49 protein-coding genes and 1 tRNA gene (1 of these 50 running past the window's edge) are annotated in these 57,671 nt (G+C 45.7%); 24 read left to right on the top strand and 26 right to left on the bottom strand.

The features are described 5' to 3' along the window. From dxs to QT992_RS07360, 4 genes are all read left to right on the top strand, one after another. On the top strand, positions 1-786 hold the final stretch of the coding sequence (gene dxs / locus QT992_RS07375; protein WP_333320841.1) for a 1-deoxy-D-xylulose-5-phosphate synthase. 1,122 nt of this gene lie to the left of the window's left edge; only the last 786 of its 1,908 coding nucleotides appear in the window; its start codon lies beyond the left edge, outside the window; its stop codon occupies positions 784-786. A gap of 109 nt (positions 787-895) precedes the next feature. Further along, positions 896-1,213 (top strand): hypothetical protein, encoded by a 318-nt coding sequence (locus tag QT992_RS07370; protein ID WP_333320839.1) that lies wholly within the window; start codon positions 896-898, stop codon positions 1,211-1,213. After that, on the top strand, positions 1,210-1,578 hold the full coding sequence (locus tag QT992_RS07365; protein ID WP_333320837.1) for an aspartyl protease: 369 nt from the start codon (positions 1,210-1,212) through the stop codon (positions 1,576-1,578). Before QT992_RS07370 ends, QT992_RS07365 begins: the two co-directional genes overlap by 4 nt. A 7-nt stretch (positions 1,579-1,585) precedes the next feature. Further along, positions 1,586-2,809, top strand: coding sequence for an NAD(P)/FAD-dependent oxidoreductase (locus QT992_RS07360; RefSeq protein WP_333339616.1), 1,224 nt, complete (start codon positions 1,586-1,588; stop codon positions 2,807-2,809). 56 nt (positions 2,810-2,865) lie between these two features. On the opposite strand, the gene QT992_RS07355 is transcribed toward QT992_RS07360, so the two are convergent. The 9 genes from QT992_RS07355 to QT992_RS07315 all read right to left on the bottom strand — a co-directional run bounded on the left by QT992_RS07355 (position 2,866) and on the right by QT992_RS07315 (position 13,559). Further along, positions 2,866-5,292 carry a sulfotransferase gene (locus QT992_RS07355; protein ID WP_333339613.1) on the bottom strand — a complete coding sequence of 809 codons (2,427 nt, stop codon included), beginning with the start codon at positions 5,290-5,292 and terminating at the stop codon, positions 2,866-2,868. A 136-nt stretch (positions 5,293-5,428) separates the two neighbouring features. Beyond that, positions 5,429-7,501, bottom strand: a complete 2,073-nt coding sequence (locus QT992_RS07350; RefSeq protein ID WP_333339611.1) for an ATP-binding cassette domain-containing protein — start codon at positions 7,499-7,501, stop codon at positions 5,429-5,431. After that, on the bottom strand, positions 7,502-8,293 hold the full coding sequence (locus tag QT992_RS07345; RefSeq protein WP_333339609.1) for an ABC transporter permease: 792 nt from the start codon (positions 8,291-8,293) through the stop codon (positions 7,502-7,504). A gap of 360 nt (positions 8,294-8,653) precedes the next feature. Continuing rightward, the gene (locus QT992_RS07340; RefSeq protein ID WP_333339605.1) at positions 8,654-9,997 is read right to left on the bottom strand and encodes a glycosyltransferase family 2 protein; all 1,344 of its coding nucleotides are present in this window, start codon (positions 9,995-9,997) and stop codon (positions 8,654-8,656) included. Positions 9,998-10,117: 120 nt separating this feature from the next. Continuing rightward, positions 10,118-10,360, bottom strand: a complete 243-nt coding sequence (locus QT992_RS07335; RefSeq protein ID WP_333320826.1) for a zinc ribbon domain-containing protein — start codon at positions 10,358-10,360, stop codon at positions 10,118-10,120. Next, entirely contained in the window at positions 10,354-10,938 is a 585-nt protein-coding gene (locus tag QT992_RS07330; RefSeq protein ID WP_333339602.1) for a transposase, read from the bottom strand. The genes QT992_RS07335 and QT992_RS07330 overlap by 7 nt, the downstream gene beginning before the upstream one ends. A 135-nt stretch (positions 10,939-11,073) precedes the next feature. Next, a complete protein-coding gene (locus QT992_RS07325; RefSeq protein ID WP_333320857.1) occupies positions 11,074-11,142 on the bottom strand; it encodes a helix-turn-helix domain-containing protein in 69 nt (22 codons plus the stop codon). 63 nt (positions 11,143-11,205) lie between these two features. Continuing rightward, positions 11,206-11,856 carry an IS607 family transposase gene (locus tag QT992_RS07320; protein ID WP_333320855.1) on the bottom strand — a complete coding sequence of 217 codons (651 nt, stop codon included), beginning with the start codon at positions 11,854-11,856 and terminating at the stop codon, positions 11,206-11,208. A 512-nt stretch (positions 11,857-12,368) separates the two neighbouring features. After that, a complete protein-coding gene (locus QT992_RS07315; protein WP_333339599.1) occupies positions 12,369-13,559 on the bottom strand; it encodes a glycosyltransferase in 1,191 nt (396 codons plus the stop codon). Positions 13,560-15,188: 1,629 nt separating this feature from the next. Here QT992_RS07315 and QT992_RS07310 point away from each other — a divergent pair. Then, the gene (locus tag QT992_RS07310; protein ID WP_333322593.1) at positions 15,189-16,826 is read left to right on the top strand and encodes an MBL fold metallo-hydrolase; all 1,638 of its coding nucleotides are present in this window, start codon (positions 15,189-15,191) and stop codon (positions 16,824-16,826) included. A 391-nt stretch (positions 16,827-17,217) separates the two neighbouring features. Here QT992_RS07310 and QT992_RS07305 read toward each other — a convergent pair whose 3' ends face one another. Both QT992_RS07305 and QT992_RS07300 read right to left on the bottom strand, forming a co-directional pair. After that, positions 17,218-17,994 (bottom strand): pentapeptide repeat-containing protein, encoded by a 777-nt coding sequence (locus QT992_RS07305; protein WP_333321354.1) that lies wholly within the window; start codon positions 17,992-17,994, stop codon positions 17,218-17,220. A gap of 407 nt (positions 17,995-18,401) precedes the next feature. Continuing rightward, positions 18,402-19,046 (bottom strand): pentapeptide repeat-containing protein, encoded by a 645-nt coding sequence (locus QT992_RS07300; protein ID WP_333321355.1) that lies wholly within the window; start codon positions 19,044-19,046, stop codon positions 18,402-18,404. Between the two features lie 1,089 nt (positions 19,047-20,135). Here QT992_RS07300 and QT992_RS07295 point away from each other — a divergent pair. Next, entirely contained in the window at positions 20,136-20,573 is a 438-nt protein-coding gene (locus QT992_RS07295; protein WP_333068711.1) for a helix-turn-helix domain-containing protein, read from the top strand. 296 nt (positions 20,574-20,869) lie between these two features. Here the strand turns inward: QT992_RS07295 and QT992_RS07290 are convergent, their stop codons facing one another. Next, entirely contained in the window at positions 20,870-21,223 is a 354-nt protein-coding gene (locus tag QT992_RS07290; protein WP_333145411.1) for a metal-sensitive transcriptional regulator, read from the bottom strand. 283 nt (positions 21,224-21,506) lie between these two features. Between QT992_RS07290 and QT992_RS07285 the strand changes: the two genes are divergently transcribed. From QT992_RS07285 to QT992_RS07260, 6 genes are all read left to right on the top strand, one after another. Continuing rightward, positions 21,507-22,751: an HhoA/HhoB/HtrA family serine endopeptidase gene (locus tag QT992_RS07285; protein WP_333342340.1), complete on the top strand. Its 1,245-nt coding sequence runs from the start codon at positions 21,507-21,509 to the stop codon at positions 22,749-22,751. 788 nt (positions 22,752-23,539) lie between these two features. After that, positions 23,540-25,957, top strand: coding sequence for an EF-hand domain-containing protein (locus QT992_RS07280; protein WP_333343025.1), 2,418 nt, complete (start codon positions 23,540-23,542; stop codon positions 25,955-25,957). Positions 25,958-26,343: 386 nt separating this feature from the next. Then, a complete protein-coding gene (locus QT992_RS07275; protein ID WP_333343026.1) occupies positions 26,344-26,658 on the top strand; it encodes a hypothetical protein in 315 nt (104 codons plus the stop codon). A 173-nt stretch (positions 26,659-26,831) separates the two neighbouring features. Next, positions 26,832-27,113: a hypothetical protein gene (locus tag QT992_RS07270; protein WP_333340679.1), complete on the top strand. Its 282-nt coding sequence runs from the start codon at positions 26,832-26,834 to the stop codon at positions 27,111-27,113. Between the two features lie 153 nt (positions 27,114-27,266). Beyond that, positions 27,267-29,675 (top strand): EF-hand domain-containing protein, encoded by a 2,409-nt coding sequence (locus QT992_RS07265; RefSeq protein ID WP_333340681.1) that lies wholly within the window; start codon positions 27,267-27,269, stop codon positions 29,673-29,675. Positions 29,676-30,263: 588 nt separating this feature from the next. After that, positions 30,264-30,695 (top strand): hypothetical protein, encoded by a 432-nt coding sequence (locus QT992_RS07260; protein ID WP_333320457.1) that lies wholly within the window; start codon positions 30,264-30,266, stop codon positions 30,693-30,695. Between the two features lie 189 nt (positions 30,696-30,884). On the opposite strand, the gene QT992_RS07255 is transcribed toward QT992_RS07260, so the two are convergent. From QT992_RS07255 to QT992_RS07220, 8 genes are all read right to left on the bottom strand, one after another. After that, positions 30,885-31,247 carry a type II toxin-antitoxin system PemK/MazF family toxin gene (locus QT992_RS07255; RefSeq protein ID WP_333340684.1) on the bottom strand — a complete coding sequence of 121 codons (363 nt, stop codon included), beginning with the start codon at positions 31,245-31,247 and terminating at the stop codon, positions 30,885-30,887. Continuing rightward, a complete protein-coding gene (locus tag QT992_RS07250) occupies positions 31,202-31,432 on the bottom strand; it encodes a ribbon-helix-helix domain-containing protein (RefSeq protein ID WP_190744512.1) in 231 nt (76 codons plus the stop codon). The genes QT992_RS07255 and QT992_RS07250 overlap by 46 nt, the downstream gene beginning before the upstream one ends. 55 nt (positions 31,433-31,487) lie before the next feature. Next, entirely contained in the window at positions 31,488-31,634 is a 147-nt protein-coding gene (locus QT992_RS07245; protein ID WP_333340687.1) for a hypothetical protein, read from the bottom strand. 37 nt (positions 31,635-31,671) lie between these two features. Beyond that, entirely contained in the window at positions 31,672-31,884 is a 213-nt protein-coding gene (locus QT992_RS07240; RefSeq protein ID WP_333340690.1) for a hypothetical protein, read from the bottom strand. After that, entirely contained in the window at positions 31,881-32,255 is a 375-nt protein-coding gene (locus QT992_RS07235) for a DUF433 domain-containing protein (protein ID WP_333340693.1), read from the bottom strand. The genes QT992_RS07240 and QT992_RS07235 overlap by 4 nt, the downstream gene beginning before the upstream one ends. Before the next feature lie 102 nt (positions 32,256-32,357). Further along, positions 32,358-33,551: a glutathione S-transferase family protein gene (locus QT992_RS07230; protein WP_333340696.1), complete on the bottom strand. Its 1,194-nt coding sequence runs from the start codon at positions 33,549-33,551 to the stop codon at positions 32,358-32,360. 235 nt (positions 33,552-33,786) lie between these two features. Continuing rightward, positions 33,787-34,668 (bottom strand): tetratricopeptide repeat protein, encoded by an 882-nt coding sequence (locus tag QT992_RS07225; protein ID WP_445305376.1) that lies wholly within the window; start codon positions 34,666-34,668, stop codon positions 33,787-33,789. Positions 34,669-35,025: 357 nt separating this feature from the next. Beyond that, positions 35,026-38,280 (bottom strand): ATP-binding protein, encoded by a 3,255-nt coding sequence (locus QT992_RS07220; RefSeq protein WP_333340701.1) that lies wholly within the window; start codon positions 38,278-38,280, stop codon positions 35,026-35,028. A gap of 396 nt (positions 38,281-38,676) precedes the next feature. Between QT992_RS07220 and QT992_RS07215 the strand changes: the two genes are divergently transcribed. The 5 genes from QT992_RS07215 to QT992_RS33560 all read left to right on the top strand — a co-directional run bounded on the left by QT992_RS07215 (position 38,677) and on the right by QT992_RS33560 (position 43,006). Continuing rightward, positions 38,677-39,612, top strand: coding sequence for a circadian clock protein KaiA (locus QT992_RS07215; RefSeq protein WP_333320442.1), 936 nt, complete (start codon positions 38,677-38,679; stop codon positions 39,610-39,612). 188 nt (positions 39,613-39,800) lie between these two features. Continuing rightward, complete coding sequence (gene kaiB, locus QT992_RS07210) at positions 39,801-40,115, top strand: circadian clock protein KaiB (RefSeq protein WP_236503428.1); 315 nt, start codon at positions 39,801-39,803, stop codon at positions 40,113-40,115. Between the two features lie 347 nt (positions 40,116-40,462). Beyond that, positions 40,463-42,025: a circadian clock protein KaiC gene (kaiC, locus tag QT992_RS07205; protein WP_333284233.1), complete on the top strand. Its 1,563-nt coding sequence runs from the start codon at positions 40,463-40,465 to the stop codon at positions 42,023-42,025. Between the two features lie 449 nt (positions 42,026-42,474). After that, complete coding sequence (locus QT992_RS07200; RefSeq protein ID WP_333320440.1) at positions 42,475-42,717, top strand: hypothetical protein; 243 nt, start codon at positions 42,475-42,477, stop codon at positions 42,715-42,717. Positions 42,718-42,841: 124 nt separating this feature from the next. Then, positions 42,842-43,006, top strand: a complete 165-nt coding sequence (locus QT992_RS33560; RefSeq protein WP_445251164.1) for an EAL domain-containing protein — start codon at positions 42,842-42,844, stop codon at positions 43,004-43,006. Here QT992_RS33560 and QT992_RS07195 read toward each other — a convergent pair. Further along, positions 42,931-43,191 (bottom strand): hypothetical protein, encoded by a 261-nt coding sequence (locus tag QT992_RS07195; protein ID WP_333320438.1) that lies wholly within the window; start codon positions 43,189-43,191, stop codon positions 42,931-42,933. The two genes, QT992_RS33560 and QT992_RS07195, sit on opposite strands and share 76 nt — an antisense overlap. A gap of 107 nt (positions 43,192-43,298) precedes the next feature. Between QT992_RS07195 and QT992_RS07190 the strand changes: the two genes are divergently transcribed. Together QT992_RS07190 and QT992_RS07185 are read left to right on the top strand one after the other, a co-directional pair. Continuing rightward, positions 43,299-44,114: an alpha/beta hydrolase gene (locus QT992_RS07190; protein ID WP_333376747.1), complete on the top strand. Its 816-nt coding sequence runs from the start codon at positions 43,299-43,301 to the stop codon at positions 44,112-44,114. 92 nt (positions 44,115-44,206) lie between these two features. Further along, a complete protein-coding gene (locus tag QT992_RS07185) occupies positions 44,207-45,736 on the top strand; it encodes a diguanylate cyclase domain-containing protein (protein WP_333340708.1) in 1,530 nt (509 codons plus the stop codon). A gap of 447 nt (positions 45,737-46,183) precedes the next feature. Here the strand turns inward: QT992_RS07185 and QT992_RS07180 are convergent. Next, positions 46,184-46,256 (bottom strand) — tRNA-Arg (locus QT992_RS07180). An 86-nt stretch (positions 46,257-46,342) separates the two neighbouring features. On the opposite strand from QT992_RS07180, the gene QT992_RS07175 reads away from it, so the two are divergent. From QT992_RS07175 to QT992_RS07155, 5 genes are all read left to right on the top strand, one after another. After that, positions 46,343-46,537 carry a hypothetical protein gene (locus QT992_RS07175; protein ID WP_333320432.1) on the top strand — a complete coding sequence of 65 codons (195 nt, stop codon included), beginning with the start codon at positions 46,343-46,345 and terminating at the stop codon, positions 46,535-46,537. 87 nt (positions 46,538-46,624) lie between these two features. Continuing rightward, positions 46,625-49,492, top strand: coding sequence for an ATP-binding protein (locus QT992_RS07170; RefSeq protein ID WP_333340712.1), 2,868 nt, complete (start codon positions 46,625-46,627; stop codon positions 49,490-49,492). Next, positions 49,485-50,921, top strand: a complete 1,437-nt coding sequence (locus QT992_RS07165; protein ID WP_333320429.1) for a response regulator — start codon at positions 49,485-49,487, stop codon at positions 50,919-50,921. Before QT992_RS07170 ends, QT992_RS07165 begins: the two co-directional genes overlap by 8 nt. Before the next feature lie 127 nt (positions 50,922-51,048). Continuing rightward, positions 51,049-51,444, top strand: coding sequence for a response regulator (locus QT992_RS07160; protein WP_333320428.1), 396 nt, complete (start codon positions 51,049-51,051; stop codon positions 51,442-51,444). Beyond that, positions 51,441-54,047, top strand: coding sequence for a PAS domain S-box protein (locus tag QT992_RS07155; protein WP_333340716.1), 2,607 nt, complete (start codon positions 51,441-51,443; stop codon positions 54,045-54,047). The genes QT992_RS07160 and QT992_RS07155 overlap by 4 nt, the downstream gene beginning before the upstream one ends. A 200-nt stretch (positions 54,048-54,247) precedes the next feature. Here QT992_RS07155 and QT992_RS07150 read toward each other — a convergent pair whose 3' ends face one another. From QT992_RS07150 to QT992_RS07135, 4 genes are all read right to left on the bottom strand, one after another. Continuing rightward, complete coding sequence (locus QT992_RS07150; RefSeq protein ID WP_333340719.1) at positions 54,248-55,336, bottom strand: response regulator; 1,089 nt, start codon at positions 55,334-55,336, stop codon at positions 54,248-54,250. Between the two features lie 124 nt (positions 55,337-55,460). Then, complete coding sequence (locus QT992_RS07145) at positions 55,461-56,963, bottom strand: ATP-binding protein (protein WP_333340722.1); 1,503 nt, start codon at positions 56,961-56,963, stop codon at positions 55,461-55,463. 91 nt (positions 56,964-57,054) lie between these two features. After that, positions 57,055-57,225, bottom strand: a complete 171-nt coding sequence (locus tag QT992_RS07140; RefSeq protein WP_333376745.1) for a hypothetical protein — start codon at positions 57,223-57,225, stop codon at positions 57,055-57,057. Between the two features lie 3 nt (positions 57,226-57,228). After that, a complete protein-coding gene (locus QT992_RS07135) occupies positions 57,229-57,411 on the bottom strand; it encodes a hypothetical protein (protein ID WP_333320418.1) in 183 nt (60 codons plus the stop codon). Between the last annotated feature and the right edge of the window lie 260 nt (positions 57,412-57,671).

Raw genomic sequence — 57,671 nt, 5'->3', positions numbered from 1 at the left:
ACTTTATCCGCTGGTTTAGCCTGCGAAGGAATGCGCCCGGTTGTGGCAATTTACTCGACATTTGTGCAGCGAGGCTATGACCAAATAATTCACGATGTTTGCATCCAAAACTTGCCAGTTTTCTTCTGTTTGGATCGCGCCGGCATTGTCGGTGCTGACGGCCCCACCCACCAAGGAATGTACGACATTTCTTTCTTGCGGTGTCTGCCAAATATGACAATTATGGCACCAAAAGATGAGGCAGAATTGCAGCGGATGGTAGTCACGGGAATCAACCACACAAGCGGCCCGATCGCCATGCGTTACCCGCGCGGCAACGGTTACGGCGTACCTTTGATGGAAGAAGGTTGGGAAGAGTTGCCGATCGGCAAAGCCGAAATTCTCCGCAACGGCGACGATTTGCTGATCTTGGGTTACGGTTCAATGGTTTATCCGGCAATGCAAACCGCCGAGATTCTGAGCGAACACGGTATTGAAGCAACTGTGATCAATGCGCGTTTTGTCAAGCCTTTGGACACCGAATTAATCTTGCCTTTGGCACAGCGAATCGGCAAAGTTGTCACAATGGAAGAAGGCTGTTTGATGGGAGGCTTTGGTTCAGCAGTAGCCGAATCTTTGTTGGACAATAATGTTGTTGTTCCAGTGATGCGGTTGGGTGTACCCGATACATTGGTAGATCATGCAACGCCTGAACAATCATTTGCCAGTTTGGGATTAACTCCGTCGCAAATGTGCGATCGTATCTTAGCAACATTCAGCCGCAAACAGTCTCCTGTTAGCGTGTAAATAGCTAGAATGGTAGGGTGCAGCGCACCTTACCATTCGAGCTCCGATCTATGACAGTGAAAGAGCCGCATGATTGAAGGAAGATTGGAGGATAAGGGAGAAAAAAACAATGACTAACGTAAAACCAAATCGTACCGTGCGGCGGGGAAGACTGTTCCCAGAAATTGAGTGGTCAGAAGAAAAAAAAGCCCAGTGGCGAGCCGAAAGAGCGGCATTTCGCAAGCGTTGCAAAGTAATTTTCGATCGCCTAAAACCAGAATTGATTAAAACCCACTACAACTGGTACATTGCGGTTGAACCCGACAGTGGGGAACACTTTATCGACAAGGATGATATGGTGGCTACTAAAATGTGCCGCCAGAAACACCCAAATGCTATCCCCTACCTTTTCCGTATCAACGATACAGGAGTTTGTGGCACGATATGATTGAGGGAAGCTTTGGCGATAATGATGAGCTATTTTTTGAAGTTGAATTGATTGCTAATAACGGCTTAGAATTACCTGTTGACGCTCTGCTAGATACAGGTTTTTCGGGCTGGCTAGCAATGGATGAGCAAGATTTTGAGGGGCTTGATTGGACTTATATTAGGCGGCAAGAAATGCAGACAGCTAAGGGAGAATTTGATTTCGATATTTATGCAGGAAAAATCAGAATTGACAATCAAGAATTCGATCTTCCTGTTCACGTAGGTGATGGAGTACCCGAAGTTTTAATCGGCCGCCAGTTGTTGAAAAATCGGCGGTTGATAGTTGATATTTCGGCGGGTGTTTTGACATTGGAAGCGAGTTAAAAGCAAAATGAATTTAAAAAGTTTTGACATAGTAATAGTAGGAGCAGGCCCAGCAGGCGGTCACTGCGCGAGAATTCTAGCCCAATCCGGCCACAAAGTCTTGCTGGCAGAACAAAATGATAGTTTTGATAAAAATGACTTTTCCAGCGCCGCCACGCCTCTAGAAACCCTCTCTAAATTCGATTTACCCGAAGCGGTAATCGGCAGTTTTTGGCACAAACTTACTATTGAAACTAGCAAAGTAAGTCAAACTTGGGAATCTCCTAAAAGCTTGGGAGTTGTTTTAAACTTTGCTAAATTTAGAGCATTTCTCGCCCGCGAAGTTCAGGGAAACGGAAGTGAGGTTTGGCTTGGTTATCGCTACATAAAACATTCACAAGCCAACGGCGAAACAATCGTAGAATTCAAACAGCTTTCCGACGGCAAAATCATCCAAGTTAGTACGAAAGTATTAGTTGATGCGACGGGTTTTGCTAGGGCGATTATGTATGACAAAGAAAATGATAAACCAGATTTTTTGTCGGGAACTGGTATAGAATATCTAATTGAAGTAGAACCCGAAGTTTATGATAAATATGCCAATGATTTAATCTTCTTTTTGGGTGATAAATGGATGCCGAAGGGTTATTCGTGGATATTCCCAATGGAACAAAACAGGCTGAAAGTTGGTGCGGGACGGGTTTTTTTAGATCCGAAAACGGTGAGACATTTGTCACCGCTGAAAAAATATATTGATTTACTGATTGATGAATATCTGAAGTCTAAAAATTATAAAATTATTGACAAACACGGTTCGACGCTGAAGTACAGTCGCGGCTTGAAGGATATTTATTGGAAAGAAAATAATGTAATTGCGATCGGCGATAGTGTTTCGACAGTAAATTTTTTGGGCGGCGAGGGCATTAGACACGGGATGGATGGTGCCCAAATAGCGGGGAAATATATTCAAAGCTATTTGGAGGGGAAAATATCAGATTTTCGGGATTATGAGACGGAAATGCACCGCAAGTTTGATAAGAAATGGAATATTTCGGAAAGGTTGGCCGTGAGAAAGTACATCGATGATGTTAATGATGAACTGACAGATAAAATGATTTCTTATTTAAAGTATATGAAAACTGAAGATGTTATGGATATTTTATTTTATTATAAATTTGAGAAGATTTCCAGAGGGTTAGGCGGTTATTTGCAGCGGAAAATCAAGGGATTGATTAAGCGATTTCATTTGTAAGGTGCGTCTGTTGAGAGATTTTGAGTAGAGGGAAAAGTCTCGCTGGGTGACTCACCCTACAAACCTAATTGCCATAAAAAATTTTCTGCTGTAACTTTAATGCGCGGCAGCGACATTAAATTATCGTCAAAACTGCTATAATTTAATTTATATGATACACCAAAAGTATATCCACTCGCTCCAATTAAATGCGCTACAATTGGATCGACATCACCGTAAGGATAGGCAAAACATTTAACAGATTTCTCTAATCCCCGTTCCAAAATAGCACGAGATTTCGCCCCCTCCCGCACAATTTCTGTCGGCGATAATGCAGTCAGAGGTTGATGAGTAGCAGACATAGAACCGAATTCAATCCCTGCATCCCGCAGTTGCAAAATTTCCGGCCATCCCATTAACTGCACTTCTTCAAATTCGGCTTTTTCCCAACTATTTGTTTTTCCTATTGACTCTGCTACGAGAAAAACAGTTGCTGTAAAATCAAAGCGTTTTAGCAGAGGCCAAGCATATTGGAAAAAGTCGAGATAGCCACCGTCAAAAGTCATCAATACAGCTTTACCGGGTAAAGGAGTTTTATCCCGTTTCGCACTTTGCCAATTTTCCCAACTCGCACTATAATAACCGCGCTCTTTGAGATACTGCAACTGTTGTTCCAAAACCTGCGGAGTAACTGCGTCTAAACCGTCAGGAGAAATGCGGCGGTAGGAGAGAATCGGCAGCCTTTGTGTAACGCCATGATTGTCAAAAACTTGAGGTTTCCCTGAGTGAGAAACTTCCCGATAAGAAGATTTTGAGCCAATGATTTCCGGTGCGTAAAATACTTGCTTTGGAAACTCGTTTTCTTGGGGAATTTGTATTGTCGGTTCCCCAGCGATTGCCGCGGCTGACTCGATTTCCGGCAGCGCCGCGGCCGGGAGTGCGGCGCGACGGCTGACACTTGTGCCGATCGCACCCGATCGCCTGCCGAACATCACCGCATTTTGGGGGTAAATGCCCCCACCACCCGCTGCATTCAACCTGTCGGGCAAATTAGACCTTTGTTGAGCACAAGAGGCTAAGCGCGATCGCAGCCATTGCTTGCCGTTGAGCGGTTTTCCCAGCAAAGCTTCTCGCACGGCGGCGACGCACAACTCAAAACCAATATTTCGATTAATTGTCGATCGCAATTTTTGAGCCGAAACCAAATTATTTTCCACCGCAACAGTGACAATACCTACAGAAACACCGCCTATTTTCACCAGCACGTCAATTTCCGAAAGCTCAACTTTTATATTAGCAAAATCCTCGCTAATTTCTAAGACAATCAAATCTTTTTCGAGGGTAATTGTTGGGACTTCCTCTGCGCTTTCTGGCTTGTAGAAATCCTCCAAATGCCAATTCGGACGCCCCCATAATTCTTGCAAAAATAGCGTCCAGTCATGTTTAGGGTGCAATGGTTTCAGCACAGTTTCCCACAATTTATTGCCTTTTTCGCAGCGATTGCGTTGAAAGAAGCGATCGAGAATTTGCCAAGCAAACTGGGCTGCAACCGCATCCGCCAACACCGAAGCCGCAACCATGCCATCGCAAATCGGCAATTCAACAATACCGAGTTTAATTCCTTCTAGTTCGATCGTACAGCACAGGCGATCGTATATTTGCGGAATATCGCAAATATCGGAAATTGGTTCGCTCACTTCCACCGTCAACTTCCAGGCAATTTCACCCTTGACTCGCTTAATATTATCTAAAATATATCGAATTTCCAGGCTATTAAAAATTTTATGATATTTGTGAACCTTATTACTTTTAACCTCTCTATCAATCCCTTGATGCCAAGGCAGATTTAAACTGAGATGAGCAGCTTTTTCTTGATAAAATTTTAGCATTCTATCATCATATTCAATTTCCATAAAATCACAAAGTTCTTCTAACTTTTTGACTTTATTATCTAGAATTTCCTCATACTTGACTAATATATGATTAGATTTTTTAGCATATTTGTGACTAATTAACATCGCCTCCTTCCAGCGATGGATACAGTGGTTTAAATCCCAACCAGGCCCCCACAAATCATGAGAATTCCTAGTAGCCTCATGCAGAGAAGCTATTGTATCCATACTGTTTCGCAAAATATGTATAAATTTAGCATCCGGCAAAAAGCGCTGTATATCCTCAATAAAATATATGTGTTCCGGCGTTTTTTCCAACCAAATACTTTTGTTTTGTTCCGCCGCCAAACCATCCACAACTCCGACAAACCAACTAACTTTAGTTGCCACAGTTTGACTATGATCAAAATCTTGCAAAAGTTCAGGCCGATTAATCTCATCCTTAAAAAAAGCTTCCATCCTACCTGGCAACTTTCGCGCAAACTTCTTGTACAGTAAATAGTGAAAAAACTTAGATTCAGGAAAAGAAATAACTTCAGGATGAGCGGCTAATAAACTTTGAAGCATCGTTGTGCCGCTTCTCGGAGAGCCTACTAAAAATATCCGTTTCATTTTTATAGCTGATAAATGGTTTGTGAATTAGATTTTTTTTTACGAACCGCAGAGAGCGCAGAGGGCACAGAGGAAGAGAAGAAAGAGGTATGATTCATGTTCCTATCTGGGAACTCTGCAGTTAAAAACTTTTTTCCTAACTCCAACTAAAATCCTCATGCAACAAATCCGAAAGTTCCTGATTGTAAGGTTGGAAATAATTAGTCAATTGTTGTGCGATTTCCGGGGGCATTGGGCTGTATTCATCGACATGATTAATTTCATATTCTTTACTTGTAGTCTCACTAATATCCAGAAATTTCAATACTTCCGAAAAGACTTTGCCTGTATGTGCGTAAAAATCTTCGCTCTTGATAATTAGCAACTGTTCCCTCGGAAAATAGTCGAGCCAATTTTTGATTTGTTCTACATAAATTCCCCGCGACAAATAGGAATAATGCTGGTGATTAAAACTGTAATAATTTTCATCTGCTTTGATTTTTTCAATCTCACCTTTGAGTCTATCAGGTTCACAAGCGATCGCCTTTTCAAAATTCAACTTTTCGCAGCCACTCGCCACTTCTAAATGATAGTGCATCCACGCTCGTTTTACCGGATTTCCCAGCATTACAATCAGCTTAACATCCGGGAAACACTTGTAAACTCGCTCCGCCACCAAAGGATGATAAATATAGTAAGAAGTCATCTCCCACAGCAGCACTTTGTCACTCGCTACACTCCGCGTCAACTGCTTGCTGTACCACTCAACACCACGCTCAAAATTTAATTCAAAAAAATGAATGTCCCGGGAACCTTCTTTGATAATTTGCAAGTGATTTGCGAGATGGCTGTATAGAGATTCCGTGCCGCAGTTTTGAGCACCAATCATTAAAAAGTCAGGTTTTTGCTTGTTTTCCAACTGAGTCAAAATCTTGGCGTAGCCCGGATGATTATTATCCAAATCGTAAGTGGCCGTGGCTGGTTCGGGCACATCCAAAAGCGGCATTTTGCCCTCAAATTCCCAGCGGTACGGCGGACAAAGAATCGTTTTTTGGTTTACAGTCGATCGCACGTACAGCGGATAAACCTGCCACTGATAATCGTAGGCGTAAGCCAAAGTTTCCTCGTAAACCCCAGCATTCACGTAATACTGACCGTTTCCTAAATCCAGCCTATCTATTTGCAGCCGGATTTTGCCTTTCCCTTTCACCAGCGGCAGCAGTCTGCCCATTTGATTAGTATTAGTCTCAAAACAACTTTGACCATCATCCCTGCTGATTGTCACGGCAAAAATAGCAGCAGAAATTTCATGAAACACCGAATAATGAATTTCAATGCTAATAGCATCACCGCTATCTATTTCCGTATTTGGCGACACTTTGACATCGGTAATTTCTACTTCCATAGTACCGAAGCGATTCTGATTACCTCGCAGTGGCGAACCGCTACTTGTAGCTTCAGCAGCACGCAGGGGAGTGCTATTTTCTGTGGCCGATCGCATTTCGGACAAATACTGACCGACTACCACTTCCGGTTCCCCGTAAGCGACGATTTCACCGGATTTCAGCCACAAAGCCCGATCGCACATTTTCTGAATTTGCGACGCAGTGTGAGAAATCAAAACAATCGCACATCCTTGATTCTTAAACTCAGTTATCTTATTCAAACATTTAGTTTGAAAAGCCACATCACCAACCGACAAATGTTCATCAACTAACAGCACTTCGGGATCGGTATGCACCGCCACCGAAAAAGCCAGCCGCATTTTCATCCCCGTACTGTAAGTCCGCGTCGGGCTGTCAATAAACTGTTTTAACTCTGCAAATTCCACAATATCGTCAAACCTGCGCGCCACTTCCCGGCGAGTCAAACCGGCCACCACCGCACCCACAAACACGTTTTCTCTGCCCGTTAGATCCGAGTGAAAACTCGCACCCAAATCCAACAAGCCGCCAATTCTGCCGTTAACTTTAATAGAGCCTTCCTCAGCCCTGCAAATACCGCCGATAAGTTGCAGCAGCGTTGATTTTCCCGCGCCATTCTTGCCAAGAATTCCCAGCATTTCGCCAGGAGAAACAGTAAAATTTATATTCCGCAGCGCCCAAAAACTCGCCTCCGGCTTCAGCTTCCGCCAACCCGACAAAGCGGCTTCCATAATCGTAATAGGTTTCGCGGTAGAGTAGCGCTTAAAACGCTTACCTAAACCCTTGACAATAATTGCTTCACGCATTTACACTTCCTCCACAAAATGAGCGCTTTGCCGTCTAAAAATTCCCAGTCCGATGGGTAAAAGAGCCGCCACAGCCAAGCTCAAAATTAACAGAGCAGACCAATCCGGCTGCATACCTTTAAGAAGTATGGCGCGGTAAGCTTCAATCAGGGGCACCATTGGATTTAAGTAATAAAAAATCTTAAATTTTTCGGGGACGCTGCTGATGTCGTAGAAAATCGGAGTCAGGTAAAACAGCATCTGCAAAACTACTCCCAAAGTGTGCTGAGTGTCGCGGAAAGTGACATTCAAAGCGGCAAGGGGATAAGCAAAACTAACTGTCAGGAAAAACTGAATAATCATCAGCAGCGGCAACAACAAGAGCACTGCATTCAGAGGAGCGCCATCAATTGCCAGAAAGATAAGTAACACCGGCAATGCTAAGAAAAAGTGAATGAGCCCCGTCGTCGTCGTGACTACCGGCAAAATTGCCGACGGGAAATTTGGCTGCCTGATTAGTGGCTTATGATTGGTAATTAATGCCGTTGATTTAAATAATACCGTTTGAGACCAATTCCAGATTAACAAGCCGCTAAAAGCAAAGGAAGAAAATTTGGGAATATTAAGGGGTACGACAGAGCGAAACAAAAAGGAAAATACAGCCAACTGTAACAGCGGACTGATTAAAGTCCAAGCAATCCCCAAGGTCGATCGCTTGTAAAGTAATTTCATCTCGCGATCGACCAACACCCGCAGCAAATCGAACCAATGAGCCATTTTGCGCCGATCGAGGAGCGTTCCCGCATTTCTCACCGCACACCTCCGGCAGCTATCTGAGGTTCTGGCCCGGAGCCCTCCCAGGGCTGAATCTTAACCAAATTCTGGGTCTGCACCAGGGTCAGCTTGTCAGCAATTGGTTCTAAAAAATTACCTTCCATCAATTTTATTGCCATAATTACCATTGTTAATTTCTATCTTTTTAACTTCAATTCCTATTTATTTCTGCTTAATTTAATGCTTAATTACACCTCTATTTTTTATTTTTATCTACTCTAATTATGTCAGCTATTCCACCACATTTAACTTGCATATTTGGGGCGTGGCTCAAAGCCCAACGCCTACTCCCACAAGAGTTAAATTATTTATTGATAAGCAATTTAAATGCTGATTAGCTTAGGAAGGATTTTTCAGTGGTTTTTTGCCCAATACTGTAAATAACAGTAGATGTTGAAGTAGGGTGTTGTCAACTAAGCTACGCTCAGAATGAGCAGCACTTTTGGGCATACCGTTAACCGCGATCGCCCCAGCCAGCGGTTGAGCAAACTGAAGCGCCAGAATCGATCGCAAGTGAGCGCCCCGCAGTGGCTCTACACCCAATTTGGGAGTGACGTGACCGACTGACACTTCACCGTAACGGAGGTAAATGCCATCGGGTTTTTGCTCGTCAATGATTCGTTCTGCTGCTTCCCAACCTTCCTGCAAATCGATTTCAATTTCATGTCTGCCCAAGTCAGCATCAGCAGGATCACCTTGCATAAAACTAGAAAGAGCCGATCGACTTTTCAACTCATCAATCACACCCCGCAAATACCAATAACCGCGCAATTTGGCCCGCAACCACCGCCAAGTTCCCCGCATCCCCAAGCTTTCGAGCAAATCCAGAGATTTCCTGGCTCCCACAGCCAGCCAATCCACAGCAGCCGGCCAGAAAAACGTGACCGCCACCACAATTTTATCTACCAGTGAGTCAGCAGTTTCGTAGGCTGCTACGGGCAGTATCGGTCTGAGTTCCGGGTGTCGATGACCGATCAAAACATCCGATCGCCCTTCCTGACGAAATCTGCCAAAAGAGCGATCGAGATTATTAGTTTCGTGTTCGTAATGATAGCCCACAGCCTCCCCCGCTACAGCAAAAGGTACACCAGCTTTCAGCAAACGCACCCCAAACTCGTAATCTTCCCCGCCGCAGTTCCCAAAAGCCGAATCAAAGCCATCGAGACGAGCAAACAGTTCTGCATCCAAAGAAAGGTTGCCGCTGAGCAAATCTTGATAAGTAAATCGATGACCAGGTTGGCTCATCTGATAAAACTTCTCTTCCCACCACGAGCGCACTTCCACGTCAAAAAACCTAGTTCCTCCCTGCAACTTAGGCGGATAGGGGCCGATGACAGCCACTCCCGGACGCAAAGAGTGAACCCGCGCGTGGCTTTCCACCAAAGGCGGCAGCGCTTCGATATCGTCGTCGAGAAACAGCAGCAATTTGCCGGTAGCCGAAGCCGCTCCCGTATTGCGGGCGATGGCAGCACTCCGGCAATTTACCTCGATCGCCTGCACTTTAAACGGAGCTTTGTAGTCTTGTAGCATTGCCAAAGTATCGTCAATGCAGCTATCTGCGACTACAATAACTTCCATTAGGTCGATCGGATAAGTCTGCAAGTGCAAAGCATCCAAAGCCCGTCGCAGCGAAGAACTTCGGTTGTGGCTAGGAATAATTATGCTAACTGTTAGATTTTCCATATTTACATGACAACAATTAACTTCATCTGCATTTCATCTGCTATACAAATATTAGACAAGTCTAGACATTTGCTTCTTACTTCATCGGGAGCATGGGAGCGGCTATCCCTCGGTAAGCTTTCACGGTTTAGCCAACCGTGATAAATTTATCGCTGCATTCAAATCCCTGTCCATCGACTGACCACAATTTTCACAGTTGTAAATCCTTTCTTTCAACGGCATATCTTGGATATGTCCGCAATTTGAACAGGTTTTGCTTGACGGAAACCAGCGGTCGGCAACGATCGCTTTGACGCCAAATTTTTGAGCTTTGTATTCTAGTTGACGTTGGAATTCATGGAAACCGCAGTCAGCTATTACCATACCGCAAATTTGTGGTTTTTTAGCATTCCACCCACCTTCAAATCTTCTACTACTATCGTTGCGTGGTTTTTGCATAAGTAAGTAGTGATTTGATGCAGAGTGTTTTTTCTGAGGTTTGCTATTTTTGCATGGTGTTTTGCTAACCTAATTTTAGCTTGATGTCTATTGCTGGAGCCTTTTACTTTTCTCGTAAGACTTTTTGACAGTTTCTTGAGTTTTGCGAGATGCGCTTTGTAGTGCTTTGGATTCGGGAATACTACACCCGTTGAAAGTGTAGCCCACTCTTTGACACCCACATCAACTCCTACAATTTCATGAGTTTTGACTATAGGTTCATGATTTTCTTCGTAAGCGAACGCCATAAACCAACTATCGGCAGTGCGCGAAATGGTGATTGACTTGCAAGTTGTGTGAGGTAGTCCTTCGTGGGTTTTTACCCAGCCGATTGTCGGCAGCTTTATAGACCTACCGCCCACAGGGATTGGTTTACCGCCAGCATCAATAGTGAAAGAGTCGTGATACCCCTTCTTCTTTAACCTAGGATATCCACCTTTTTTTGAGAAAAATCTAGAAAACACATCTCCAAGATTGTCAAAGGTGTATTGAGTTATTTTCTGGCAGATTACCGTCTATTTTATCCAGGTAAGTTCAGGTTTTACGTGATTGTTGAAGAATTTCTTGAGCAAGTATTTGTTGGGCTTTAATCCATCTTTCTAAAGGTGACTCCAAGTCGCCAGTACCCAATTATAAGTAAACCTCGCTATGCCAGCGTGTTTGCTCATCATTGTTGATTGACTTTTGTTTAGCTTTAACTTTGTTTTGATGGATCAAAGCATTGCTCGACCTCAACACTGGATTTCTTTGTTTAACTCTGCCACGCCTTCTACGGGTTTGTCAATAGCATTTTTTAGCTGCTCTTTGATTTCCTGGGAGTAATTTCGCCCACCGTATAATCTACCAGAAAAACAGTGGATTATCGCCATCAAATCTTCTACTAATTCATGCTGGGGAGACAATGACTCTTGATTGGCGACTACAATTTCACATCCCACTGATACAGCAAGTTCTTGGATGAATTCAAAGGCAAATCTGCACATCCTATCTTTGTGTGCAATTACGATTATTGATATTTCGCCCCTGAGCATTGACAGCATGATTGCTAGAAACTTTTTTCTTTTAAAGTTTAGCCCGCCACCAATTTCTGATATCCAGTCGTCGATACTCAGCCCTCGACCTAGGCAGAAGGCTTCCATTGCAAGTACCTGATTTTTCAGCTCTGCCTTTTGCCCGCTGGATGAAACTCGACAGTAGACGATTGTCTTTCGCTTGGCTTCTATGGGTTTGAGCCCATTGGCTATCAAGAAATCGTCTTCTGTGTAGAACCGATGACCCGACAGGGTGCGCTTGGCTGGTAGCTTCCCCGAAACATCCCAGCGCTGGAGTGTCTTTACTGACAATCCAAGCTTTTTCGCGAATTCATGTGGTTTGAACAAAATGGTACACCGTAGATTTGTCTATTAGTGTACTACTTTGTCTATTTATTCGCTACCTAGGTACTAGCTCCCTTCATCTGCCGTTAAAAAGAATCTAAAAATCCCTATTCATTGCTGATACTTTTAATCCCGACAATCTCCGAAACCTGAGAGAATCCGAATATAGCACACTCATCAGACAGGTCCCAGAGCATGGTGGTATCCCACAAAGCTTTAAGGAAAATCCCTAAAGCGCTACTCAAACTGGGTGTTTTCTAACCACAGTTGGGGCAGTGAAAAATTTTAGAGCCACCTAACTTTTATGGCTCTCACCGTATTTTGCACAAATTTTGGAGGTGTATTCTTCACTGGTTTTGACCAACCTCGAACCGCAAGGATTACAGAGATGCTCTCAAGCCAAAGCTTGAGAGAAGTGAGAGAAAGTCCAAGTCATCATTACTGATGGTTTTATGCAGGCTACTTCAGTCTACACCAATTGTCATGAGTATTACCTACAAGTCTAGGAAAATATCATCCTAGCAATTGCTCCCCTTAATTTCTTGCAAGCACTTGCGAGACACAAAATAAGCCATCGGGCCACTGACACAGCCCCGCAGTTGAGCCAAAAGCAAATCACTAGGGATAGAATCCGGTTGCTGTCGCAAAGAAGCAATTAGTTCAGGAATTTGTTTGTACAACAGCCATGACAAGGCTAACACAGGCACACTGAATTCTCTGTTGATTACAAACAGTCGCGTCCAGAAAGCATAGACTGCGATGCCGTAGCCTTGGAGCGTTTTTCGCAATTCTTCCCAAGTGCGCCGATGGCGGTGCCAGCTCAATGCTCTCGGCTCGTAGACGATGCGGTAGCCCGCGCGCAAAATGCGGGCAAAAAGTTCACTGTCTTCGCCACCCACCGTGGGTGTCCCCGCCCCCAAAGCTTCGTCAAACAGGCCAATGTAGTCGATCGAACTTTTCCGCAAAGCCATACTCGCCGAAACTCCCACAAGATGCACAATCAGAGGATTGGACTGCGCCCCGTCAAAAACTCGGCGCTCAAATCCGCGCCCGTGGGGGCTGTAGCGCTCGAACCATTCTTGCGCTTCGGTTTCCAGTTCCAAGGGCATCACCAGCCCTGTGACGCACATAACTCGCGGATCGCTAAAATTTCCCAAGAGCGATCGCAGCCAGTTCGGATCGGGGGCCGCATCATCATCTGTAAAGGCTACGAATTCATGTTTAGCTTCGCGTAAAGCTCTGTTACGGGCAGCGCTGGAGCCTGGTACGTCTTCGCGCACATAGCGGACTTGTGGGTAATTTTTGACCAGTTCCTTGGTAGCGTCCGTGGCGGGACAATTGTCAATTACTAAGTATTCCTGACCCTCGTCGGGGAGCCGCATAAACGCTTCTAGACATCGCCGCAAATCTTCCGGGCGATCGCGCGTGCAAACCGCTACTGTGGCGATCGGCATTGCCTGCACAGGCCCGCGTTCGTCCCATTCTAGAGTGTCGTAGAGCCAATTTTTCCACAAGTTGTCCCCCGCAGCCTTCATCAGTGTTTCCCGTAATTCGTCACCGCCAAGGCGGCCTCCGACTACGGGCAAAAGAGCTTGGCCGATCGGTTTTCCGTGCAGTCGAATTAAAACCAAGGCTTTGCTGTAACGCTCTTCAACCGTAATTTCTGGCGGCAGTTGGGAGATTTCCAGATCGAGAATAGCTGTTGCCATTTTAGATTTTTGATTTTATATTTTAGATTGGGAAAAAATCCTAGATATTCCGTATATTACCGGATGTGTTTTAGCAGAAATTGTTTTAGGAAATAGCAACTTCTCAATGCCCTACTTGCCGATCGCCGCTCGCGAATCAAACATAAAGCCTCATTGTTTTTATTGCTTTTATTTATTTTTACTTTCAATTACCCGGTGATGTCAAGTTTTTTCCCAACACAACTTTTACCACCGGCAACGATCCCTCGTCGAGGGTTGTGTCAATTGCAGGTGTTATTGGCAGCAGAGCGCCACCAAGCCTCGCCATTAATACCGAATCTAAAAACCAGATTTTTTGATAAAACCGGGTTTGTGCGATCGCCCCTCATTTCAGCTTGAATTGCGATCGGATACTATTCAAGGGCAATATACCAAACACTTAAACACTCTCCACGTTCAAACTTTCGCGGTTTAACCGCCTACGGATTAGCTGAAAAGAACTCCAAAACTCCACCCTAAATAAGACCCAGCAATGATAAAAAAACAGGAGATTACAGGCTGGTTGGAGACTGATCGAGCTGAGATTACTTCTGGCAAGCTAGTGGTATTTTTATAAAATGAATATCATCTATAGCAATCCTCGCATCATTTGTGAATTTCTTACTCCCTCCCTGCGGGTTCGGGGAGGGCTGGGGTGGGGTAAAAAATTTACGACTCCTGCAAGGATTGCTATATTGTCCGGGGATTGATATAGCTATGTTTGGGGTAAAACAAAAGAACGCATCGTTTTGTCCCCTAGTCAATGAGCGGAGTAAAAAAACCTATTATCGGGCAGCCAGTCGATTTTCGATTTTCGATTTACTTCACAGATGAATCTGGAGCTTGAACAAGAGTCTAAAACTTTGGGCTGCTGGCGATTCCTGTCGGAAACTTGTATCCGTTTTTGGGCGGGGTCAAAAAGCCATTTAAACTCTCTCCTCGATAGCCAGAAGGTTTGCTTAGAAGAATGTATCAAACTTTTACAAAGAAACCGAGCAAACTCATAAAGTCTCTCTCTGGCCTGACAAAAGCAGTTAGCTAGCACGATGCTCGTTCTCCGTTTTTCAGATTGGACTCTACACGGCCCTCAAAACCCTAAAAATGAAGAATTGTAAAGTTTTATCAAGAGATTGGGACATCTGAATTAAAATCTTCTCATAAAAAAGACTAGCTTTTAGCAGGCGCAAATTGTGGAAAAAAGTTTAAAACTCAGAATATGAGATTGAGTTCGGTACTCTTACATGGTGCAATAAAATGTAACTTTTGATGCCAGAACCAGTAGCCTGAACTTTGTCGAAGGCCGAATGCCCATCAGGCAAATGCCTTCGGAAAATCGCCTTCTTGGCGCTGCATCAAATCTTAAGTGCAATTACTTTCCTTGCACGAGAGCCGGAGCCTTCGAGCAAACATTTAGCTCCAGGGCTTACCCACCAAAACTTGGATAAACCGGGTTTTTTTACCGGGAGCGAGGGCGGCAACAAAGTGTTTTCGTTCATCAAACCCGGTTTCAGCGTCCGAGACTCAACATCGATCGAATGAATGCAGTCGCAACCGATGTTTAAAAGTGGCGATACTGCAAGTTGCGTGCAAAGCAGGGAGCTAACCGCAGTGATGGATCTCGATTGTTTACCTTACGGCGCAGGCCACGCCCAAGAAGGGGTCTGTCTCCTAGTCCGAATGGGGCCGCACCGCATTTTACTCGACTGCGGTGTAGACGATATTGCACCGCTATCAGCGACCTTAAATCGATCGCTGCCAGCCGATTTTGTGGTGTGTACCCACGCCCACTCCGATCATGCCAGAGGTTTGCTAGCACTCCATCAATCTTTCCCCCACTTGCCAATTTACGCCAGCGAAGTGACAGCGCGACTGCTACCGCTCAACTGGCCAGAACTGGCTCAACAGCCAGAGTCCCGGTTCTGTCAGGGACTGCCCTGGCAGTCGCCGCTCGAAGTGCGCCCCGGACTGAGCGTACAGTTGTTCCCGTCGGGCCATTTGCCCGGAGCGGCGACTGTGCTGCTGACTTATGCCGCCCCGCACCGCACCTACACAGTGGTTTACACCGGCGACTTTTTCCTGTCCAATTCTCGTTTGGTGGAAGGTTTGCCCCTGGGAGAACTCAGGGGCATGAAGCCGGATGTGTTAATTTTGGAAGGCAGTTACGGCACGGCGCGCCACCCTCACCGCCGACAACTAGAAAATCAGTTAGCCGATCGCATCCACCGCGCCATCGCCGACGGTTACTCGGTACTGCTGCCCGCGCCGGCCCTTGGTTTGGGCCAAGAAATGCTGATGCTGCTCCGCAGTCACCACTACTTTACTGGCCGCGACTTGGATATTTGGGTGGACGGCACTGTCGCCGACGGGTGCGACGCTTATCTGGAACTGTTACCCCAATTTCCCACCGCCGTCCAAAATTTTGCTCTGCACCAACCTTTATTTTGGGACGAAAGGGTAAAACCCCGCGTCCGCCGGCTGTCTGCCGAACAGCGCCCCGGATTAGGAGCCACGCCCTGTATTGTAATTACAGACAAGTTAGCTGATTTGGCTTTGTATGTTGCCGATGGCACAAATCCTTGGATTTTGCTCGCCCCTCAAAAACCCGGATATCCCGTCACCGACTGGCTGGGCAACAGGCCCCAATTTGGAGTCACAAGTGTCGAAACTTATCTGCTAGCCGAACACTGCGACGGGCCGGGGACTACCCAACTCATCCACAATTTGCGTCCCCAGCACGTAATTTTACTCCACGGTTCCCCTGCATATTTGGCTGACTTGGCTAACTTGGACGAGCTGCGAAACCGCTACCAGTTGCACACTCCGGCGGCCGGAACACTTGTCGAATTGCCGATCGGGGAAATGTTTTTGCAGCCCGCTATCCCAGAAACTAACTATGAGGGAGAACTCAGCGAATTGGGGACAGAGGTAGCAATTAGCTTGCCGAGTCCGATTACAGCCGATCCTCGGTGGGCCAATTTTGCCGATACCGGTTTGGTAGAAGCGCGCTGGCAAGGCGAAGAACTGGTACTGCGGGGCATCTCCCAGCGGGAACTCCTTTTTCAAGGCAGCGCCGTTCAGGCCAACCTCGAATGCTGCGGCAATTGCCAGCACTACCGCAGCCAGCGCTGTTGGAACCAGTCCAGTGCTTTGTTTGGCTTTAAAGTTACCCCCGACGGTTTCTGTCCGGTGTTTAAAGCGATACCGGAGTCCGAACTTTTCCTAGAAGATGGGGAAACAGACGGGGAATAAGCTGTCGGGCACCTCGAAACCAGCCTGCAGGCACAAAAAACAAAAAAACATTCCTAGACGCACCCAGACAAAAAACCCCGTTTCAGGAGGGGTAAGCTGTCGCGTATTGAATTTTTAACTACCAGCCGGGAAGTCCCTCGGTATATTTAAAGGGGATTAATCTGAGCGCTGCGCGAAGTACCCCGTTGGGAATTACGCCCGCGTGATGAAAGGCTCGTCGGGTGTAGGTACCCAAAGCGACAATTATTTCTGTATATCCCTTGATAATCTGGAAATACTCTGATACTATATTGGCAAGTGGGGGTGGAACTACCTCACTATAAAAAGCATGAGAAAAAAAAGGAAAAAGAAGCCTGCAGTCTAACTGTACTCAGTTGACCGTCAGGTTTGTTCACGGCAAGATTAGCTTCACCAGCACAGAACCGATCGACCCCAGAAGACTCATAAAGTCGCCGCGGCTGGAAGTGCGGGGTTCCGTAGGCTTTTGGCGTGCCACAATGGCTTCGCCTAACTGCTTTGACAACTCCTGACCTTGGGGATTTCCTTGCTCTGCAAAGAGTTTGTTTGCTATTGCAGCGTCTTGAGTCGCGCCGCCGAAGTCTCCCAAGTCAGCGCGAGACATACTGCGCGCAAAATAAACGGCTGCTAAATCCGATTTCAGATTCAGGGCTTGATTGTAATAATCAATGGCGTTTCTGTAGTTTCCTGCTTGAGCTTCCAGCACTCCCAACCGGTAGAAGTCTTCAGCGGTGCCGATATTGGTTGGCATTCCTCTAACTCCGAGCAGTTGCGCGTTAGTTAAATTCGCGTTGAGCAAATTGGCGTCGCTGAGATAGGCACTTCTCAAGTCAGCACCGCTGAGGTTGGCACCGGTGAGGTTCGCCCCGGTCAGGTTGACGCCAAACAGGCTGGTGCCGCTGAGGTTGGCACCGCTGAGGTCAGCCCCGGTGAGGTTGGCTCGGCTGAGGTTAGCCAACCTCAAGTCAGCACCTTTGAGATTGGCTCCGGTTAGGTTGGCTAAAACCAAGCCAGCACTGCTGAGGTCGCAGTTGGGGCACTGTCGGGTGGCTAGTAATTGTTGCGTGTGTTGGATGTTCTCGGCGGCGGCAGGAGCGATCGGGGCGATCGCGCTCAGCAGCGTTGCAGCAGCGAGGATTCTGAGTTTCATTTTAACCGTCCCAAATCCAAAATATTAAATCTAAAATAGCTTTTATCGAAGCAATTGAAAATCACCATAACACAAGTTCACCCAACAAATCTTTTGACTTGCCCTATGTAGGAGTTCTGTGCGCCATCAGCTCCCTACATTGAAGTTCTCGGCCTTACCTGAGTGTCAATCGATTTTAGATTTTAGATTTTAGATTTTAGAATTGAATCATTGACTTGCGCGAGATAAATACGTTCGGCAAGTTTCATGGGATACAGGTTTTTTATTTCTGGACGGATGAATCACGTGGCGGGTATCATGGATGCTTGATTGTCAAATAAAGATTTCGTTGCCCATAAATTAGGGTAATGAAAAGCTCATTACCCTTTAGCCGCTGTTCTCGGCAACCATAAAAATTAACAAATAAATTAGTCGTGAATCGTGCCGTCGGGCATCGTTGTACCCTTAAGATATACTCCGCTCAGGTTGACTTTTGTGAGGTTTGCTCCCAACAGGTTGGCTCCGCTTAAGTCTGACGCACTTAAAATCGCTTCAGTCAAGTCTGCCCTAATTAGACTCGCTCCCATTAAGTCGGCTCCGCTAAGGTCTACTTTACTCAAGTTTGCCCCAATTAAATCGCATTCTGTGAGTACCGCCCTACGCAAGTTTACTCCGTAAAAATTTACTCCGTGCAAGTCTGCACGGCTGAGTGTTGCCCGAGATATGTTGGCTCCAATTAAAGTTGCTTGGATCAGGGAAGCTCCGCTCAAGTCTGCTTTGCTGAGATTTGCTCCCATCAACTCAGCTCGATGCAGGTTAGCTTCAACTAACAGTGCTTCTGTGAGGTCGGCTCCACCTAAGTCTGCTCTGCTCAAATCAATCTTGCACAAATTGGCTTTGCCAAAGTTGACTCTATTGAGTTTGGCTTTGCTGAGATTGGCTCCAATCAGGTCGGCTTCATACAGATTGGCTCCAATCAATTCTGCTTCGTAGAGGTAGACCTCGTGCAGGTAGACCCCGCTAAAATTTCTTTCTCCTATGGCATATAGCTTGAGCAGTTCGTCAACGTTCATTGTGGCTTCTCTACACCTTTTAAATGAAGAATACTGTCAGCAAGCTGGTTGCACCGGATGTTCTGCAGTTTTAGATTCTGAAATATTCACACCCAGCCTGAAACTTCCCTCAATCTGCAAGGTTTGAGTATAAATTAGATGGTTTGGTGAGGGTGAAGGACAAAGCTGCATTCTCTTTTTCCTTTGATTGACAATTAATATTTAAAAATTTTAACAACAAGTTCGATCGCACTTCCTAACTAAATCCCAAAGATTCTACGTGGAAACTCCGATCGAACCCATAACTTTTTATGGGTAGTTGAGCTTACTGAGTAGCAATGTGACCAGGATCACAAAAAAATGCTAGTAGGATCACATAGGAACTCCGCTTTCGATCACAGCAGGCGGGCAAAAATAGCCGATACTTATACTGTAATGCTGAGAAATTGACAATACCACCCTCGTCGTGTTTTACTCAATTGGCGATAAAGCCAGTAGTTTCACGGATACTTGCCCGCTTGCTGTGAAAGTCGGTTGCAACGTCACTCGGCGCTAGCCGCTCCGGGTAATGAGAGTGTTGATGTATCAATATTTCTCGCACAGCGAAAGCCAGAAATGCACTTCGGGGACGAGGGGAATGTCTGTATAAAAATGCGATCGCTGGTGTACAGACATTCGCCTGTTTGCTAGCACCTAATGACTAAAAATCGCCCATACGTTCGCAAAAATTACCAAGAGATACCAGGAAAACCATGATAGATGTTTAACAAGAAGAGAATAAATGGTATTCCTTAAGAGTCACCTATTGCCGCTAATCTTAGAGTCGATCGGTTAACGGCTATCAGTATTAGCAATGACGCTTGTCCATCAAATACAAAACTGACCCAGAAACCGGGTTTTTTACCAAAAAAAATCGTTGCAACCTTGCTCCAGGTTAAAATAACCCGGTTTCTGAGGGTCTGAGTGCCTCCAGGAAGGAAAAAGTTTAATGAGAACGATCGCTTTTGTATTGCTTCAGGGCAAACAAAAGGTCAGCATTTAGGATGGGAGCAGCTTTTGCTCCATTGTCAAACAAAGGTATTGTAGAACGCGAATCGTGAGGGAATTAATATGGCTGGAGTATGTAAACTTAGCATCACAGAGACAAGTGAAGAACTAAAAAACCTGTTAACTGAACAAAAAACGGCAAGTGGCTTTCAAAAAATTCAAGCACTTTACCTGTTCAAAATTTGTCATGTTAAGACAGTTAAAGAATTGGCAATGACGATCGGGGTAAATCGAATTACAGTGCAGCGGTGGCTGAGAAAGTACCGATCTGACGGACTCGAAGGACTCCTCGAAACAAAGCACAGCGGCGGCCGCAAGCCGGCCATCCCTCCTCTGGCCCGCGCTAGTTTGGCAATGCGCCTCAGCGACCCCCAGGAAGGCTTTAAAAGCTATGGAGAGATTCAAGAGTGGTTGCAGCAGGAATACAGCATTGAAGCTTCCTATAAAGCGGTTTACGCAACAGTCAGATACCACCTAAAAGCCAAGCTGACCAAAGTCTAGACAGTTCATACCACGTCGGATTAAGCACCGATTATCTAATTGTTTGCCGTCAGCTTGTGAAGATTTTGAGGAGTTGCGTCGTCACGACAAACCTGACTAATTGTTTTTTTACAAAACTCGCTCTCATAAACTGCGGAGCATATAAATTGTATGTTGTGGCAATGGGGTGAAGGGGAGAAGATTTGATGCTTTTCCCCTGTTTGTGAAAAATGCTTAAAAAATTGGTTAGACAGCATAACTTGCAAGTTTTGTCTAATTTGCAGCTTTGGTGATAGAAATGTGAAAATAGGCAGCGGCTAAGGCAAAAACCGATCCAAAGCCGCTTTCAACTCTTCGATTTCCGTATCAATATTACCTTCTTTAGCGGCTCTGGCAATGCACTCAGTTAAGTGTTCGTCAAGAATGATTCTCGCTACGCGATCGAGCGCGCCTCGAACTGCAGCAACTTGCACGAGAACTTCGGGACAGGGACGGTTTTCTTGCACCATTGTTTTAATGCCGCGGACGTGTCCCTCAATCCGAGACAAGCGATTTACCAGCCGCCGCCTCGATTCTTCATCGTGATGGTGAGGGTGGGCTGATTCAGCATCGTGATGGTGGTGGGAATTTGAGGGCAAGGATTTGTCAGTAGAAGTATCAGATAGAATCATCGGGGTTATACCATTTTAGATTTTAGATTTTAGATTTTAGATTGGGAATGAGTGATTTGGTAATGGTTGGGCCCAGGGGCCTAGAGTTGCATTCTTTTTTTGAAACTGGTATTACGAGGGAAATTTAAAAGTTAGAATTCAGAATATGTTGAGTTGGTGCGGGCTAGTGACTCATGTATTGTAACTGTAAAAATATATTTAGGACCTTCATAGTGGCAGATTATTGAGTCCGCACGATCGCACACCCTTACCAGACTAACCCAGACTAACCAAGATTGACGCTATGCGACTATTTAAGTTTTTTCGCCCCGCACCTCGAACCGGTGCTCGTTGGTTCGCCCTAATTTTAGGAATGACGATCGCCCTGAGTGCTTCAGTCATCAATGCTGCACCCGCTGTCGCCGCTGACGGCCAAAATCCGCCCAACTTACAGTTACAGAGTTCCCCAGCCACCGCCGCGAATCCGCAACTGTTAGCGCTGCGGAGCCCGGAACTCCCGGCGGATACCGGCAGTTTTGTAACGGCGGCAGTCGATCGAGTCGGGCCGGCCGTTGTCCGCATTGATACCGAGCGCACCGTCAGTCGCAACCTCGACCCCTTAATGGAAGACCCCTTCTTCCGCAGATTTTTGGGAGAAGATTTACGCAGCCTGACCCCCAGACAAGAACGGTTGCGCGGTCAAGGTTCCGGCTTCATCATTGACAAAAGCGGGATTGTTTTAACCAACGCTCACGTAGTTGACAAAGCCGATCGAGTGACAGTCACCTTAAACGACGGCAGAACATTTCCAGGAGAAGTGCAAGGTACTGACGAAGTAACAGATTTGGCTGTTGTCAAAATTAATACCAAGCAATTAAACCTGCCGACGGCCACCTTGGGAGATTCCGACGCGGTAAAAGTGGGAGATTGGGCGATCGCCGTGGGGAACCCCCTGGGATTTGACAATACCGTCACCTTGGGCATTATCAGCACCCTCAAACGATCCAGTGCAGCCGTCGGCATTCCCGACAAGCGGCTCGATTTCATTCAAACCGACGCCGCCATCAATCCCGGCAATTCCGGCGGCCCGCTGTTAAACAGCAGAGGAGAAGTGATTGGCATCAACACGGCGATTCGAGCTGATGCAATGGGTATTGGGTTTGCGATTCCGATCGACAAAGCCAAGGCCATCTACGCGCAGTTAGCCAAGGGAGAACAAGTCAGCCATCCGTTTTTAGGGATTCAGATGATTGCTTTGACTCCTGAAATGGCCAGAGAGAATAATTCTGACCCCAATGCTCCTTTAATTGTGCCGGAAGTGAAAGGGGTGTTAGTGATGCGAGTTGTGCCAAATACGCCTGCTGAGGAAGCAGGGATTCGCAAGGGGGATGTCATCGTTCAAATTGACGGCGAGGGAGTGACTGAACCCGAACAGTTGCAAAATTTGGTGGAAAACAGCCAAATCGGTCAAATTCTAAAACTGAAGGTGCGCCGCGGTGCCCAGATTAAAGAAGTTCCCGTTCAAACTGCTCAACTGAGAGATTTTTAACTAGAAGGGGAAGGGGGGAAATCGTTAAAACCCCCTCCTCGACTCGATCGCGTGCTGGGCATAAAATTTATTCACAAATGAAATAGGATTGCTATCATAAATGATTTAAATTAACTCAAATATGACCTAATATTGCGTCTACTTTTAACTCAAATCCTGATGCAAAAGGCGATCGCCCTTCAGTCTAGATATCGCACGAGAACCGCTTCAGCTCAAATCCGCGCTTCATCGGAATTACCCAGTTGAGTCAAGTGGCAATCATATGTATCTTCGATATATCAGCGCAATTTTGAGTTTATCGACTCACAGTTAACTTTCCAGTGTCAACAATAAAAACTCTTGAGTGACTTAAATACGGATGGCTTTCTAAGGATCGCGAATTAAATAACTTACAATTTTAATTGTTATTGTGGGATGGGCGTCCCGCCCGTCCAAAAAGGACGGGCGGGACGCCCATCCCACAGACTTGTGGAAGTTATTTAATTCTCATTCCTAACTATTTAATTTACCCACTAAAAGACCCAATCATTGCGATAACGCTGGCAACTATGCAGAGTTATAGTATCATTGGTAACAGTTGTGTAATTCATCAGGAAGTAAAATAAGTGCGTTAAAATAAACATTACAGGGTAGCGCGGGTGTTGCGCTCATCACATCTCTCTTAGTATATATTCTAGGCTAAGCCAGCCCCTACAAAAGCTTACAAAATATTATTGTTTTTTGGCGATCGCCTACTTATATTAGCCATAATTAATAGACATAAAATAAAAAATTAGGGAGAATTTAGTATGACCTCTATAGAGCTTGAAAAAAAAGCCATGACTGAAGAAGAGGAGGCAAAGTTATGGGAAGTGTTCAAAGTATTGGACGCGGACGGGAGCGGTGCTATTTCATCAGAAGAACTGGGTCAAGTGATGCGATCGCTAGGCCAGAGTCCTAACGAAACCGAGCTGCGCGACACGATCGAGGAAGTGGACTTAGACAACTCTGGCAGTATCGATTTTGAGGAATTCAAAAGGCTGATGGTGTCCCAGCAAGGCGATCGCCAGAGTCGTCTCAAAATGGCATTTAGTGTATTGGATGAGGATGGTAGCGGTCAAATCACTAAAAACGAGATGCAGGATGTGATGAGCGAGTTTGGGCTGACAGAGCCAGAGCTCGATGAGATCATCGAAGAGGCAGACCGTGACGGCAATGCCTTAATTGACTTTGAGGAATTCTGCACACTGGTACCCGGTGAGTCAGAGATCGCAACAGGAGATCGAGACTTGCCGATTCCGGTTGTCAGTACACAAACCACCGAGATTTCAGATAGTACAGCCGCTGCGCTCGAAAGTATAGCAACTGCTGTCAACGAGGCAGCTTCTGCCACTATTGAACCTAATCTAGAAGATATACAAGAACCACCCACCGATGGCAATCGAGAAATAGCGCGGCTAAAAGAACTACTAGCCCAACACCCGCAAGCCCAGAAGAAGCGCGGTACGTCTCGCTTGGAGATGCAGATTGGTTTGTTTCGTCTGATCCAGGGAGCAGCCTACCGCAGCTTCCGCGAGAGTTTCTGTGCCAACCACGAGACTCACCTGTGCGTGAGAGACTTGCCATACAAAATTGCTGATTTTGTGCGATTTGTCAGGAGTGCGATCGGGCTTTATAAAGGATTGGGTGTAGTAGAGCCGGCGTGCCACCCTCTACTGGATGCAGTAGTTAAATCGGTGGAAGATGAATATGCCCGACTAGAGGATCGGATCAAGAACTGGAAAACCATAGAAAAAACTCCAGAAATGTTGGCCGAAGAACAAGCTATGTTGCAGGCGCGGGATAAGTCTGCCACCGCCAAGGAGAAGTTTGGGGCGGCAGTCGAGTTGGCAATGACCATCAAAAAGGATAGTCTCAACTTGCGTGACATTGCCGAGGGTGTGCTTGCCATCAACGAACTCAACCGACTGCGAAACCTGGAGCTGAGTGAGAGCATGGCAGCGCCACCAGCCAAATCCGAGGGAGATCCCAAAGAGTACCTGAAGAAGTGGAACCGCGTCATCCTCTCGGAGGCATCAGAGGAAATAGATGGTGCGATGATGCCACTAGCATATTGGTATGAAGACTTTATGCCGAAGTTGCTGGCTGCCTTCAGCGTCATTACCGAAGCAGACATTCCCTTCAACACGGTGCCTGATGAAGCAGCTTTAAACCAGTGGTACGAAGCGACTAAAACGTCAGGGGAATTTGGGCGCTATGGGGCGGATGTTGCAGAAGGCTTTCCCAAATGCGCTCCAAAACAGAAGCTGATGCTTCAACAGGCATGGCGCTTGACGCACCACTACCTCAATGGGATACAGAAACGGCGCGAACGCTTAGAGTCTGGGCGCGAGTCTGGCGAACTCTCGCAATATGTGGCGTTCATCGATGTGTATATCGATCGCACTGAAGTAAAGAATTCACAAATGCGGGTCAGCTTCCCTTACTATATTGGCCCTGCGGTGTGGCGTTTCTTGCACACTACGGCTGAGATAGTCTCTACCAAGACTCCCGAACAGCAAAAAACTCTGGTGGCCATCTTCAAACACTTCTTCAACCTGTTTGCCAGTATGTATCCCTGCCCCTACTGCCGCCACCACCTCAACGCCTACGTCGTGCAGAATAAGGAGGTGGAAATTTACCCTGTGGAGTACCTCGTGCTTGGGCGCGACCCGCGTCTGAATAGCTTTGAGGTATCAATGGAGGCAAAGCTGTCCACCGTAGTAGATGGCCCTTCTCTGCGCTTATTCTTCTGGAAGTTGCACAACACTGTCTCCTCATCAATTGCGCGATCGGAAGAGTGGTATCAAAAGGATGAGGAAGCATTCTACACTACCCGTTATTGGCCCAGCATTGACTCTGAGCTAGCACAAGCCAAAGCCCTCAAACAAATCAGCATTGCCACCGATCGGATCTACCGCCTCTACACTATACTCAAGCCCGCAGCACGGCTGACAGGGGTGAGAGCAATATTGCATAAGCTGTTGGATAAGAAGGATGAGGAAGGAATCAAGGAGGTATGCTTAGTTGCTCAAGATTACATCCAGGAGTTGGACGAGGCGATCGTCACCGGACAATTCCTACAAGAGACATACTACTTTGACCCAGGCCTTGTGGATGAACCTCCTGTATTCACTCCTGAAGAAGAGGAGTTTGCTCGCAGCGGTGTGTTCGTTGAGGCTATTTGAATATGAGTCAGTAAAAAGTTAAGTTTTTAAGCTTAACTCACATCTTGCACCATTCTCTATTACTTGTTTAGGAACAGGCTTTTCGGCCTGTTCCACAAGAAGACTCATTCTTTGTGGAACGGGCCGGAGAGCCCGCAAGATGCCTGTTCCACGAGAAAACTCATTCTTTGTGGAACGGGCCGGAGAGCCGTTCTGGACAATGGTGCAAGATATCAGTTAACTTTTTACGCCTTCAAATATATAGATAGCCATACTCCAGGAGTTCGGTACGGGAAAAACCGCGATCGTGTTATGGCAAACGCTTTCGTCGGTTATGGCATAAACTGAGAATAGTCTCTTTTGTTGCGGAGCGATCGTCTTCTGCAAGCTTCGCTAACGCACGACTTATGCTTCTTGCCTATCCCAAAATTCCCGATAGTAAAAATTGCCCTCACGAACAATGTGTAGCTTTTGAGAAGTACGATGGCACTAATTTGCATTGGGTTTGGGAAGTTGAACTTGGTTGGTATGCTTTTGGTACGCGCCGCAGTAGATTTGATTTGGATGAGATGGGAATTGCAGCATTTAATGCTGCACATCCAGGTTTAGAAGAAGCACCGGAAATATTTAAAAGAGACTTTGCTAGTCCCTTAGAGTCTATATTTCGAGAGAACGAACAGTATCACTGCCCTGAAATTACTGTGTTTAGGAACGCGAATTAAATAACTTACAATTTTAATTGTTATTGTGGGATGGGCGTCCCGCCCGTCCAAAAAGGACGGGCGGGACGCCCATCCCACTTTCAAGAGTGGAAGTTATTTAATTCTCATTCCTTACAGAGTTTTTTGGTGCTAACTCGTTTGCGGGAAAGCACAAAAAGGACGATCGCAAACAATTGGTGCTTTTTGATGTGGAAACTGAGGGCGGTATGGTTGTTCCCGATCGGTTTATTCAGGATTTTGGTAAATTAAATATTGCGCGAGTGATCGATGGCGGCAAACTGACGGGCAAGTTTATGGATGATGTTCGCAAGGAGAAATACGGTGTGGATGAAGGTGTTGTGTGCAAGGGAGGCCGCAATGCTAATAATCTGTGGATGGTGAAGATTAAGACTGATGCGTATATGCAGAGATTACGGGAAGCTTTTAAGGATGATTGGGAAAATTACTGGGAGTAATATCAAACTGATAGGTCAACTGTCACAAGCCAAAGTGGGAGATATCGGCAACCCCCTGGGATTTGACAATACCGTTGCGTAACTCATCAGGAATTAAAGTATATTGGTCATAATCAATAGACAGACAATAAAAAAATCGGGGAGGATTTAGTTATGACATCTGTGGATCTTCAAAAAAAAGCCATGACTGAAGAAGATGTGGCAAAGTTATGGGAAGCTTTTAAAGTATTTGACGCGGACGGGAGCGGTGCTATCTCATCAGAAGAACTGGGTCAAGTGATGCGATCGCTCGGCCAGAGTCCTAACGAAACCGAGTTGCGCGACATGATCAAGGAAGTGGACGTAGACTTGTCGGGCAGTATCGATTTTGATGAATTCAAAATGCTGATGGTGTCCCAGCAGGGCGATCGCCAGAGTCGTCTCAAAATGGCATTTAGTGTATTTGATGAAAACGGTAGCGGTCAAATCACCAGAGACGAGCTGCACGGCGTGATGAGCCAGTTTGGGCTGACAGAGCAAGAGCTCGATGAGATCATCAAAGAGGTAGACCATGACGGCGATGCCTCAATTGACTTTAAGGAATTCTGCAAACTGGTACCCGATGAGTCAGAGCTCACAACCGGATATCAAGACTCGCCGGTTCCGGTTGTCAGCACACAGACAACCGAGATTTCAGATAGTACAGCCGCTGCGATCGCAACTACAGCAACTGCTATCAATGAGGCAGCTTCTGCGACTATTGAACCTAATCTACAAGAAGCACCTACCGACAGCAATCCAGAAATAGCGCGGCTAAAAGAACTACTCGCCCAACACCCACAAGCTGATAAGAAGCGCGGTACCTCCCGCTTGCAGATGCAGATTGGTTTGTTTCGTCTGATCCAGGGAGCAGCCTACCGCAGTTTCCGCGAGAGTTTTTCCGCAAACCACGAGACTCACCTGCGCGTGAGAAACTTGCCCTACAGAATCGTTGATTTTGTGCAATTTGTCAGATGTGCGATCGGGCTTTATAAAGGATTGGGTGTAGTAGAGTCGGCGTGCAACCCTCTACTAGATGCAGTAGTTAAATCGCTCGAAGATGAATATGCCAGACTGCAAGATCGCATCAAAAACTGGAAGACTATAGAAAAAACTCCAGAAATGTTGGCCGAACAAAAAGCCATGTTGGAGGCGCGAGGTAAATCTGCAACTGCCAAGGAAAAGTTTGCCGCGGGAGTCGAGTTTGCCATCACCATCAAGAAGAAAAGTCTCAACTTGCGTGACATCGCCGAGGGTGTGCTTGCCATCAACGAACTCAACCGACTGCGAAAAATGGAACTGAGTGAGGAAATGGCACCGCCACCAGCCAAATCTGAAGGAGATCCAAAAGAGTACCTGAAGAAGTGGAACCGCGTCATCCTCTCGGATGCCTCAGAGGAAATCGATGGTGCGATGATGCCAGTAGCATATTGGTATGAGGACTTTATGCCGAAGCTGCTAGCAGCCTTCAGCGTCAGCACAGCAGCAGACATCCCCTTGAACACGATGCCTGACGAAGCGGCTTTAAACCAGTGGTACGAAGCAACTAAAACGTCAGGGGAATTTGGGCGTTATGGGGCGGATGTTGTAGAAAACTTTCCCAAATGCGCTCCAAAACAGAAGTTGATGCTTCAACAGGCATGGCGCTTGACGCACAACTACCTGAATGGGGTACAGAAACGGCGCGAACGCTTGGAGTTTGGGCGCGAGTCTGGCGAACTCTCGCAATATGTATCGTTCATCGACGTGTATATCGATCGCAGTGAAATAAAGAATTCACAAATGCGCGTCAGCTTCCCGTATTATATTGGCCCTGCGGTGTGGCGTTTCTTCCACACTACGGCTGAAATCGTCTCTACCAAGACCCCCCAACAGCAAAAAACTCTGGTGGCAATCTTCAAGGACTTCTTCAAGCTGTTTGCCACTATGTATCCCTGCCCCTACTGCCGCCACCACCTCAACGCCTACGTCGTGCAGAATAAAGAGGTGGAAATGTACCCTGTAGAGTACCTTGTACTTGGGCGCGACCCGCGTCTGAATAACTTTGAGGTATCAATGGAGGCCAAGTTATCGACCGTGGTGGATGGCGCTTCCCTGCGCTTATTCTTCTGGAAGCTGCACAATACTGTCTCTTCGTCAATTGCGCGATCGGAGGAGTGGTATCACAAGGATGAGAAAGCATTCTACACCACTCGTTATTGGCCCAGCATTGACTCTGAGCTAGCACGAGCCAAGGCCCTCAAACACATTAGCATTGCCACCGATCGGATGTACCGCCTCTACGGTATGCTCAAGCCCGCGGCACGACTGACAGGGGTGAGAGCAACTTTGCAAAAGCTGTTGGATAAGAGGGATGAGGAAGGCATCAAGGAGGCTTGCTTAGTTGCCCAAGATTATATCAAGGAGTTGGAGGAGGCGATCGTCACCGGACAATTCCTACAAGACACATATTACTTTGACCCTGACCTTGTGGATCAAGCTCCTGTCTTTAGTCCTGAAGAAGAGGAGTTTGCTCGCAGCGGTGTTTTCGTAGAAGTGGCTTAGATATAAGTCTGTAAAAAGTTAAGTTTTTAAGCTTAACTTTTTACAGATTATAAAAAATTAGACAAATTAGGTGATTAACACTCTGAGTAGATTTATAGCAGAAGGAACAAGGAAGAAGTCGATGTAAAAATACAATTCCAGGCAATTGTGTGAGCGCTCTAGAACGTCCTTACCGTCTTGGATGTTGCTAGGGAGGTGGCAATGCTAATAATCGGTGGATGGTGAAGATTAAAACTTATGCGTATATGCAGAGATTGCGGCAAGCTTTAAAGCGTGTGAGGGCATCCAGAAAAGTTTGGCTAAAACCTTGGGTAGGGGCGATCGCGTTTTCGTAGAAAATGAGGATGGGGTATTTTTCCCACTCTAGGAGTTGCGAGGAGTTGCGAGTAGATTTGGAGTTCCGCGAGGGTGCGGGGCGATGCCCTCTGTGGATTTGGCACACTGGTGTTTGTTGACGAGTTGCAGGTAGATGTCGGCGGCGGGGCGATCGAGTTTATCGAATTTGCTGCGATGATGCAGAGGATTTGGAGGGTTTAGTCGAATCTTTGGGGGAGTGGTAAGATGGAAAAATGAATTCAAGGTTGTTTTATGTCAAATCCTGAATTGGCTAAACAGCGGCAGTTATCCCGCGATCAGAATTTTCAAATGAAAGCTGTGATGACTTATGATGAGATAGCTGGCTTATGCCAGCAGCTTGGATACAGGGACAAGTTGCGTTTGGCGCAACTGCTGATACAGCTAGCCAGAAAAGAAGAGGAAACTCAAAACGCCCAACACCCAATTGAAGAGAACCGGAAAGACTTCTCGACACCTCTAAATAGTTCGGAAGTAGTTGAATATGTTTTTGAAAGGCTCATAAAATTAAAGCCCACCAAAATAAGCTCACTTAAGAATTCAATCGCCGCCATGTTTCAATTTCAAGGCGGAATTTCTGAGTCAGAACAAGAAAAAATAATATCTCAACTCCAAAAGTTAAAATATATACACATTGATGCCAACAATCGAGTCACATTTTTATAGTTTAAACCGCAAATATGAGGACAAATATACTCATGGTCGCCACAATGTTCACCGAATAAAAACTCAAAATTCCCGTTTTCTATCCCGCTTACACTGAGACCAAAGGCCGCAATGTAGGATTTTTTTAACCCTCTAAAAATCCTGCGTCACTCGATGCTATATTTGTCACCCCCCAGCTTTTGCATTCCCCTACTCTTCAATTTCTAAATATCGAGCCAAAATCTGTTTAATTTCTGGTATTTGGTGCAACTCCAATTGCCCAAGACAGCGCACAAGTCTGCGTTTATCAAAGGTCATCGGATCGACGCACACGATAAAACTCTCGGTACTCAGACCATTGAGAGTCGAAGGAATTACTGGCAAAACAATGGGCCGTAAATGCTCGTTTGGAACAGCAGAAGTGATGGGCAGAACTGTGACTTTACTGCGTTGATTAAAAGCAGTTCCTGAAATAATTACCGCCGGTCGAGTCTTGCGGATTTCTGTACCGACTGAGGGATCGAAATTCACGAGCCAGATGCTTCCCAGTCGGTAATCGCTGCTTGCTGCCATGCTTCATCCTCATCGGTTAATTGATCGCTCAGTTCATCCAGCAATAAACAGGCTTCTACCATTGCCTGCTGTTCTTGTTGTTTGCGCCATGCTTGCAATAAAAGCTCAACTAGCCGACTGCGATTTTCTACACGCTCGTCAATGTAACGCACTAGCTCATCTGGCAAAGAGATAGATACTTTCATATTATTTATGCCACTTTTAATACTACCAATGGTAGCACAATTCTATTTACTCACCTTACGGAACAAAAAGACGACCAACGCCCATCCAGGTTTCGATATCCAGCAAGATTTCCAGAATACGATCGACACAACGATTTCGATAGACTCGATCGGCTAAAAATCGATCGGCATCTCCAATCGTAATGACAGGTAGGGAATCCACTGTATTTTATTCTCGGATCACCTGTTCCAGGGAGTCTTCACCCCTCATGCTGCGGTTTGCAGTAAGCAAAATCATCTGATTTGCCGCTCTCAAGTCGCCAAACAACTCGATCGTTACTGTCGATCGACAAATTCATCTGCTTGAAAGTCACCAAACGAATTGGGAGTAGATTTAACCAACCTTGACTCGCAATATTGCCCAATAAAATCTCTGCATGACCTCCGAGATTGTGATCTATAAGAAAATTCATGCTTCTACTTCGTGTCTGGCTTTCTGCTCTTGAAGTTTGGCCCAAAGAGCCTCTCGACCTGGTTTGGGTGGCATCGCTGCAACGCGGGCTGAATGTTCGCGATTGCGTTCTTCCCAATACTCCCTAATTTCCTTAGCTTGCCTTAAAACAACTTGATATTCTGCTTCGACTGCTGCACGATTTGCCTCAATGTAAGATAAAGTAACGTCCATCTGAGCCTCTGTTAAATCAAACAAGGAACGGATAAACTTCGGGGGATATTGAGCCGTCAAGTAGTCCATGACATCATAGAGAGTGATGCGCGTACCTGAAATTGTCAGTCCGCGCTCTGTACGAATAATTGTTGGTTGGTTGTTAAATACTGAAACCATATCCAGAGTCTCTGAAACTGCTTAGGAATAACCCGATCGTACCTTACAAATTGGTAATGTCGTGTTTGTAGAAACCTTTGAGCAAATCTATCAGACTCGCCCCTACACAAAATTAGCCGGATCTTGATCTCGCCGATGCTTCAGCAGAATCGGAGAACCTTGGCCATCACCCACCAAAGCCGCCGTTTCCTCCAACGCTTCCCTCAATCGCTTGGCGGCGTAAATCGACATATCGCGGGGCACATTTACCCGATCGCGCAAATACCGCAAAGCCGCATCAGAACCAGCCGGTGGCGTACAAACTTCGCCAGTCATCATCAAAGTTAAAGCACAACGCAAAGCCTCATCAAATAAATTGTCATCAGCAGGATTGACTCGAACGATGTTGCGCCAGTGCTTGATGACGCGGTGAAGTGCTTCAGCGCGGGAGGTTTCCGGTTCTGGATACATCACATCCGGGAGTCCAGCCCAAGGCCCATTATCCACGCGGGCTTTATTGAGTAGCATCTGAGGTTCGCCGTTTTCATAACACCCGCCCATCTGAGGCGGTAAATCGTGGACGTGGGTGTGAAAATCGCTCTGAGTGCCGCGATAGGTAGGGCGGCTTTCCATCGCCGCAAACCAGTCAGCAAAGCGCGGGTTTTCTTCCCGCATCGAGTAGCCTTTGTAGTAGTAAAGACTGGCATTCATCCGTTCCACGTAGGGCGTAAATATCACATCCGCAGTGCCAAATTCATCGAGGAAATAAGGCCCCGGAGTGCTAGCCAGAGCTTTTTCTACTTGGGCGACGACGCTGATAAATTGGTCGCGGTTGTGTTGTTCTACTTTGGCTGAACTTGCTGGGTAGCACAGCCAAGAGCACCAGGCTCTAAACAGCAGTCGCTCTAATCGCCGCAGGGGTATTACTGCGGGGTTTTCCATGCCCAAACCCAAGGGGCCATAGACTCGTTCCAGCGCGATTAAGATGTCATCGCTTTCGGTGATGATGCGGCCGTCTAGTTCGATCGCCGGTAGCATTCCCGATGGCACTTTGCGCTTGTACCAGCTTTCCTTTTCCCCATAGCAGAACATTGTAACTTTGTCAATACGGTAGGGGATTTGTTTTTCTTCCAGCCACAGCCAGATTTTTTGGCAGTAGGGACACCAAGCATGGTTATCGCGGTACAGGATGACTCGCACATCGGATTCGGTTTTACCGAAGAGGCGCAAGCGGGCTTGGGCGTTGGTGGGGCCGTTTGTGCGATCGACTTCAAAGTCTGTGAGGGCTTCTAATTCTGTCCAGCTTAGGGGGGTCATGGGATTTTAGATTTTAGATTTTAGATTTTAGATTGGAGAATTGAAGACAGCGACTGCTTCGTGGCAATAATAGAACTTACGCACCAACTCTATCTGTAGGGTGCGCTGTGCGCGCACCTTACCCCTACCGATAGCGCATTCAACTATTTTTTGGTCTTAGTGCTGAATAAGATAGTTGGTTCTCAGGTGAACAAGACTTTGAGGACTCAAGTCCTCACTACAAACTTAACTACAATTAAGGCGAGAGTTGGGGAGGGGGTGGGGCGTCTTGAATTTTAGCCAGTGCTGCTTTCATTTCAGGAGTGGCTAGCAACTTTTGCGTATCTGCGATTAAACGATCGCCCCAGAGGTTTTCTTTGAGATATTCTACGGTAGCATAGCGTTGATCTAGTTTCAGAGCTGCTTCTCCCATCGCTAAGCCTTTTTCTTTGTCACCTTTGGTGTAGAATGCTACTGCTAGAGCTAGCATTGCTTCGGCTGCTTTGTCGTCGATCGCGATCGCTTCTTGCCAGCGTTTGATGGCGCTATCAACATCTCCCATTTCGTATTTGACTAATCCGATATTGTTGACAGCAGGCCACAGGTTTTTTTCTAAAGCAAAGGCTTTTTCGTATTGGGCGATCGCCTGATCGAACCGCTTTAGCTTATAAAAAGCATTCCCTAAATCAAATAATGCGCCTGGAGTGTCTGGTTTTAGTTTCAATCCTGCTTGCAAGTATTCGGCTGCTTTCTCATAGTTTGCTTTCCGAAAGTGAGCTTCTCCCAAGACAAATTTAATTGATGGATTTTCTGGCGACAGAGATTGAGCTTGCCCCAAAGCTTCAATGCCTTTGTCAAACTGCTCGACTTGAAGGTACAAGCTACCTAACAAAGTCCAAGTTTGAGCATTTTTGGGGGCTAACTGTGTGGCGAGTTCGGCTCTGGGTACCGCTAGTTGGTACTGCTGGAGTCTGGCTAGCTGGACGGCTTCTTCTGCAAGGCTCAAGGCCGTTTGTTCGAGTTGGGCCGAGTCGATTTGCAGGGTGTAAGGCAGGAGTGCCTGTGCAACAGCAGGCTCGGGCATTGCCCCCAAACCGAGTGCGAGTAGCAGAGATATTAAAGGAATGCGATTAGGCACTGTACAGCCCCAGAAAAAAATATAAGGGTTTCTCGATCGCCTATAATAACTCATATTTTTAAGTTTTGATATTGCTTCTTGACTCGGAACACTTCTGGGTTTTCATTTAAATACTTCTCAAATTATGTTTACATTCAGGCTTGTCGTTTTTATTCACTGTTTTAGACACGACTGATTACCTCACTACCACTAGGCAAACTTCTGAGTTATTAGCAACTTGAATCAGTTAATAAATAAGGCTTCGCGGTTGTCAGTTAAAGCTCTACAAAATTATGTTTTAGCTCATAATAATAGTTTATTTTTACTGATTTATAAACGAGTTAATTCCGCACTACAAACCTGGTAAATTCTTCATTTTCAATAACTTGAGTGAGTTAATAAAGCCTGTTGAATTTTGTCTAACAATTGTGCTGCCGATAAGGAAGAAGGCAAAATTTTGGCAGATACTTCTTGCAGTAGAAAGTCGATCGCCTCTGATTCCGAATTTACAGCAGACCGATAATCCCAGACTAAAATTGGCAGTTTTACTGCCATTTGGCGCAGGTTCGACAGCGCCTGCAGCATAGCGGTTGATTCTGATGGGGCATCTCGCAAACACAGCAAAACTAAGTCAACGCTTTGATATTGCAACTGCTGCAAAACTTCTGTCCAACAGGGAGCGATCGACCCTCGAAATCCTGCGGTGTGGATGTACTGGATCAAAGCTTGAAAGTTGGGAGTAGAAAACTGGGAATTGGGGAGGGGAATCTCGGCATTTGTCGATCGATCGCAATGTTCCAATTCTTCCGTCGGGTTCCCCCCAGAAGAGGAGTGCAAATCGGGTAAAGTCGAAATGTCGGCAAATAAAATGCTGGGCTTCCAACTCATGCCAGCAGCAACTTGAATCACTTGCCACAATGCACTGGCCACCAACCCGGTACCTGAAGTTTCACTGTCGTCGGGACTGCGGGTAGCCAAACAGGGAAATACCGACAATCCTTTGACTTGATTTGCCAGTTGCGTAGTAGTGGGTTCTAAAGTCACCAAGGGGAGAGAACCCAAATTTCGAGACCGACTTAACTGTTCGATAAAAGCTAATGGGTTTTGCAGTTGACTTGTACCGTCTAAGACGATCGCGTCGGGCCGCCAAATTCTGGCCACGAGTTCTGCTTGGCCGAGGTCGTCTGCTTCTAAAACCCGGCAGTAGTTGGGGTTGAGCAGTAAAGCGGAACCTTGAGACGAACTGTTTTGCGGGCTGAGCCACAACACGGTTAAAGAACTCTTCACTTTGCCCGTACTAGAATTACGGCCGATCAAGTCTGCCAGCAGCCGCCGCAAAGCGGGTTCTTCCACCGGCAAGCTCAAAAAGCCTTCGGCCCTGTTGACACTGGCCCGTTCTTTTTCGCCTCTGGTGGCCGTGACGATCGCCGGAATCGATCGGGTATCCGGGTCACTTTTGAGCAGCGTCAGCACGTCCCAACCCGACAGCAGTGGCAGCAGCGGGTTGAGGAAAATCGCTTCGGGACTGAACCTGCGAGCTTTTTCCAGCGCTTCGGTGCCGGAACGGGCGACTATTACTTGGTAGCCCAAACCTGAGATGACGTTGGTTAAATCTTCGATATATTTGGGAACTGCTTCGACTATTAATACTAAACGAGAGCGAGAATTGGCGATCGGAATCTGATATTGGGGTTTTAATAATTCTTCCTCGGCAGATCCCGATGCCGGCACTTCTTCACTCCTATTTCCCGGAGGATTTGGTGGCAGCAGCAGGGTAAATTGAGAGCCTTGGTTTTCGGAGGAAATAAACGAAACGTCTCCGCCGTGGAGCCGAGCTAGGCGTTGAGTTAGTACCAGTCCCAGTCCGGTTCCTTGAAAGCGCCTGGTGAGGGGGCTTTCTAGCTGTTGGAATTTCTGAAAGATTAGGTGCTGTTTGTCGGCGGGGATGCCGATGCCAGTGTCCCAAACTGTGAATGCGATCCAGCCTTCCCAAACATTTACTTTCAATCCGATTTTGCCGCCGAGTTCGGTGAATTTTAGGGCGTTGGAAAGGAGGTTAACTAGCATTTGCCGCAGTCGCAGTTCGTCGGCAATTAAGTGGCTCAGTCCCGGTTCTATTTCGAGTGTAAATTCTATTTGGGCGGATGGTTCTGCGTTTGCTGTACCGTCAGTTGTACTCGGAACGGGAGGGTTTTTTTCTTCTTGCTGTTGCAGTTGTTTTGCTTGTTCAAAGGCTCTTTGGCAGGTTGATGCTATTTCGACCGGTTCGGGAATTAGTTCTAGCTGCCCGGTTTCCATCCGGGTCAAGTCTAAAATGTCGTTAACTATTGTCATCAAATGCCGCCCGCTTTTATGGATTAGTTTGGCGTAGCGTGTTTGGCGATCGTTGAGTTCTCCGATCAATTTATCTTTGAGGAGGCTGGACAAACCTAGGACGGCGGTGAGCGGGGTTTTTAGTTCGTGGCTGATGCAGGATAAAAATTCGTCTTTTAGTCGGTTGAGGTGGATTAAATCTGCGTTTTTCGCTGCTAGTTCTTTGGCGACTAAATGTTCTTCGGTGACATCTTGTCCCATTACTAAAATTAGCTTGTCTGAGAGCGGCTGTTTGACAAATTGCCAGATCCGTTCTTGACCTTTTTGTACGGGGCACTCGCAAATGTAGGTGTCTGGTTTGCCGGCCATAGGACACCAAGCTGGAGCGGTTAAGGTTGAGGGGGAGGCGGCACCGTACAGGGGCAGCGGGCAACTGGTGGCTGCGGTTGAATCACGCGCGGCGAAGCTATCCCGCAGGGAATCGTCCGATCGACTTGCTCCTACTAGGCTCCTGGACTCTTTGGTGATGGCCTCTAACTGCACGCTATTGTATTCGCTTGTTAAAGGGCTTGGTTTGCGGGGCGAGTGTTTACCCAAATTTGCTGCTGGTTCTGGAACTGGTTCTGGGCCTGCTCCCAGCAAAATCCGCCACGCTGCGTTTTGGCTGACTATTTGTGCGGTAGGGGTTTGCAATCTCAGGGGCAGGGGCAGTTTTTCCAACAGTTCCACTAGGGAGTTCAGGTTTTCCGAAGGTTTCAATCCTGCTTCTAGAAAGCGCACTTGAGCGCCTAGGGCCGTGGCGATGGCTTCGGAAACCGGCCTTAATTCGATTTCTTTGACGGCTGTTGCCTGCTCTGGGAGGCTGCTGAGAGAGCTGCTGTTAAGTGCGGCGAATTGCAGCAGGCTCAGGCTGTCTAGCATTCCTAAAAATTGACCGCTGGCATCTGTGAGGGCGATCGGGTTGTTTGATGAAATGCCTGCGGTTTGACGGTTTGGCCGGGCTGGGGTGTTCTGTTCCTCTGTTTGCAGGTACTGCCAGAATTCGCTGACGCTCATAGCGGCGGGTAATGCCCTGACTGCTTCGATCGCGATCGAGCTTTCTGACAAAGGTTGCTGCCCGTCGTTTGTGCGATCGGCCGCGCGGGCCCAAAGGCTGCGGAGGTACACTAATCCCAGCGGCTGTAACTGTTCGTTGACTACTGCGACTCGATCGCAGTTGCAGGAGCTGAAAATTGACTGCAGCGATTCTAGCGCAGCCGTTTGGAGGCACACCGGCACTGGCTCGATAAAATTTTTGATACTGGGGGTGGTGACTGGCATAACAAACCTGAGAGTCTGCTCGCGAGAGCAGTAATATTTTTGATGCTCAATGTAGCTGCGAATTTCTGTATCTTATTTGTTTTATATCAGTTCGCTATCAGGCTCGGTATCTGCACCGAGACCGGGGAGTTCGATGCCTACTCCTGATTTGAGGCGACTAGCAATTATTTTAAGGCTTAAGCTTAATTGCAGAAATCACGCTCAGGGTGCTTGACACAAAAACCACGGAGTAGACTTTGATTCTTCCTCTGCTAGAAGCGCATCACTTATTTTGCGGTTAAGATTGGTTAAAATAAATGTTGAGATGATTGTTAAAATGTTAAGTTTTTTGTAAAGGAGATATCAACTCTGAGCGATCCAGCACTTTCAGGCAACTTAGGTGGTACACCTACAGCTTTGCTTCCTCAACTGTCTATCGGTATTTTTGTCCGCTCTGAGGAAATCGCAGCCTCTGCGATCGAGCTTTTGAGAGCCGAACGCTATACTTTAACGCACATTAAGTCGGCAGTGGAGCTTTTGGGGTTCCTTAAGCACCATTATCACCTTGATTGTTTGGTTTTGGAGGTGGATGGGGATCTGCGATCGCTTCTGGGCAAGCTGCAAGAACGATCGCTCTTTTTGCCTGCTGTAATTTTTTCGCCTCACGCGCCGGTAGATGGCAGGCCCGAAGCACCATATTCAGATGGTTTTGAGGCTGCAGCCAGTACCGCTAACAAGAGTCAAGACGAAAGCTGTGCTTTTTTTTATCACCCTGCTGAGGTGCAACTGGCAATCTCTCGATCGAGCGAAATAGCTGCCGGTATCGATCGGGCGATCGCACACTTTCTGAAACTTTCAACTCCGGTTCCTGTCAATTACCAATCCGTAACGGTTGATGCGACAGCCCAATTGACTGCTCAAAGTTTGCTCAGCCGACAGCAGCGGCGGCTGGCGGAAAAATTACGGGAGCGATTAGGATACTTAGGTGTGTATTATAAAAGAAATTCCCAGATTTTTTTGAGAAATCTGTCGGGCCCAGAGAAGCAAAAGTTTTTGGAGCAACTCAAGTCTAGTTATCGCGGCATCGTTTTGAATTATTTTTCTCAAGATGCTGCGGTCAACAATCAAATAGATGAATTTGTGAATTTGGCTTTTTTTGCTGACGTTCCCGTGACTCAAATTGTAGAAATTCACATGGAATTGATGGACGAGTTTGCTAAACAGCTAAAATTAGAAGGCCGCAGCGAGGAAATATTGCTTGATTACCGCTTGACCCTGATTGACGCGATCGCTCATATGTGCGAGATGTATCGGCGATCGATTCCGAAAGAGACATCTCAAGGTAGAATGTAGCAGGGATTCGGCATAATTTAAGAAAGAAAAGGTAGAAGGTAGAATCTAACAAAAAAGAAAGGAGCCGACCAACGGCCGCGCGAGCGCGAGGCAGCAATTATTATAAAATAACAAAGAACAGCGGATTTTTGACAAATAACAACTACAACTAACATCTGACAACTAATACTCAACATTTTAAAAAGTTCATGAGTCCTCTGAAGAAAACCTACGTTCTGAAGCTGTACGTTGCGGGGAATACTCCCAACTCAGTGCGAGCTTTGAAAACCCTAAAGGACATCCTAGAACAAGAATTTCAAGGAGTCTACGCGCTGAAAGTCATAGATGTTCTCAAAAATCCTCAGCTAGCAGAAGAGGACAAAATATTGGCAACCCCGACGCTGGCAAAAATCCTGCCGCCGCCGGTGCGAAAAATTATTGGCGATTTGTCCGATCGCGAGAAAGTTCTGATAGGATTAGATTTGCTCTATGAAGAACTTCGCGAAGAAGACATGAATTCATAAGATAATCAGGTAAGAGTCAGTCAATTTTAGATTTGAGACTTCGGTTTGGCGTCAAACGTTCGGCGAGGGCGAGCGTCGAAGCGTCGAGTCCCGCGATCGTCGAACGATTTTAGATTTTAGGTTTACTCAACAGATGAATCTGGGAGGTTGAACAAAAGTCTAAAATTTTTATCTTTCCACAACAGGAGTACGTCGCACGGTATCGGTTTTTGGGGGGGGTCATTAGTCAGCAGTCAGCAGTCATTAGTTATTGAGCAAGAGCCAAAACTAAAAGCTGGGTACAAAGACTCACGATCCGCGGTTAATGAGTGACAACTAAAGAATACTGAGAGTTGACAAAAATCGACATGAATGAAATTAGTCAAACGGTTCAACGAAAAGGATTGGTAACGCCAGGAGTTGAAAAAATTCGCACGATGATTGAGGGTTTCGATGACATCAGTCACGGCGGAATGCCACTCGGCAGAACCACCCTAGTCAGCGGCACGTCAGGAACGGGAAAAACTTTATTTGCCGTACAATTTCTCTATAATGGAATTACCCATTTTGACGAAGCGGGAGTGTTCGTAACTTTTGAAGAATCTCCGACAGATATTATTAAAAATGCTTGCAGTTTCGGTTGGGATCTGGCACAGTTAATCGAGGAAGGCAAGCTATTTATTTTGGACGCTTCCCCCGATCCGGAAGGTCAAGATATCGTAGGAAATTTTGATTTATCAGCCTTAATCGAGCGAATTCAGTACGCCATTCGCAAATACAAAGCCAAGCGGGTTTCTATAGATTCTGTTACCGCCGTATTTCAGCAGTACGATGCTGCATCGGTGGTGCGCCGAGAAATTTTTCGCTTAGTTGCCCGCCTCAAACAAGTCGGAGCAACTACAGTTATGACTACGGAACGGGTGGAAGAATACGGCCCGGTGGCTCGGTTTGGGGTGGAAGAGTTTGTGTCGGATAATGTGGTGATTGTTCGCAATGTATTGGAAGGAGAACGCCGCCGCCGCACCATCGAAATTTTGAAGTTGCGCGGTACAACTCACATGAAGGGCGAATATCCTTTTACTATGACTAATGACGGAATTAATATTTTCCCATTGGGGGCGATGCGATTAACTCAAAAGTCTTCAAACGTGCGGGTTTCTTCGGGCGATAAAACTCTCGACGAGATGTGCGGTGGCGGCTTCTTCAAAGACTCAATTATTTTGGCTACGGGTGCAACGGGAACCGGCAAAACGCTGTTGGTGAGCAAGTTCTTGCAGAATGCTTGTATGAACGGCAATCGGGCGCTGCTTTTTGCCTATGAAGAGTCGCGGGCTCAGTTGTTCCGCAATGCTTATTCTTGGGGCATTGATTTTGAGGAAATGGAAGAGAAAGGACTGCTGAAGCTGCTGTGCACTTACCCGGAATCGGCGGGTTTGGAAGACCACTTGCAGAGTATTAAATCAGAAATTGCTGAGTTCAAACCTTCTCGAATTGCTATAGACTCGCTGTCGGCGTTAGCTAGGGGTGTCAGCAATAATGCTTTCAGGCAATTTGTGATCGGAGTGACAGGTTTTGCGAAGCAGGAAGAAATAACCGGGTTTTTCACAAATACAAGCGACCAGTTTATGGGTGCTCATTCGATTACGGACTCTCATATTTCTACGATTACTGACACGATTATCATGCTGCAGTATGTAGAGATTCGAGGAGAAATGTCGCGGGCAATTAATGTGTTTAAGATGCGCGGTTCGTGGCACGACAAAGGAATTCGAGAATACACGATTACTGAAAGAGGCCCACAAATTAAAGATTCGTTCAGTGGTTACGAACGGATTATCAGCGGTTCTCCTAGTCGGATTACGATTAATGAGAAGAGTGAGCTATCCCGGATTCTCCAGGGTGTGCAAGGTGAAGACGATGAGGATATTTGAGAGTTAGCAGTGATTGGTCGTTAAAAGTAGGTTGGGTTGAGCGAGGAAACCCAACTTTTTTAATTTGAGGACTTTGTGAACATTTATAGCAACCGCGACAATGTTTGGGATGTTCTTAAGTGCTGAAATATGAGCTTTTATTGCCTTCTTCATCAGCGCCTTTTGCTATAGCAATCCCACTAAATAGGGTGTGGTAAAAATCTAGGGGTAAGCTTTTGTCTCTCTAAATTGTATATTTCAATGACCTCTCACAAATCATCAATCAAATTCTGTCCCAATCCGATTCTAGAACATACCAGAAAATCTTTCTGGCCTAGCAGCTTAGTGCCGCGTCGTGCCTATCCCTACTACTCCTAGATTAGCGGAACCACGGGGGATTGCCTTTACAAAAATATTAAGACTAATTTTAGTATCAAAAATCATTACCTTGGCATCGCAAATCTCTGGAATTGTGCTTTGAAAGCCAATACTTGCTGTACGATCAACCTCAGCTATATTGGCAAACAGGTAGCCTTGCTGGTGTTAAAGTTATAGTAGGAGGGCATTCTCCTGAACGAGGTTGGATTCATCGCCATCGATGTATTCCCCTCGCCGAAAAAACTGGATTGATTTTGCCCGAAGAGCAAATGGGTTTTAGAGCAAGCTTGCTGGCAATATCAGCAGTGGCTAGCAGCAGGACTAATTCTTCTTAAGATTGCGGTGAATCTGTCGGCACGTCAACTCACCCAACCGACTTTAATCGCTAAGAGCGATCGCATTGTTGAGCGCACCGAAAAGAAACCGAAATATGTCTAGCTATAGATTACGGGAACGGCAATGATGCTTAATGTTGACATTACGTACAATCTTTTGAGCCAATTATCGGAGCATGGTATGGGGATTTTTGTCGAGGATTTTGAGACTCGCTATGCTGCTTTTAACAATCTGAAAAATGTTCCCGTGAAGTCGCTCAAATTTACTCGCTTATTTGTGCGGGATTGAGCCAGCGATCCGATCGCTGGCTCAATTGCCAAAGCCCTAGTTGCAATGGCCGATGGCTTAAATCCGATCGCAATTGCCGAAGGAATTGAAACCCCAGCGCAATGGCAATAGTTACAAGCATCGGCTGTGAAATCGGGCAGCGTTATATGTTTAGCCAGCCTGTCAGTGCTGAGGTTGCCACTCAATTAATCCGACATCCTGAATAGTTGTCTACCACTCTTTGGGATAAGCAATCCTCCCTCATAACAGCGCGCAAAAGTCTTATAATCAATTTAATGCTCGTATCGCTCAAATGACTGAAAAAATTTTCTTACGGAATAATATAAAATTGTTTGGACAAGGCACCCAGACCATGATGTTTGCTCATGGATTTGGGTGCGATCAAAATATGTGGCGTTTCGTAACACCGGCCTTCGAGAAAAACTACAAAATCATCCTATTTGATTATGTAGGTTCGGGACAGTCTGACATTAGTGCCTACAGTCCTGAACGGTACAGCGACCTCAATGGCTATGTTCAGGATGTCCTCGATATCTGTGAAGAATTGGCATTGACTGAGGTGATTTTTGTCGGCCATTCTGTCAGCAGTATGATCGGCCTTCTGTCCTCTATTCAAGCTCCTAATTACTTTAATCGCCTGATTTTCGTAGGGCCTTCACCCTGCTACATGAATGATTTACCAAATTATTACGGAGGGTTTGCTCGCAAAGATATTGAGGATCTCCTCGATATCATGGAGAAAAATTACATTGGTTGGGCAAGCTTTATGGCGCCAATGGTAATGCAGAATGAGGAGCGTCCTGAGTTAAGTGAGGAACTTGAGGCAAGTTTTTGTTCCACCGATCCGGTGGTTGCAAGTCGCTTTGCCGAGGTGACTTTTTACTCTGACAATCGCAGTGATTTACCGAAGGCCTCAGTACCTTCACTGATATTGCAATGTAGTGAGGACATGGTAGCTCCCACCGAGGTAGGGCATTATCTCCACCGCCACCTGCCTAAAAGTACGCTACGGCTGATGAAAGCTACGGGACATTGCCCGCACATGAGTCATCCACAAGAGACGATCGAGATGATTAAGGAGTATTTGAGTGCACCTCATACTACCTGATTTGTATGGCAAACATGACCTACCAGATAGACGAGCTACTAAACACGTCACCCTGTGGATTCCTCTCGTTTGCTGACGATGGTACGATCCTAATGGTCAACGCCACATTACTGCAATTACTCGGATACGAAACCGATGAACTGCGGGAACGGAAAATGGAATTCATTCTGCCGATCGCCAGCCGGATTTTCTGTCAAACCCATTTCTTCCCCCTGTTGAAGCTCCACGGTAAAGTAGAGGAAATTTACTTCTCATTAAGGTCGAAGCAGGGTAGTGATATACCCATGCTGATCAACGCTGTGCGTCGGGAGAAGGGAGGAAGCTTCGTCAACGATTGCATCTTACTCTGTATCCGCCAGCGTATCCTCTACGAAGGTGAAATTATTAAAGCAAAAAAAGCAGCCGAGGCAGCTACTCTCGCCCAAAAGCAAGCGGAAATCGCCCTGCGGAAACAGTACGACAAGGCGATATTACTTCAAGAGATTACTCAACACATCCGTCACTCTCTTGATTTGTCTACAATTTTTGAGATTGCTTCCCATGAGATTCGCCTGTTTCTTGATGCGGAGCGCGTCGGCATATTTAAGTTAGATCCTGATAGTAATTTTGGATATGGTGAGTTTGTTTCAGAATCCGTAGGCGAAGGATGTAAATTGGTAAGCAAAAATCAATTTAACGACCCGTGTGGTGGTGAACCATATCCTGATTCATATCAAGAATGGAGAATGCAGGTAGTTGAAGATATCAATAATATTGACCTTCAACACTGTTACCGCGCTCTTTGGAAACAATTTCCGGTTCGGGCTAATTTAGTTGCGCCGCTGCTCAATGGACAAGATTTGTGGGGGTTGTTATGTATTCATCAATGTTCGGCTCCTCGGCAATGGGAAGAATTGGAGATTGACCTTGTTAAACAGATTGCTAATCAGTTAGCGATCGCCATTAAACAAGCGGATATTTTTCAGAAGTTGCAGAAGGAATTGGCAGAAAGGCAGCAGGCCCAAGCGCGCATGAGAGAAATCAATCAACAACTGGCACTCTCTAACGAAGAACTAGCCCGCGCTACTCATCTCTTAGAACAAGTGGTAAATATTGATGGGTTGACTCAAATTGCTAATCGCCGCTGTTTTAATGACAGGTTAGAGCATGAATGGCAGCGGCTATACCGGGAACAAAAACCTATTTCTCTTTTGTTGTTTGATGTGGATTATTTCAAACGCTATAATGATTGCTACGGTCATCAAATGGGGGATAGTTGTCTGTTCAAACTTGCTCAGACTGTGCAAGAAGTGGTCTACCGTCCGGCGGATTTGGTGGCGCGTTACGGCGGGGAAGAATTTGCCATCATTTTGCCGAATACTGATATTGAAGGAGCGAGTTCGGTGGCCCAACGGATTCACGCTGCTATTCAAGCTTTACATATTCCTCACAAAACCTCTGATGTGAGCGATGTAGTTACTATTAGTATGGGTATCGCCAACTTGATTCCGATTTCGGAACTATCATCGGCTGACTTGATTGCGATCGCCGATCGTGCACTTTACCGTGCTAAGGAACAGGGGCGGAATCAGTCCGCAACCTGCGACTACAGCGGCGATTCGATTTTTGACACTGACGCTTAAATCACAATAATTGAGACCGAGGACAAAAATTTGTTCTCGCTCTCTCAAAATCAGTCAATCGATTTTAGATTTTAGATTTTAGATTTTAGATTGACTTGCGCGAGATAAATGCGGGGGCAATAAGTGATTTTCGATTTGCGATTTTGGATTGATCCCACGGATAAATCACGTGGCGGGTACCACCTTTGAAATTCGTGGTCATTGTATAAATTTAAATGAGCACGGAGGGAAATTAAAAACTCGGCTCCGACCGTCGCAGATTTTCCAGAGCCAGCCGACTTGCTCAACCAGTTGAAGACCAGACGTAAAAAGTCCGGCGCAAACTTGGCAGATATGGAGGTGATTTTGGAGATACTTGGAACAGATGGGAGCGAAATTTGAGCGGAAAATAGGACGCTCGGTAATACAATTAACCTGAAACCCTTACTCCACAAAAGACATATAAAATGAGCACGGAGGGATTTGAACCCCCGACCCTCAGGACCGGAACCTGATGCTCTATCCACTGAGCTACGTGCCCTCGACTTTCTACAGTATAACACGTCTTGCGGAAAATGGCGAGTGCCGATCGCAAATTTCCTGGCCGTCCTCCAAACCGCTTGAGCCATGCGGGTTAAACTCGCCCGCGCGATCGAATATCAGGCTGTTCTCGAAGCCAGAGACTGCAACTTCTACCTAAACGGTAACAATAATACGACAATGGGTAAAATAATAGACTTTAATCGAGCAAACATGAGGTTCACATTCGATCGCGGTCGAGCCTCTACCACAGCTAAAATAGCCCGCATCAATTCCCTCTAGCTAATGGGCAGTAAATAAATGCGGCTGCTGTTAAGACCGGTTGTGCAAATACGGTTCTAGACTAAGTTCACCAAACCCCTCAATCTTATGGTTTCTAAAATTTTAGACAAATTACCCCTGCGAACTGTTCTCATAGTTCCATTTATACTGCAAATCGTGGGAGCCGTGGGACTCGTAGGATATCTGTCTTTTAGAAACGGACAAAAAGCAGTTAATAACCTAGCCAGTCAGTTAATGAGCGAGGTGAGTTTGCGTGTCGAGCAAAACCTGCAAGTTTACCTGACAACTCCCCATCAAATCAATCAAACCAAGCTGGATGCTGTCCAGCTCGGCTTGTTAAAGATGGAAAACTTATCAGCTTGGGAGAAATATCTTTTGCGACAAGTACAATTATATCCATATATCAATTTTACCTCCGTTGGCAACGAGAAGGGAGATTATAGATCCGGTGAACAACTTTCTAACGGCTCCCGAACGATGAATGTGATAGAAACATCTACTGGGTTAAATTTTAATTCTTACAATACGAACGATCGAGGCGATCGCACTACAGTTACCACCATTGTCAAAAACTATGATAATCGGCAACATCCTGCGTACCAAAAAGCCGTAAAAGTCGGAAAACCCACTTGGAGTTCGGTTTATGTTTCCTTACTAGAACCGACATTACTTATCAGTGCTCTCCAACCCGTATACAGCGACAGAAAGCAGCTAGAAGGAGTATTATTTGCTGCTTTGCGTCTCGACCATATTGGAAGATTTCTCAACAGTCTCAAAGTGGGCAAATCCGGTCAAACATTTATTGTGGATCGCCAGGGTACTTTGTTAGCAACTTCCACAACAGAAAAACCGTTTCGTACTAAACGTAATGAAAGACAATTGTTTAAAATGGAAGAAAGCAGCAACCCTATTACTCAAGCGACAGCTAAATATTTGACTGCCAAGTTTAAAAAATTAGACCAAATTAAAAAACCCGAGTTATTGAGCTTTGAAATAGATGACAAGCGACAATTTTTAAAAGTCCTGCCGTTCCAAGACGGCAAAGGTTTAGACTGGCTGATTGTCGTAGTTGTTCCCGAAGCAGATTTTACCAAAGAAATCGATGCCAATACCCACACAGCGGTTTTGCTTTGTTTCGCAGCTTTAGCAGTAGCTGTGGCGATCGGCATTCTGACTTCTCAGTGGGTGACCAATCCTATTTTGAGCTTAAATACAGCAGCCAAAAGTATTGCTAAAGGTGAATGGGACAAAACAGTAGAAAGCGAACGTTCTGACGAATTGGGGGAATTAGCCAAGTCATTTAACAGCATGGCTCAACAACTGCAACAATCTTTTGAAACTTTAGAACAGCGAGTGCAAGAGCGGACGGCAGAATTGGCTGTAGCTAAAGACAAAGCGGAAGTAGCGAATCAAGCTAAAAGCACCTTTCTTGCTAACATGAGCCACGAATTGCGATCGCCTCTCAATGCAATTCTCGGTTTTTCCCAACTGATGACTCGCAGCCAAACTCTATCCCCAGAACATCAAGAAAATATTAGCATAATTAGCAGCAGCGGAGAACACCTGCTCACCCTGATTAATAACGTGCTCGATTTATCTAAAATTGAATCGGGGCGAACCACCCTAAATCCCAAAAAATTAGACCTCTATCGCCTGCTAAACGACTTGGAAGATATGTTTCAAATCAAAGCCGATGACAAGCACCTGCAGTTAGTTTTTGAGCGCATTCCCGAAGTGCCACAATACATAAAAGCTGACGATGTAAAATTGCGGCAAATCTTAATTAATCTGCTCAATAACTCTCTTAAATTTACCGAGGAGGGCGGTGTCTGGGTGAGAGTTAGCAAGCAGTCCTCAGACAGAAATCAGCAGGCAGAAGGGGGCAAATTCGATCGCTCGGAAGTATCAAAAACTACGGAAAATTCCGCGATTAATGGTATCAAAATATCTCAATTCAGTCCGTCGAACAACCAGGTCATTGCCACCCAAAATGACGATTCAGCTTCTACCTCTTCCTTCTTCCTTCATTTTGAAGTCGAGGATACTGGGCCCGGTATTGCTACCAATGAATTAGACGATATTTTTGAACCTTTCGTGCAAACCAAGACAGGCAAAGATTCGCAAGAAGGTACAGGATTGGGATTGCCAATCAGCCGCAAATTTGTGGAATTAATGGGCGGCGAAATGACCGTTTGTTCTGCTGTTGGCAAGGGAACTAATTTTAAGTTTGACATTCACATTGTTGCGGTGGATGCGCCAGATATTGAAATCGCAAAACCGATCCGCAATGTTATTGCCCTGGCACCCAACCAACACACCTATCGAATTTTGATAGTAGACGACAAACCGCTAAATCGCCAATTGTTAATTAAAATCCTCCATCCTCTGGGTGTTGAACTAAAAGAAGCTAATAACGGCCAAGAAGCTATTGAGATTTGGGATAGTTGGGAACCGCATCTAATTTGGATGGACATGAGAATGCCTGTGATGGACGGCTACGAAGCTACGCAATACATTAAAAGCACTATTAAAGGTCAAGCTACTGCGATTATTGCGCTGACAGCGAGCGTTTTGGAGGAAGAACGGGCAGTTATTTTATCGGCGGGCTGCGATGCTTTTATGAGGAAGCCTTTCCGGGAAGCCGATATTTTTGATGCTATGCACAAACATATCGGAGTGCGCTATATTTATGAAGAGCCTGGTCAAACTAATTTATCGGCAATCAAAGAGAGCGATCGCGCTATGAGTGCGGCTGATTTCGTGAAATTGCCTGATTCACTGGTAGCTGGTTTAAAGCTAGCAATACTGAATGCAGATATGGATTTAATTGATACCTTTATCGAGCAAATTCGATTAAAGGATGCAGTAACGGCAGGTGCGATCGCAAATTGTATAGAAAATTTTGAGTACGACAAAGTTTTAAATTTAATCTCGGAAGCAATATCCCATGAATAACGACATTCCTAGCACCGATCGCGGTAATATTTTAGTAGTTGACGACACCCCAGCTAATTTGCGGCTGCTAGCCGGAATTTTGAATGGCAAGGGCTATAAAGTGCGCCCCGTACCTAGCGGCGATTTAGCGCTTTCGGCGGCAAAAGGTATGCCTCCCGATTTGATTTTGCTGGATATTATGATGCCCGAAATGAATGGATATGAAGTTTGCGAAAAAATCAAAGCCGATCAACGAACTTGCGACATCCCGGTGATTTTTATTAGCGCGATTAATGACGTACTAGATAAGGTCAAAGCCTTTGCTGTGGGCGGGGTAGATTATATTACCAAGCCCTTTCAGGTGGAAGAGGTTCTAGTGAGGGTAGAAACCCATTTAGCAATGTGCCAGTTGCGAAAAAAACTCCAACAGAAAAACAATGAACTTACAGTTACTTTACACCAACTGCAAGCTACTCAGAATCAATTAGTGCAATCAGAAAAAATGGCGGCATTAGGGCAACTGATTGCGGGCATTGCTCACGAAATTAATACGCCGTTGGGGGCGATTCGATCGTCTATTGGCAATATTACCAGCTTTTTGGATAATAATCTTGAAAGTTTGCCAGTTTTTTTTAAAGAACTATCAACCGAACGCCAGCAGGATTTCGTGAGTTTGATGTACAGTTCCAGCAAACAAACTTACTCTTTATCTACGCGAGAAAAACGGGGATTGAAAAAAGGCGTGAAGCAGCAACTAGAGTCTGAAGGGATTGAAAATGCTGACAGCCTTGCTAGCATTTTAGTCAATATCGGATTGCAGGAAAATCTGCAAGAATTCTGGCCGTTGCTCAAAGACCCGGACAGCGAAAATATTATAAAAACGGCCTACGACTTTGCTAGCATTCACAGAAGCGCCCGAACCATCGCTACCGCTACTGAACGGGCCGCAAAAGTCGTCTTTGCTCTGAAGAATTATGCGCGTTACGATGTAAATGGAGAAAAAATACAGGTGAATATTACGGAGGGAATTGAAACTGTATTAACTCTTTATCAAAACCAAATCAAGCAGGGTGTGGAAGTCGTCAGAAACTATCAAGCTCAATTGCCGGCGGTACTGTGTTATCCCGACGAACTCAATCAAGTTTGGACAAATTTAATTCACAATGCCTTACAAGCGATGGACAATCACGGAACTTTAACAATTGACGCGGTACAGCAAGATACCAGCGTCTTGGTAAAAATTATTGACAGCGGTAAGGGGATTCAACCAGAGATTATTCCGAAAATCTTTGAGCCGTTTTTTACTACAAAACCTGCAGGAGAAGGCAGCGGGTTGGGATTGGATATTGTCAAAAAAATAATTGAAAAACATCAGGGTCAAATTGATGTGGAGTCGGTACCCGGTAAAACTGCATTTACAGTGTCTTTGCCGATTAATTTAACAGAGTAGGTAAAGCGCCCCTGAGTGAAGTCGGGGGCTAAAAATTTGCCGTCTACCCGCGCGGAATGTAGAAGTTGGAAAACGGTGTGCTTACCCATCGGGGTTCACCCTCCCAAACTAAAGAAGGAAACTAGCGATGTCTAAACCAGCAATTTTGTGTGTTGACGATGAATTAGGGGTGTTGGAAAGTCTGGAAATTGAACTGCAACAGGCATTTAACGGTAAATATCTTTGCGAATTTGCTGAAAGTGCTGCCGAAGCCCTGGAGATTATTGAAGAGCTATATGAAGCTGAGGTTAAGATTCTAGTGATTGTCTCTGATTGGTTGATGCCCGGAATGAAAGGAGATGAGTTGCTGATTAAAATCCATCACAAATATCCGCAAATTGTGAAAGTGATGCTGACGGGACAAGCAGACAAAGAAGCAATCGAACGAGCAAAAAATCAAGCCAATCTTCATGCTTTTATACAAAAACCTTGGCAAAGTCAAGAATTAATTGCAGCGATTAAGTCTGGTCTAGCAAATTTATGAAAAAACCAGTCATTATTTGTGTCGATGATGAGCAGACTATACTCGATAGTCTGGAAATAGACCTGCTAAGAGCCTTTGAAGATAAATATTTAATTGAAACGGCCCAAAGCGGCGAAGAAGCTTTAGAGCTGCTGGCAGAACTTTTAGCAGAACAGTATGAAGTTCCTGTGGTTATTTCCGACCATATCATGCCTAATATGAAAGGAGATGAACTCTTAAGAAACGTTCATGCCCTCTCGCCGAACACTCTCAAGATTATGCTGACGGGGCAGGCGGATTTGGAGGCGGTAGCCAATGCTATTAACTATGCTAAGTTGTACCGATACATATCTAAGCCTTGGCAAAGTGATGACTTAAAATTAACTGTGACTGAGGCAATATACAGATATTTTCAAGATAAACAATTAGCTGAAAAACAAAGAGAACTTCAGGAGATGAATCAGGAGCTGGCAAAATTAAATCGCCAGCAAGCGATCCTGATTGCCCAACTCCACGAAAACGAAAGTCGGTTGACGCAATACCTGGAAGCTATGCCGTTAGGGGTGTGCGTGCTTGATGCGAACGGTCAATCTTTTTACGCAAATCAGAAGGCACGGGAGGTATTTGGCAAAGGCAGTGTGCCGCCTATTAATTCGGAGCAGAAAGCAGCAATTTATCAATTCTATAAAGCCGGAACTAATCAAAGATGCCCCGTGGAAGAATTGCCAATTATGCGGGCGCTTCGGGGCGAAAATGTGCGGACTGAGGGTGTAGAAATTCGGACGGGCGACAAGATTATTCCTGTAGAGAGTTGGGCAACTCCTATTTATGATTCTACCGGCGACATTTCCTCTGCGATTATTGCTTTTAGTGACATAACTGAACGCAAGCAAGCTGAAGCCGCGCTAATTCAAGCTGAAGAGAAGTATCGCGGCCTATTTGAAAATGCTCTCGAAGGTATTTTTCAGACGACGCCGGACGGACTATTTATCAGTGCGAATCCTGCTCTGGCGGAAATGTACGGCTACGATTCCCCGTCAGAACTGATAGAAAGTATTCATGATATTCAGCAGCAATTGTACGTGGAACCGAACCGCCGTCAACAGTTTCTGGCGCTCATGAAACAGCACGGTACTCTGTGTGAGTTTGAGTCTCAGGTTTACTGTCGAGATGGCAGCATTATCTGGATTTCTGAGTATGCGCGCACAGTTTATGATGCTAACGGTGAAGTGCTTTACTATCAGGGTTTTGCTAAGGATATTAGTTTGCAAAGAGAGGTGGAAGTGGAACGAATCAGGTTTACTACTGATTTAGAAAAAGCTTTGGCAGCCGAAGAAAAGTTAAACGAGGCACTGTCAGAAAACGAAAGCCGATTGACTCAATTCCTCGAAGCGATGCCGGTGGGAATATTTGTTGTGGAGGGTAATGGTCAACCTTTTTACATGAATTCTTGGGGCGAAAGGATACTAGCCCAAGGTTTAATTTTTGATGGGGATACTGACCAATTTCCTGAAGCTTATCATTTTTACGACGCTGGAACTAATCAATTGTACCCGAGGGATAGCCAACCGATTGTTCGGGCGTTGCGGGGAGAATTTGTGCGTATGGACGATCTAGAAATTCGTGGGTCGGATCGGATTGTGCCGATCGAGGTTTGGGCGACTCCAATCTACGACGAACGGAAAAACATAGTTTACGCGCTCGCCGCTTTTCAAGACATCACGGAACGTCTAGAGGTAGAAACCGAGCGCCGCCAATTCACAGACGATTTGGAAAAAGCTTTAGCAGCGGAAGAAAAATTAACAGATGCTTACGGCCGGTTTGTACCGCACCAATTTCTCCACTTTCTGGGATATGAAAGTATTCTGGAAGTCAAATTAGGCGATCAGGTGCAGAAAGAAATGTCGGTGCTGTTTTCAGATATTCGCGATTTCACTTCTCTTTCTGAAACGATGAATCCCGAAGAGAATTTTAAATTTATTAATGGTTATTTGTCGCGAATGGAACCGGCAATTACTGGGAATTTTGGTTTTATTGATAAATACATTGGCGATGCGATTATGGCGCTGTTTAATGGCAGTGCGGACGATGCTGTGAAAGCTGGAATTGCAATGCTAGAACAGCTTAACGAGTATAATATTAGTCGCAATCGACCCGATCGCCCGCCGCTGCAAATTGGCATAGGAATCAATACGGGTTCTTTGATGTTAGGCACGGTTGGCGGCCAAAGTCGGATGGACAGCACGGTGATTAGCGATGCGGTAAACTTAGCCTCCCGCGTGGAAAGTTTGACGAAAGAGTATGGAGTTTCGATGTTAATTACTCACAATACTTTTATACACTTGAACGATATTTATGATTTGAGGTTGATCGATCGCGTAGCAGTTAAAGGCAAATCGCGAATGGTAACAGTTTATGAAGTATTTGCGGCCGATCCGCCAGAGTTACGACAGAAAAAGTTAGAGACAAAGACAATCTTTGAGCAAGCTTTGGTACTCTACTATAGTGACAACTGTGGCGAAGCTATAAGATTGTTTTCGGCCTGCTTGGAAATCAACCCTAATGATAAGGTAGCTCAAATTTATATGCAGCGGTGTCTGAAAGGAGCGATCGCTCCTCCATAATCAGGACTTACGCACAGCCTCAATATATAGTGTTTTGTAGGGGCAAACACCCCGTGGTTGCCCCCATACCTGGGATGATTGCGTAAGTCCTAATAATACCATTTTAGAGTTGAGATTTGAGAATTGGGAATGACTTATGCCATAAGGGTTGGGAGTTTGCCTAGAGTTGTATTCTTTTTGGAAAATGGAATAATCATTGTTTAGACAGGCAGGGAAACGCAAACTATGGTTTCTTGCTGCGGCAAGCTTTCTATTTTAAATTCTCCTCCGTGCAATTCTACAAGGCGTTGAACAATAGCCAAGCCCAATCCCAAACCTGCTTGTTGGTAAAGTTTGCGATCGAACTGCCTGTAAGCTTCTAGCTGTGCAATCTGATCGGTAGTCAGACCGCGGCCTTGGTCTTTGACAGACAGAATAAAAGTCTGATTTTCGACGAAACTGCTTAATAAAACAGGCGTTCCTTCTAAAGAAAATTTGAAGGCATTGTCCAATAGTTCTTCAACAATTTTTGCGAGTCTGACAGAATCAATCGCTACCGACGAATCTTGCAAGTTTAATTGTAAATCGTCTGTTCTATTCGCGTGTTTTGCTTGCTGCCGCGCTTTTTGACTCAGCAAAGATTTTACACAGCTAAATTCGCTGTTTCGCATCTCCTTTAGCACTTCGGGATTTGTGGCTGCTATCTCCAGTTCTGCATACAGCAAAAAGTTCTGAATCAGCCGATACAAGCGATGACCGGAAGTGTGAATTTGACCGATCATCTCTAAGATATCTGATTCCTCCAGAACCTGATATTCTGACAGAATTAACTCAGAAAAACCCAGAATTGCATTCAAAGGAGTCCGCAATTCGTGGGGCAGCGACATACTAATATTAGTGCGTAATTCGTCTAGCGTCTTTTGAGATTGTCGGCTAATTGTTTTTTGTTTTTCCAGTCTAATAGCAATGGCTTTTAGCAGTTCTTGCGGCGTACAGGGCTTAGTAATGTAATCGTCAGCTCCCAGTTCCATGCCCGTGCGAACGTCAACTTTATCGGCTTTGGCTGTGAGGAAAATAAACGGAATTGTGGCAGTCAAGGGTTCGGAGCGCAAAGCTCTGATGACGCCGTGACCGTCTACTTCCGGCATCATCATGTCGCACAAAATTAAATCCGGGATTTTTTCGATCGCCAATTTGATGCCGACTTTGCCGTTAATCGCTCCTATTCCTTCAAAATTCTCGGCTTCCAGCAACTCTAAAATATTCTCTCTAATCGCTTCTTCGTCTTCTATTACCAAAATCTTAGCCACGGTGATAGCTCCTTTTAGTTAGTAGTTTGTTGGAAAAATCTGGGTTCAGACACTTGATAAGTTGGTGGGTTATGCGCTTAATTAATCGTTAAATCGCGGATATGTATAGTTGATAATTCAGTTGTTATTGACTGGGAGGGCAAATTAGAGGCAAGGTAATAGTGAAAGTTGTGCCTTTTCCTTCTTGACTGTCGATCGCGAGTTGGCCGCCGTGAAGTTCCACAGCCCTCTTCACAATTGCTAAACCGAGACCTGTTCCCGAAATAGTGCCGACATTGGGAGATCGGTAAAAAGTTTCTAATATCCGCTCTCGATCGGCTTGGGGAATGCCGATGCCCTGGTCTTGAACTTGGAAAACAGCTTCTTTGTTTTGACAGTTGAGGTGCAAGGAAACTGTACTGCCGACGGGGGAATATTTGATGGCATTTGAGAGGACATTTCCCAAGATTTGCTGCAGCAGTTTTTCATCCATTTGAGCATCGCAGTTGCCGCCTTCATATTGAAAGGCGATCGGGTGTTGGTTGCTGTCGTTGAGCTGCTGCTCTTCTACCAGTTGACGGCAAAATTTTTCGAGGTTTAAGGAAACCGGTTGAAACTGCAAGGTATTGGCTTCGATTTTGCCAATTACGAGGATATCTTCTAATAACTCTGTCATGCGTTTAATTGCTAATTGAATCCGCACAAAATGAGTAGATTTTTTATCTTGGGGCCACTGAGAACTGTAATCTTGCAGCAATCCAGCGGAAAATTGGATGGTTGTCAAAGGTGTGCGGAACTCGTGGGAAACCATTGTGACAAATTTAGCTCGCAGTTGTGAAAGTTCCTTTTCTCGTGCGAGGGCTTTGAGAATTTCCGCTTCTGCTCGTTTGCGATCGCTAATGTCACGGGCTTCCGCAATCAGCAGCAAAACTTGTCCTGTCTCATTTTTAACAGGTTTCAGCGAGAAATCAACTGTCATAATTTGGCCACTTTTGCCTAACAAGTCGATTTCGCTGCGGAAAAACTCGCCGCGACTTGCTTTGCCGATCGCCGATTGCAATTGTTCGGAAACCTGTGGCGACTGGGCCCAAATCGCCATTTCCCAAATCGGGCGGCCCACAATACCCTCCGATCGCAATCCGGCAAAATCGAGGGCTGTCTCGTTCACTTCCAGCACAATTCCTGCGGGAGTCAGCAGCTTGGTTAGCTGAAACGAAGAGTCAAAAATCGCCCGAAAGCGGCGTTCGCTTTCCCGCAGCATTTGAAATGTTTGAGATCGTTCGATCGCGTAGCGGATCGTCCGCACTAATAATTGAGTAGTAATTTGACCTTTAACAATATAGTCTTGAGCTCCCAAGCGAACTGCTTCTAGGGCGATCGCCTCATCGTCCAAGCCTGTCATTACCACCATTGGCACATCAGGAGCCACTTCTCGCAGGCGAGTTAGCGTTTCCAAACCGCGGCTGTCGGGCAAAGAAAGGTCGAGCAAAACTACATCAAAGGGTTGTTTACACAGTTGTGCGATCGCCTCATGCAGGAACTCAACAGACACCAGTTCCCACTGGACGCCCACAGATACTTCTAACAGTTCTGCAAGCAAATCAGCATCAGCAGGATTGTCTTCTACTAACAGAATCTTAATCCACATAGCTTAGACGTTTTTGACTGTAAAATTTTTACTCTACCAATCTTAGGTTAAACTTTTTTGCTTTCCCTTACCATTTTCAACTTGAAAATTATTATTTGGGAACTGTCACCACCACCAGCCACCAATCCTCAATCCATCTCACCAGCTTAGCGACTTGACTAAAATCGATAAGCTTAGTGATGTAGCACCGGGCTGACAGGGCATCAAACTTGAGGATCTCTTCATCGGCTGCTGAGGTTGTCATAATTACCACGGGAATCATTTTTCACTTGAGTGCTGAGTTGATTTCTATCAATATTTCCCAAGCTTTGTTTTTGGGTAAAATCAAGTCAAGCAGAATTAAATCGGGAGGAAAACGCGAAAAGACAAGCCTTCTTTTTTCACTAAATTTATTGCTAATATAGCCATCCTCAATCATTTGTGTAATTCTTGTATGGGCAATACCCACGCCCGGTTGCCCCCATGAGGCCGGGGTAGGCACGGGGAGTAGGGCTAGCACTACCCCTACATCTTTTTACGACTCCTGCAAGGATTGCTCTACCATATTTTATACTCTTATGCAAATTTTTAAAACTTGGCGGCTCGCCAGCTTTTCTAAAGCCCATTCAGCCTCGCTGAGCAACTTAGGATAGCGAATTAAATAACTTACAATTTTAATTGTTATTGTGGGATGGGCGTCCCGCCCGTCCAAAAAGGACGGGCGGGACG

This window comes from Microcoleus sp. T3_D1, assembly GCF_036700405.1.
Classification (GTDB): domain Bacteria; phylum Cyanobacteriota; class Cyanobacteriia; order Cyanobacteriales; family Microcoleaceae; genus Microcoleus.
Note: the sequence above shows the minus strand (reverse complement) of the source record. Positions and strands in the feature narration are given on the sequence as shown.

What these genes read in the sequence shown, in the direction of transcription:
- QT992_RS07370 (WP_333320839.1), top strand. Translation starts at nt 896, where the DNA reads ATGACTAACGTAAAACCAAATCGTACCGTGCGGCGGGGAAGACTGTTC.
- QT992_RS07365 (WP_333320837.1), top strand. Translation starts at nt 1,210, where the DNA reads ATGATTGAGGGAAGCTTTGGCGATAATGATGAGCTATTTTTTGAAGTT.
- QT992_RS07360 (WP_333339616.1), top strand. Translation starts at nt 1,586, where the DNA reads ATGAATTTAAAAAGTTTTGACATAGTAATAGTAGGAGCAGGCCCAGCA.
- QT992_RS07355 (WP_333339613.1), bottom strand. Translation starts at nt 5,292, where the DNA reads ATGAAACGGATATTTTTAGTAGGCTCTCCGAGAAGCGGCACAACGATG.
- QT992_RS07350 (WP_333339611.1), bottom strand. Translation starts at nt 7,501, where the DNA reads ATGCGTGAAGCAATTATTGTCAAGGGTTTAGGTAAGCGTTTTAAGCGC.
- QT992_RS07340 (WP_333339605.1), bottom strand. Translation starts at nt 9,997, where the DNA reads ATGGAAAATCTAACAGTTAGCATAATTATTCCTAGCCACAACCGAAGT.
- QT992_RS07335 (WP_333320826.1), bottom strand. Translation starts at nt 10,360, where the DNA reads ATGGTAATAGCTGACTGCGGTTTCCATGAATTCCAACGTCAACTAGAA.
- QT992_RS07315 (WP_333339599.1), bottom strand. Translation starts at nt 13,559, where the DNA reads ATGGCAACAGCTATTCTCGATCTGGAAATCTCCCAACTGCCGCCAGAA.
- QT992_RS07310 (WP_333322593.1), top strand. Translation starts at nt 15,189, where the DNA reads ATGGATCTCGATTGTTTACCTTACGGCGCAGGCCACGCCCAAGAAGGG.
- QT992_RS07305 (WP_333321354.1), bottom strand. Translation starts at nt 17,994, where the DNA reads ATGAAACTCAGAATCCTCGCTGCTGCAACGCTGCTGAGCGCGATCGCC.
- QT992_RS07300 (WP_333321355.1), bottom strand. Translation starts at nt 19,046, where the DNA reads ATGAACGTTGACGAACTGCTCAAGCTATATGCCATAGGAGAAAGAAAT.
- QT992_RS07295 (WP_333068711.1), top strand. Translation starts at nt 20,136, where the DNA reads ATGGCTGGAGTATGTAAACTTAGCATCACAGAGACAAGTGAAGAACTA.
- QT992_RS07290 (WP_333145411.1), bottom strand. Translation starts at nt 21,223, where the DNA reads ATGATTCTATCTGATACTTCTACTGACAAATCCTTGCCCTCAAATTCC.
- QT992_RS07285 (WP_333342340.1), top strand. Translation starts at nt 21,507, where the DNA reads ATGCGACTATTTAAGTTTTTTCGCCCCGCACCTCGAACCGGTGCTCGT.
- QT992_RS07280 (WP_333343025.1), top strand. Translation starts at nt 23,540, where the DNA reads ATGACCTCTATAGAGCTTGAAAAAAAAGCCATGACTGAAGAAGAGGAG.
- QT992_RS07275 (WP_333343026.1), top strand. Translation starts at nt 26,344, where the DNA reads ATGCTTCTTGCCTATCCCAAAATTCCCGATAGTAAAAATTGCCCTCAC.
- QT992_RS07265 (WP_333340681.1), top strand. Translation starts at nt 27,267, where the DNA reads ATGACATCTGTGGATCTTCAAAAAAAAGCCATGACTGAAGAAGATGTG.
- QT992_RS07260 (WP_333320457.1), top strand. Translation starts at nt 30,264, where the DNA reads ATGTCAAATCCTGAATTGGCTAAACAGCGGCAGTTATCCCGCGATCAG.
- QT992_RS07255 (WP_333340684.1), bottom strand. Translation starts at nt 31,247, where the DNA reads ATGGCAGCAAGCAGCGATTACCGACTGGGAAGCATCTGGCTCGTGAAT.
- QT992_RS07250 (WP_190744512.1), bottom strand. Translation starts at nt 31,432, where the DNA reads ATGAAAGTATCTATCTCTTTGCCAGATGAGCTAGTGCGTTACATTGAC.
- QT992_RS07240 (WP_333340690.1), bottom strand. Translation starts at nt 31,884, where the DNA reads ATGAATTTTCTTATAGATCACAATCTCGGAGGTCATGCAGAGATTTTA.
- QT992_RS07235 (WP_333340693.1), bottom strand. Translation starts at nt 32,255, where the DNA reads ATGGTTTCAGTATTTAACAACCAACCAACAATTATTCGTACAGAGCGC.
- QT992_RS07230 (WP_333340696.1), bottom strand. Translation starts at nt 33,551, where the DNA reads ATGACCCCCCTAAGCTGGACAGAATTAGAAGCCCTCACAGACTTTGAA.
- QT992_RS07220 (WP_333340701.1), bottom strand. Translation starts at nt 38,280, where the DNA reads ATGCCAGTCACCACCCCCAGTATCAAAAATTTTATCGAGCCAGTGCCG.
- kaiB (WP_236503428.1), top strand. Translation starts at nt 39,801, where the DNA reads ATGAGTCCTCTGAAGAAAACCTACGTTCTGAAGCTGTACGTTGCGGGG.
- kaiC (WP_333284233.1), top strand. Translation starts at nt 40,463, where the DNA reads ATGAATGAAATTAGTCAAACGGTTCAACGAAAAGGATTGGTAACGCCA.
- QT992_RS33560 (WP_445251164.1), top strand. Translation starts at nt 42,842, where the DNA reads ATGATGCTTAATGTTGACATTACGTACAATCTTTTGAGCCAATTATCG.
- QT992_RS07190 (WP_333376747.1), top strand. Translation starts at nt 43,299, where the DNA reads ATGACTGAAAAAATTTTCTTACGGAATAATATAAAATTGTTTGGACAA.
- QT992_RS07185 (WP_333340708.1), top strand. Translation starts at nt 44,207, where the DNA reads ATGGTCAACGCCACATTACTGCAATTACTCGGATACGAAACCGATGAA.
- QT992_RS07175 (WP_333320432.1), top strand. Translation starts at nt 46,343, where the DNA reads ATGCGGGTTAAACTCGCCCGCGCGATCGAATATCAGGCTGTTCTCGAA.
- QT992_RS07170 (WP_333340712.1), top strand. Translation starts at nt 46,625, where the DNA reads ATGGTTTCTAAAATTTTAGACAAATTACCCCTGCGAACTGTTCTCATA.
- QT992_RS07165 (WP_333320429.1), top strand. Translation starts at nt 49,485, where the DNA reads ATGAATAACGACATTCCTAGCACCGATCGCGGTAATATTTTAGTAGTT.
- QT992_RS07160 (WP_333320428.1), top strand. Translation starts at nt 51,049, where the DNA reads ATGTCTAAACCAGCAATTTTGTGTGTTGACGATGAATTAGGGGTGTTG.
- QT992_RS07155 (WP_333340716.1), top strand. Translation starts at nt 51,441, where the DNA reads ATGAAAAAACCAGTCATTATTTGTGTCGATGATGAGCAGACTATACTC.
- QT992_RS07145 (WP_333340722.1), bottom strand. Translation starts at nt 56,963, where the DNA reads ATGTGGATTAAGATTCTGTTAGTAGAAGACAATCCTGCTGATGCTGAT.
- QT992_RS07140 (WP_333376745.1), bottom strand. Translation starts at nt 57,225, where the DNA reads ATGATTCCCGTGGTAATTATGACAACCTCAGCAGCCGATGAAGAGATC.